The 55302-nt window shown below is 59.8% G+C and carries 57 protein-coding genes (2 of these 57 running past the window's edge); 28 read left to right on the forward strand and 29 right to left on the reverse strand.

Going from position 1 to position 55302, the window contains the following annotated elements; translation table 11 throughout:
- From FIV03_RS02915 to FIV03_RS02930, 4 genes are all read left to right on the forward strand, one after another.
- On the forward strand, positions 1 to 468 hold the end of the coding sequence (locus FIV03_RS02915; protein ID WP_022999625.1) for a DNA polymerase Y family protein. The gene continues 999 nt to the left of window position 1, outside the view; only the last 468 of its 1467 coding nucleotides appear in the window; its start codon lies beyond the left edge, outside the window; it ends in the stop codon at positions 466 to 468.
- Positions 469 to 844: 376 nt separating this feature from the next.
- Positions 845 to 4234 (forward strand): error-prone DNA polymerase, encoded by a 3390-nt coding sequence (locus tag FIV03_RS02920; RefSeq protein ID WP_152508613.1) that lies wholly within the window; start codon positions 845 to 847, stop codon positions 4232 to 4234.
- A 178-nt stretch (positions 4235 to 4412) separates the two neighbouring features.
- Positions 4413 to 4721, forward strand: a complete 309-nt coding sequence (locus tag FIV03_RS02925) for a metalloregulator ArsR/SmtB family transcription factor (RefSeq protein WP_152508614.1) — start codon at positions 4413 to 4415, stop codon at positions 4719 to 4721.
- On the forward strand, positions 4718 to 5107 hold the full coding sequence (locus FIV03_RS02930) for a VOC family protein (RefSeq protein WP_152508615.1): 390 nt from the start codon (positions 4718 to 4720) through the stop codon (positions 5105 to 5107). The genes FIV03_RS02925 and FIV03_RS02930 overlap by 4 nt, the downstream gene beginning before the upstream one ends.
- Positions 5108 to 5119: 12 nt before the next feature.
- Here the strand turns inward: FIV03_RS02930 and FIV03_RS02935 are convergent, their stop codons facing one another.
- Positions 5120 to 5665: a hypothetical protein gene (locus FIV03_RS02935; RefSeq protein ID WP_152508616.1), complete on the reverse strand. Its 546-nt coding sequence runs from the start codon at positions 5663 to 5665 to the stop codon at positions 5120 to 5122.
- A gap of 120 nt (positions 5666 to 5785) precedes the next feature.
- Between FIV03_RS02935 and FIV03_RS02940 the strand changes: the two genes are divergently transcribed.
- Positions 5786 to 6214 (forward strand): OB-fold nucleic acid binding domain-containing protein, encoded by a 429-nt coding sequence (locus tag FIV03_RS02940; RefSeq protein ID WP_209009843.1) that lies wholly within the window; start codon positions 5786 to 5788, stop codon positions 6212 to 6214.
- Between the two features lie 70 nt (positions 6215 to 6284).
- On the opposite strand, the gene FIV03_RS02945 is transcribed toward FIV03_RS02940, so the two are convergent.
- A complete protein-coding gene (locus FIV03_RS02945) occupies positions 6285 to 8393 on the reverse strand; it encodes a hypothetical protein (RefSeq protein ID WP_152508617.1) in 2109 nt (702 codons plus the stop codon).
- 373 nt (positions 8394 to 8766) lie between these two features.
- On the opposite strand from FIV03_RS02945, the gene FIV03_RS02950 reads away from it, so the two are divergent.
- Positions 8767 to 9765 (forward strand): aldo/keto reductase, encoded by a 999-nt coding sequence (locus FIV03_RS02950; RefSeq protein ID WP_152508618.1) that lies wholly within the window; start codon positions 8767 to 8769, stop codon positions 9763 to 9765.
- A 1-nt stretch (position 9766) separates the two neighbouring features.
- On the forward strand, positions 9767 to 10486 hold the full coding sequence (locus FIV03_RS02955) for a spermidine synthase (RefSeq protein WP_173013754.1): 720 nt from the start codon (positions 9767 to 9769) through the stop codon (positions 10484 to 10486).
- Between the two features lie 11 nt (positions 10487 to 10497).
- Here the strand turns inward: FIV03_RS02955 and FIV03_RS02960 are convergent, their stop codons facing one another.
- On the reverse strand, positions 10498 to 11205 hold the full coding sequence (locus FIV03_RS02960) for a YafY family protein (RefSeq protein ID WP_152508619.1): 708 nt from the start codon (positions 11203 to 11205) through the stop codon (positions 10498 to 10500).
- Positions 11206 to 11387: 182 nt separating this feature from the next.
- Here FIV03_RS02960 and FIV03_RS02965 point away from each other — a divergent pair, with 182 nt between their 5' ends.
- The gene (locus tag FIV03_RS02965; RefSeq protein ID WP_152508620.1) at positions 11388 to 11783 is read left to right on the forward strand and encodes a VOC family protein; all 396 of its coding nucleotides are present in this window, start codon (positions 11388 to 11390) and stop codon (positions 11781 to 11783) included.
- 5 nt (positions 11784 to 11788) lie between these two features.
- Here FIV03_RS02965 and FIV03_RS02970 read toward each other — a convergent pair whose 3' ends face one another.
- From FIV03_RS02970 to FIV03_RS02980, 3 genes are all read right to left on the reverse strand, one after another.
- Entirely contained in the window at positions 11789 to 12463 is a 675-nt protein-coding gene (locus tag FIV03_RS02970) for a DUF2161 family putative PD-(D/E)XK-type phosphodiesterase (protein ID WP_152508621.1), read from the reverse strand.
- A 197-nt stretch (positions 12464 to 12660) separates the two neighbouring features.
- A complete protein-coding gene (locus FIV03_RS02975; protein ID WP_152508622.1) occupies positions 12661 to 13209 on the reverse strand; it encodes a PRC-barrel domain-containing protein in 549 nt (182 codons plus the stop codon).
- 193 nt (positions 13210 to 13402) lie between these two features.
- Positions 13403 to 14062 (reverse strand): matrixin family metalloprotease, encoded by a 660-nt coding sequence (locus FIV03_RS02980; protein WP_152508623.1) that lies wholly within the window; start codon positions 14060 to 14062, stop codon positions 13403 to 13405.
- A gap of 548 nt (positions 14063 to 14610) precedes the next feature.
- Here FIV03_RS02980 and FIV03_RS02985 point away from each other — a divergent pair.
- The 3 genes from FIV03_RS02985 to FIV03_RS02995 all read left to right on the forward strand — a co-directional run bounded on the left by FIV03_RS02985 (position 14611) and on the right by FIV03_RS02995 (position 17528).
- On the forward strand, positions 14611 to 15099 hold the full coding sequence (locus FIV03_RS02985; RefSeq protein ID WP_152508624.1) for a twin-arginine translocation pathway signal: 489 nt from the start codon (positions 14611 to 14613) through the stop codon (positions 15097 to 15099).
- 19 nt (positions 15100 to 15118) lie between these two features.
- The gene (locus FIV03_RS02990; RefSeq protein ID WP_152508625.1) at positions 15119 to 15739 is read left to right on the forward strand and encodes a ferric reductase-like transmembrane domain-containing protein; all 621 of its coding nucleotides are present in this window, start codon (positions 15119 to 15121) and stop codon (positions 15737 to 15739) included.
- A 241-nt stretch (positions 15740 to 15980) separates the two neighbouring features.
- Positions 15981 to 17528 (forward strand): hypothetical protein, encoded by a 1548-nt coding sequence (locus FIV03_RS02995; protein WP_152508626.1) that lies wholly within the window; start codon positions 15981 to 15983, stop codon positions 17526 to 17528.
- A gap of 20 nt (positions 17529 to 17548) precedes the next feature.
- On the opposite strand, the gene FIV03_RS03000 is transcribed toward FIV03_RS02995, so the two are convergent.
- On the reverse strand, positions 17549 to 18454 hold the full coding sequence (locus tag FIV03_RS03000) for a LysR family transcriptional regulator (RefSeq protein ID WP_173013755.1): 906 nt from the start codon (positions 18452 to 18454) through the stop codon (positions 17549 to 17551).
- 100 nt (positions 18455 to 18554) lie between these two features.
- On the opposite strand from FIV03_RS03000, the gene FIV03_RS03005 reads away from it, so the two are divergent.
- The gene (locus tag FIV03_RS03005) at positions 18555 to 19742 is read left to right on the forward strand and encodes an MFS transporter (protein ID WP_152508627.1); all 1188 of its coding nucleotides are present in this window, start codon (positions 18555 to 18557) and stop codon (positions 19740 to 19742) included.
- A 16-nt stretch (positions 19743 to 19758) separates the two neighbouring features.
- The gene (locus tag FIV03_RS03010; protein ID WP_152508628.1) at positions 19759 to 20793 is read left to right on the forward strand and encodes an aldo/keto reductase; all 1035 of its coding nucleotides are present in this window, start codon (positions 19759 to 19761) and stop codon (positions 20791 to 20793) included.
- A gap of 64 nt (positions 20794 to 20857) precedes the next feature.
- Here the strand turns inward: FIV03_RS03010 and FIV03_RS03015 are convergent, their stop codons facing one another.
- Positions 20858 to 21691 carry a hypothetical protein gene (locus FIV03_RS03015; protein ID WP_077290953.1) on the reverse strand — a complete coding sequence of 278 codons (834 nt, stop codon included), beginning with the start codon at positions 21689 to 21691 and terminating at the stop codon, positions 20858 to 20860.
- Positions 21692 to 22065: 374 nt separating this feature from the next.
- Between FIV03_RS03015 and FIV03_RS03020 the strand changes: the two genes are divergently transcribed.
- On the forward strand, positions 22066 to 22743 hold the full coding sequence (locus FIV03_RS03020) for a FadR/GntR family transcriptional regulator (protein ID WP_022998913.1): 678 nt from the start codon (positions 22066 to 22068) through the stop codon (positions 22741 to 22743).
- Positions 22740 to 24020 carry an MFS transporter gene (locus FIV03_RS03025; protein WP_077290955.1) on the forward strand — a complete coding sequence of 427 codons (1281 nt, stop codon included), beginning with the start codon at positions 22740 to 22742 and terminating at the stop codon, positions 24018 to 24020. The genes FIV03_RS03020 and FIV03_RS03025 overlap by 4 nt, the downstream gene beginning before the upstream one ends.
- Here the strand turns inward: FIV03_RS03025 and FIV03_RS03030 are convergent.
- The 4 genes from FIV03_RS03030 to FIV03_RS03045 form a co-directional block, all read right to left on the reverse strand.
- The gene (locus tag FIV03_RS03030) at positions 24004 to 24519 is read right to left on the reverse strand and encodes a GNAT family N-acetyltransferase (protein ID WP_152508629.1); all 516 of its coding nucleotides are present in this window, start codon (positions 24517 to 24519) and stop codon (positions 24004 to 24006) included. The genes FIV03_RS03025 and FIV03_RS03030 overlap by 17 nt on opposite strands.
- A gap of 96 nt (positions 24520 to 24615) precedes the next feature.
- A complete protein-coding gene (locus FIV03_RS03035) occupies positions 24616 to 25008 on the reverse strand; it encodes a VOC family protein (protein WP_152508630.1) in 393 nt (130 codons plus the stop codon).
- 147 nt (positions 25009 to 25155) lie between these two features.
- Positions 25156 to 25845 carry a DUF6198 family protein gene (locus tag FIV03_RS03040; protein ID WP_152508631.1) on the reverse strand — a complete coding sequence of 230 codons (690 nt, stop codon included), beginning with the start codon at positions 25843 to 25845 and terminating at the stop codon, positions 25156 to 25158.
- 170 nt (positions 25846 to 26015) lie between these two features.
- On the reverse strand, positions 26016 to 27743 hold the full coding sequence (locus FIV03_RS03045) for an adenine deaminase C-terminal domain-containing protein (RefSeq protein ID WP_209009844.1): 1728 nt from the start codon (positions 27741 to 27743) through the stop codon (positions 26016 to 26018).
- A gap of 154 nt (positions 27744 to 27897) precedes the next feature.
- Here FIV03_RS03045 and FIV03_RS03050 point away from each other — a divergent pair, with 154 nt between their 5' ends.
- A complete protein-coding gene (locus FIV03_RS03050) occupies positions 27898 to 28806 on the forward strand; it encodes a LysR family transcriptional regulator (RefSeq protein ID WP_152508633.1) in 909 nt (302 codons plus the stop codon).
- A gap of 37 nt (positions 28807 to 28843) precedes the next feature.
- Here FIV03_RS03050 and FIV03_RS03055 read toward each other — a convergent pair whose 3' ends face one another.
- On the reverse strand, positions 28844 to 29374 hold the full coding sequence (locus FIV03_RS03055) for a winged helix DNA-binding protein (protein WP_152508634.1): 531 nt from the start codon (positions 29372 to 29374) through the stop codon (positions 28844 to 28846).
- A gap of 121 nt (positions 29375 to 29495) precedes the next feature.
- Here FIV03_RS03055 and FIV03_RS03060 point away from each other — a divergent pair, with 121 nt between their 5' ends.
- From FIV03_RS03060 to FIV03_RS03070, 3 genes are all read left to right on the forward strand, one after another.
- Positions 29496 to 30587 carry an LLM class flavin-dependent oxidoreductase gene (locus FIV03_RS03060; RefSeq protein WP_209009845.1) on the forward strand — a complete coding sequence of 364 codons (1092 nt, stop codon included), beginning with the start codon at positions 29496 to 29498 and terminating at the stop codon, positions 30585 to 30587.
- A complete protein-coding gene (locus FIV03_RS03065) occupies positions 30587 to 31072 on the forward strand; it encodes a flavin reductase family protein (protein WP_152511801.1) in 486 nt (161 codons plus the stop codon). Before FIV03_RS03060 ends, FIV03_RS03065 begins: the two co-directional genes overlap by 1 nt.
- Positions 31073 to 31315: 243 nt before the next feature.
- Entirely contained in the window at positions 31316 to 31498 is a 183-nt protein-coding gene (locus FIV03_RS03070; protein ID WP_062490723.1) for a hypothetical protein, read from the forward strand.
- A 163-nt stretch (positions 31499 to 31661) separates the two neighbouring features.
- On the opposite strand, the gene FIV03_RS03075 is transcribed toward FIV03_RS03070, so the two are convergent.
- The 3 genes from FIV03_RS03075 to FIV03_RS03085 are packed head-to-tail and all read right to left on the reverse strand — an operon-like array spanning position 31662 to position 33989.
- Entirely contained in the window at positions 31662 to 32828 is a 1167-nt protein-coding gene (locus FIV03_RS03075; protein ID WP_152508635.1) for a glutathionylspermidine synthase family protein, read from the reverse strand.
- Positions 32829 to 32843: 15 nt separating this feature from the next.
- On the reverse strand, positions 32844 to 33515 hold the full coding sequence (locus tag FIV03_RS03080; RefSeq protein WP_152508636.1) for a PspA/IM30 family protein: 672 nt from the start codon (positions 33513 to 33515) through the stop codon (positions 32844 to 32846).
- A 33-nt stretch (positions 33516 to 33548) separates the two neighbouring features.
- Complete coding sequence (locus tag FIV03_RS03085; RefSeq protein WP_055657282.1) at positions 33549 to 33989, reverse strand: DUF2170 family protein; 441 nt, start codon at positions 33987 to 33989, stop codon at positions 33549 to 33551.
- A 163-nt stretch (positions 33990 to 34152) separates the two neighbouring features.
- Here FIV03_RS03085 and FIV03_RS03090 point away from each other — a divergent pair, with 163 nt between their 5' ends.
- The 7 genes from FIV03_RS03090 to FIV03_RS03120 all read left to right on the forward strand — a co-directional run bounded on the left by FIV03_RS03090 (position 34153) and on the right by FIV03_RS03120 (position 39173).
- A complete protein-coding gene (locus tag FIV03_RS03090; protein WP_152508637.1) occupies positions 34153 to 35208 on the forward strand; it encodes an ion channel in 1056 nt (351 codons plus the stop codon).
- Positions 35189 to 35836: a DUF2491 family protein gene (locus tag FIV03_RS03095; protein WP_055657279.1), complete on the forward strand. Its 648-nt coding sequence runs from the start codon at positions 35189 to 35191 to the stop codon at positions 35834 to 35836. The genes FIV03_RS03090 and FIV03_RS03095 overlap by 20 nt, the downstream gene beginning before the upstream one ends.
- Before the next feature lie 20 nt (positions 35837 to 35856).
- Complete coding sequence (locus FIV03_RS03100; protein WP_022998926.1) at positions 35857 to 36267, forward strand: DUF350 domain-containing protein; 411 nt, start codon at positions 35857 to 35859, stop codon at positions 36265 to 36267.
- A gap of 90 nt (positions 36268 to 36357) precedes the next feature.
- A complete protein-coding gene (locus tag FIV03_RS03105; protein ID WP_152508638.1) occupies positions 36358 to 36924 on the forward strand; it encodes a DUF1190 domain-containing protein in 567 nt (188 codons plus the stop codon).
- Between the two features lie 102 nt (positions 36925 to 37026).
- Entirely contained in the window at positions 37027 to 37605 is a 579-nt protein-coding gene (locus tag FIV03_RS03110) for a glutathione peroxidase (protein WP_152508639.1), read from the forward strand.
- Between the two features lie 322 nt (positions 37606 to 37927).
- A complete protein-coding gene (locus FIV03_RS03115; RefSeq protein WP_152508640.1) occupies positions 37928 to 38614 on the forward strand; it encodes a metal-binding protein ZinT in 687 nt (228 codons plus the stop codon).
- 208 nt (positions 38615 to 38822) lie between these two features.
- Positions 38823 to 39173 (forward strand): carboxymuconolactone decarboxylase family protein, encoded by a 351-nt coding sequence (locus FIV03_RS03120; RefSeq protein ID WP_152508641.1) that lies wholly within the window; start codon positions 38823 to 38825, stop codon positions 39171 to 39173.
- Positions 39174 to 39206: 33 nt separating this feature from the next.
- Here FIV03_RS03120 and FIV03_RS03125 read toward each other — a convergent pair whose 3' ends face one another.
- Positions 39207 to 40058, reverse strand: a complete 852-nt coding sequence (locus tag FIV03_RS03125; protein ID WP_152508642.1) for a LysR substrate-binding domain-containing protein — start codon at positions 40056 to 40058, stop codon at positions 39207 to 39209.
- Positions 40059 to 40205: 147 nt separating this feature from the next.
- Here FIV03_RS03125 and FIV03_RS03130 point away from each other — a divergent pair, with 147 nt between their 5' ends.
- Positions 40206 to 41126 (forward strand): DMT family transporter, encoded by a 921-nt coding sequence (locus tag FIV03_RS03130; protein ID WP_152508643.1) that lies wholly within the window; start codon positions 40206 to 40208, stop codon positions 41124 to 41126.
- A 13-nt stretch (positions 41127 to 41139) separates the two neighbouring features.
- Here the strand turns inward: FIV03_RS03130 and FIV03_RS03135 are convergent, their stop codons facing one another.
- The 7 genes from FIV03_RS03135 to FIV03_RS03165 form a co-directional block, all read right to left on the reverse strand.
- The gene (locus tag FIV03_RS03135) at positions 41140 to 41970 is read right to left on the reverse strand and encodes a TolB family protein (RefSeq protein ID WP_152508644.1); all 831 of its coding nucleotides are present in this window, start codon (positions 41968 to 41970) and stop codon (positions 41140 to 41142) included.
- A gap of 145 nt (positions 41971 to 42115) precedes the next feature.
- Entirely contained in the window at positions 42116 to 43144 is a 1029-nt protein-coding gene (locus FIV03_RS03140; protein WP_152508645.1) for a LacI family DNA-binding transcriptional regulator, read from the reverse strand.
- An 11-nt stretch (positions 43145 to 43155) separates the two neighbouring features.
- Positions 43156 to 44637, reverse strand: a complete 1482-nt coding sequence (locus FIV03_RS03145; protein WP_152508646.1) for a glycerophosphodiester phosphodiesterase family protein — start codon at positions 44635 to 44637, stop codon at positions 43156 to 43158.
- Positions 44637 to 45695 carry an ABC transporter ATP-binding protein gene (locus FIV03_RS03150; RefSeq protein WP_077290967.1) on the reverse strand — a complete coding sequence of 353 codons (1059 nt, stop codon included), beginning with the start codon at positions 45693 to 45695 and terminating at the stop codon, positions 44637 to 44639. The genes FIV03_RS03145 and FIV03_RS03150 overlap by 1 nt, the downstream gene beginning before the upstream one ends.
- Entirely contained in the window at positions 45695 to 46522 is an 828-nt protein-coding gene (locus tag FIV03_RS03155; protein ID WP_022998937.1) for a carbohydrate ABC transporter permease, read from the reverse strand. Before FIV03_RS03155 ends, FIV03_RS03150 begins: the two co-directional genes overlap by 1 nt.
- A 13-nt stretch (positions 46523 to 46535) precedes the next feature.
- Positions 46536 to 47843 carry a sugar ABC transporter permease gene (locus tag FIV03_RS03160; RefSeq protein WP_152508647.1) on the reverse strand — a complete coding sequence of 436 codons (1308 nt, stop codon included), beginning with the start codon at positions 47841 to 47843 and terminating at the stop codon, positions 46536 to 46538.
- Positions 47844 to 47908: 65 nt separating this feature from the next.
- On the reverse strand, positions 47909 to 49279 hold the full coding sequence (locus FIV03_RS03165) for an extracellular solute-binding protein (RefSeq protein WP_152508648.1): 1371 nt from the start codon (positions 49277 to 49279) through the stop codon (positions 47909 to 47911).
- A 344-nt stretch (positions 49280 to 49623) separates the two neighbouring features.
- Here FIV03_RS03165 and FIV03_RS03170 point away from each other — a divergent pair, with 344 nt between their 5' ends.
- Positions 49624 to 49980, forward strand: coding sequence for a hypothetical protein (locus FIV03_RS03170; protein ID WP_286202260.1), 357 nt, complete (start codon positions 49624 to 49626; stop codon positions 49978 to 49980).
- Positions 49981 to 50050: 70 nt separating this feature from the next.
- On the opposite strand, the gene FIV03_RS03175 is transcribed toward FIV03_RS03170, so the two are convergent.
- The 5 genes in view from FIV03_RS03175 to FIV03_RS03195 are tightly spaced (at most 10 nt apart) and all read right to left on the reverse strand, a layout consistent with a single transcriptional unit that may run on beyond the window.
- Positions 50051 to 51718: a hypothetical protein gene (locus tag FIV03_RS03175; protein ID WP_152508649.1), complete on the reverse strand. Its 1668-nt coding sequence runs from the start codon at positions 51716 to 51718 to the stop codon at positions 50051 to 50053.
- Positions 51715 to 52473: a glycosyltransferase family 2 protein gene (locus tag FIV03_RS03180; protein ID WP_055657259.1), complete on the reverse strand. Its 759-nt coding sequence runs from the start codon at positions 52471 to 52473 to the stop codon at positions 51715 to 51717. The genes FIV03_RS03175 and FIV03_RS03180 overlap by 4 nt, the downstream gene beginning before the upstream one ends.
- Positions 52473 to 53945, reverse strand: a complete 1473-nt coding sequence (locus FIV03_RS03185) for a hypothetical protein (protein WP_152508650.1) — start codon at positions 53943 to 53945, stop codon at positions 52473 to 52475. Before FIV03_RS03185 ends, FIV03_RS03180 begins: the two co-directional genes overlap by 1 nt.
- Positions 53942 to 54880, reverse strand: a complete 939-nt coding sequence (locus tag FIV03_RS03190) for a lysylphosphatidylglycerol synthase domain-containing protein (RefSeq protein ID WP_173013756.1) — start codon at positions 54878 to 54880, stop codon at positions 53942 to 53944. The genes FIV03_RS03185 and FIV03_RS03190 overlap by 4 nt, the downstream gene beginning before the upstream one ends.
- Positions 54881 to 54890: 10 nt before the next feature.
- On the reverse strand, positions 54891 to 55302 hold the 3' portion of the coding sequence (locus FIV03_RS03195) for a glycosyltransferase family 2 protein (RefSeq protein ID WP_152508652.1). 377 nt of this gene lie beyond the right edge of the window; only the last 412 of its 789 coding nucleotides appear in the window; its start codon lies off the right edge, out of view — the gene reads right to left on this strand; its stop codon occupies positions 54891 to 54893.

Consider the following 55302-nt stretch of genomic DNA (forward strand, 5'->3'; position numbering starts at 1 on the left):
CCGCTCGGCATGCGCCAGCTGGACCGCACCGAGGGCCTGGAGAAGGACGGGCTCGACGATCTCATCACCCAGCTCGGCAACCGGGTGGGCCTCGACAACATCCTGCGGTTCCAGCCGGTCGACAGCCACATTCCCGAGCGCAGCTTCAAGCTGGTGCCAGCCGCCTATAGCCGCCCGGCGCAAGCCTGGCCCGCCAACCGTCCGCGGCCGATCCGCCTGTTCGCGCCCGAGCCGATTTCCGGCACCGGCTTCGAACCGCCCCGGCGCTTCCGCTGGCGCGGCCGGGCCCTGACCGTGTTCGAGGCCGAGGGGCCGGAACGGATCACCCCCGCCTGGTGGGACCTGGACGACAGCTGGGCCAAGGGCCTGCGCGACTACTGGCGCATCGCCACCCACCAGGGCCAGCGCCTGTGGCTGTTCCACACGCCCCAGCACCCGGCCTGGTTCGTGCAAGGGGAGTTCGGCTGATGGGCTTCCGCAGTTCACGCCTTGCCTCTATCGCCTTCCCGGTCCTGGGCTCGCAGATCCCGGGCTCGCAGATCCTGGGCTCCCCGGTCCCGGATCTCCGCTGCGCTGCGTCCGGGATGACGATGGAGAGGATGGTTGTTGTTCCGGCCCTCCCCGCCCCTTGCCCGGTGTCACCCCGGACGAGCATCGCGAGATCCGGGACCCACTCGTTTGCAGAGCGGTGCCGTCAGGGGCTTCCGGTGCCTGAAGGGCAAACGGACCGGCGGTTGGGACCGGGCTTTGCGCTTTTGCTTCGCCAGGGCGGCACGCGGGGACAAGGGGATCCCGCGCATCTGTCTTGCAAGGACAGCGCCGGAAAGAACAGGGAGGCCTGCCGGTGAGCGTGCTTCCGTCGCCTGACGAGTTTCAGCCCGAGCCTGTCCGCTATGCGGAGCTGGCCGTGACGTCGAATTTTTCGTTCCTGCGGGGGGCCTCCCATCCGGAGGAGCTGGTGACCCGTGCCGCCATGCTCAATCTCGATGCGGTTGCCATTACCGATCGCAATTCGCTGGCCGGGGTTGTCCGGGCCTATTCGGCGCTGAAGGAGATCAAGCGGGCAGCGGCCGAGGAAGGCGTTCAGATCCGCTCGCATTCGCAGATCGACACGTCCTCCCGCAAGGAGATGAACACGAGCCCGCCCCTGCCTGCCCCGCAGACGCTGAAGCTGCCGCGGCTGATCGTCGGCGCGCGGCTTTGCCTGCAGGACAGCCCGCTGCACTGGGTGGCGCTGCCGACCGACCGGGCCGCCTATGAGCGGCTGAGCCAGTTGCTTACCCTTGGCAAGCGGCGCGCGGAAAAGGGCGAGTGCCACCTGAATTTCTCTGACCTGATGAACGCCTGCAAGGGCATGATCCTGATTGCCCTGCCGCAGCCGGAGATGGCGCGCGAGACAATTTGTGAGTCGGCTAAGGATCACATTCGCCGCCTGCGCCAGGAAGCGCCAGGACATGTGTTTCTGGGCGCTGCGCCCCGCTATGACGGCACCGACCAGGCCTGGTTCCGCACCTGCGCCCGCGCGGCGCATTCGCTTGCCGCGCCGATGGTCGCCGTCGGCGACGTGATGATGCACCATGCCGGCCGGCGCCGGCTGGCCGACGTGCTGACGTGCCTGCGCGAAGGCTGCACCATCGACGATATTGGCACACGGGCCCTGCCCAATGGCGAACGCCGGCTGAAGGCGCCGGAGGATATGGCAAGGCTGTTCCGCCACCATCCGGCAGCCCTGCGCCGGACGCTTGAGATCGCCACCCGCTGCAGCTTCGATCTTTCCGAACTTTCCTACCAATATCCGGACGAGATCACGGGCAACGAACCGCCCCAGGAGCGACTGGAACGGCTGACCTACGAGGGGCTGGAGAGGCGGTATCCCGCGGGCGTGCCGGACCATGCGCTGGCGCTGGCGGAAAAGGAACTGAAGCTGATCCGCAAACTTGCCTTTGCCGCCTATTTCCTGACCGTGCATGACATCATCCGCTTTGCCCGCAGCAAGAACATCCTGTGCCAGGGGCGCGGCTCGGCGGCCAATTCCATCATCTGCTATGCGCTCGGCATCACCGATGTGGGGCCGGAAACCATCACCATGGTGTCGGAGCGTTTCATCTCCGAACACCGGGGCGAGCCACCGGACATCGACGTCGATTTCGAGCATGAACGCCGCGAGGAGGTGATCCAGTATGTCTATGAAAAATACGGCCGCCACCGCGCCGGGCTCTGCGCCACGGTGATCCACTTCCGCACCCGCGCGGCGATCCGCGAGGTCGGCAAGGTGATGGGCCTGAATGCGGATGTCACCGCCGCGCTGGCCGGGCAGATCTGGGGCAGTTCCAGCAAGGGGCCGGAAGAAACGCGGATGAAGGAGATCGGGCTCGATCTCGACAATCCGCGCGTTCGCCAAACCATCGAGCTGATCCGCGAAATCATCGGCTTTCCGCGTCATCTCAGCCAGCATGTCGGCGGTTTCGTGATCACGCAGGGGCGGCTCGACGCGCTCTGCCCGATCGAGAACGCGGCCATGGAAAACCGCACGGTGATCGAATGGGACAAGGACGATATCGACGCGCTCGGCATCCTGAAGGTGGATCTGCTCAGCCTCGGCATGCTGACCTGCATCCGCAAGTGCTTCGAGCTGATCGACACCCACCACGGCCAGGAACTGACACTCGGCACCGTGCCCCAGGCCGACAGGAAGACCTATGACATGCTGTGCGTGGCCGATGCCATCGGCGTCTTTCAGGTGGAAAGCCGGGCGCAGATGAACTTCCTGCCGCGCATGCGCCCGCGCCAGTTCTACGACCTTGTCATCGAGGTGGCGATCGTGCGCCCCGGCCCGATCCAGGGCGGCATGGTGCACCCTTACATCAACCGCCGCCAGGGCCGGGAGAAGGTCACCTTCCCCTCCAAGGCGCTGGAGGAGGTGCTGGGCAAGACGCTCGGCGTGCCGCTGTTCCAGGAACAGGCGATGCAGATTGCCGTGGTCGCCGCCGGGTTCACGCCGTCGGAAGCCGACAAGCTGCGCCGCTCCATGGCCACCTTCCGGCGCATGGGCACCATCGGGCAGCTGAAGGACAAGTTCATCTCCGGCATGCTGGAGCGCGGCTACGAGCTGGAATTCGCCCAGAACTGCTTCGGCCAGATCGAAGGGTTCGGCGAATACGGCTTTCCGGAAAGCCATGCGGCCGCCTTTGCCATGCTGGCCTATGTCTCGGCCTATCTGAAATGCCACTTCCCGGCCGAGTTCGCCTGCGCGCTGCTGAATGCCCAGCCGATGGGCTTTTATGCCCCGGCGCAGATCGTGCGCGATGCCCGCGAGCACCAGGTGGAGGTACGCCCCGTGTGCGTCAACACCAGCCTGTGGGACAACACCCTGGAGCGGCGCAGCGACGGCGCGCTGGCGCTGCGCCTGGGGTTTCGCCAGATCAAGGGCCTGCGCGAGGAGGACGCGGCCTGGATCGTCGCGGCCCGCGGCAACGGCTATCCGGACACGGAAACCCTGTGGCTGCGCACCGGCGTCATGCCGGCCACGCTGGAACGGCTGGCCGAAGCCGATGCCTTTGCCGGCATGGGGCTCAGCCGCCGGGCCGCGCTCTGGCAGGTGAAAACCATCCGCAGCCCCAAGCCGCTGCCGCTCTTCAACGACCCCATCGACGGCGAGGCGATCTTCGAGCCGGATGTCCTCCTGCCCACCATGCATCTGGGGCAGGAAGTGGTGGAGGATTACCTGTCCACCCGGCTGACCCTGCGCGCCCACCCGATGGAACTGCTGCGCCCGCATATCCCGCATCTGACCCCGCATGACCGGCTGGCGGCGCTGACCCCGCGCGAGGCGCGCCGCGTTTCCGTCTGCGGGCTGGTGATCACCCGCCAGCGGCCGGGCACGGCCTCGGGCGTGATCTTCCTGACGCTGGAGGACGAGACCGGCGTTTCCAACGTGGTCGTCTGGCCGAAGATGTACGAGAAGTTCCGGCCCGCCGTTCTCGGCGGACGACTTCTCAAGGTCACCGGGCGGCTGGAGCGCGAAGGCATGGTCGTTCACCTGATCGCCGACCACATCGAGGACCGCTCCCGCGACCTGTCGCTTCTCGGCCACCCCAACGACGACGTTCTGGGCCAGACGACCACCAAGACCGACGACGTGCCGGTGCATCTCAAATCAGACGCACAACGCACCCGCGCCATGCACCCGCGCGAACAGGCCAAGCGCCTGTTCCCGAGCCGGGATTTTCATTGAGGGGTGGTGTCTAGGATGGGCGGGGGAGCGGAAGATCGCTGCGCTTTGAACTGGCAGTAACAGAGCGGAGGAAACTGCCGCTCGCTCGTCCCTCCCCCAGGCTCGCTTTGGAAGTGAGTTTGATATGCAGTAATTTTACTGCACTTGACATGCAGTAAAATTACTGCATATAGGTACCATGAAAGATGATCAGCTCGACCTAATTTTCAAGGCGCTATCTGACAGCACACGCCGTCGCATCATTGATCGTCTGAGCAAGCAACCTGCTCAGTCGTTGTTCGAAGTATGTGCCGCGTCGGTTGCCGAAGACGGGGTTGCGTTGTCCCGACAGACAGTCTCCCAGCATCTCGCTGTTCTGGAGAAGGCGGGCCTAATCAAGACCGCCTGGAAGGGCCGCACGAAGACGCATTCACTCAGCATAAGCGACGACCACATCGCGGCTGCATCATGGCTCACAACCTACAAACCGAAAGGGACCAAGACATGAAAATCTACGTCACGAGTGTCTTTGTCGATGACCAGGACAAGGCCGAAAAATTCTATACCGAAATCCTCGGATTCAAGGTGAAACACAACATTCCGTTGGGCACCAACCGTTGGCTGACTGTTGTTTCAGAAGAAGATCCAGAGGGAACCGAGTTGCTGCTTGAACCAAGTGAGCATCCAGCCGTGGGTCCATACAAAGAAGCAATCATTGCCGATGGCATCGCCGCACACTCATTTCAAGTGCAAGACCTCGATGCAGAATGGAAGAAACTAAGCGAGCGCGGCGTGACTTTCATTACCGAACCGATGGATGCAGGGGCAGTTCACATGGCTGTTTTTGATGACACGTGTGGCAATCTGATCCAATTGGTCCAAATGAAAGCCTAAAACTGCCATTTCTCAAACCTGCCTCAAGCCATCTGACAATCTATAAATGCTGCAGTCGCCCATCACGGTTAGTTCGACAAATTGGCCACGAACCTTAAAGTCCCAGGGCGGCTCTACAAAAGTAGACCACAGCTTTTTTCCGAATTGATCCCAAACGCCAAACTCCAATTCGGCGGACATCAACACATAGGGGCCGGACTGGTACCAGGCGAAAAAACCGTAGTCGGTTTCGTCTTCCCAAAGCCTCCTCTGTTCTTCGATATTATAACATAGCAGGCGTTCACCAGCGCCGACAAACGCTAAGGAAGTATCTGGAATCAATAGAACTCCGGGGCTGAAAGTTCGCTGTGAATCCTGATACTTTTGGGCAACGATGACGGGTGGCCATCCGTTTGCGTTATTGCCTTTTGAGAAGCCCAAGAAGAGAAACCGGCCTTCAGAATTATTGAGGTCGATCTGATCCACAAATTCTGCATGATCGAGGTATGAACCAAAGATGGATGGTAGGCTTCCATCCTCGATCCACATTTCCCATTCCCCGAGCTTGATTGAATTCATCTTGCGTATTCCAAGCGTGTTTACACAGTTGAGCCAATAATCCTCATGGGGCTGGAAAGGTCAATTTGGCCTTGTTGCAGTCCTTCCCCGCATGCAGAACGAGTAGCAGCTTCGGGCTGAATGCACGAGACTGCCTTGAAAGGGCTGGCCACTCTTGGCCAGGGAATCAAAGCCGACCGAGCTGCCACTTCCAGCACGGCCTCGGGCGTGGTCTTCCTGACGCTGGAGGACGAGACCGGCGTTTCCAACGTGGTCGTCTGGCCGAAGATGTACGAGAAATTCCGGCCCGCCGTTCTCGGCGGACGGCTGCTGAAGGTCACCGGCCGGCTGGAGCGCGAAGGCATGGTCGTTCACCTGATCGCCGACCACATAGAAGACCGCTCCCGCGACCTGTCCCTTCTGGGCCACCCCAACGACGACGTTCTGGGACAGACGACCACCAAGACCGACGACGTGCCGGTGCATCTGAAATCAGACGTACAACGCACCCGTGCCATGCACCCGCGCGAACAGGCCAAGCGCCTGTTCCCGAGCCGGGATTTTCATTGAGGGGAGGTGTCTGGGATGGGTGGGGAGCGATCTTTGTAAAGTCTACCAAGCCAATCAGGTCGTCATGCCATCAATCATCAATATTAAGGCCTTGATTTGCGATACCGTCGAAATAAGCCGTTTCAGCCTGTTCCGTAAGCGCGTACGAATAAACTTGGCCAGCACTTTTGCGCGATACCAAGCGCCGTTCATACAGCTTGCGGCCACGCCTACCAACCAGCTGCCCCGAACAATCAAGCTCACTGGCAATCTCCGCGGCAACCATATTTCTTTTCTCAGTTTTTAGAGCTTGAAGAATTCCTAACTCAGTCTCAGGAAGTAGAAGGCTGTCATCAACCGACTTGATTACATCTTCGTACTTCCTTGAAAGGTTAACCACCTCGCAATGCCCCTGGCCGCACGACGGGCAGCGCATCTTCATCAGCTTCAGAGCTGGCAAAATCTCAACATCAAAGTCTTTTTTGCAGAAGTCACAGCAAATTTCCTGATTTGAGTTAATAAATTCTCTTATAATGCTATTGTAATCGAAGCGGCGGCTCATAAAGAACAAACGGTCGGAACGCTTTTCTGAAGGTCTCCCGAAACCGATCTGGTATTTTGTGCAAAGACCATAGTTGAGCGCAAAAACTGATACTCGATTTCCTTCACGGTCAGATTGCTCAAAATACTTCGTTACGAAAAAGGCAAGCTCAAGCGAAAGAAGAAGATCATCGTAATCACGCGCGATGTAGAAATGACTAGAATAAGTGCTGTCAGAAGAACCGTCGGAAGTGCGAGACCCTTCTTGGCGAAGAGAACGCGCTTTGCGTACGATTTTTTCGAGAAGTTCTTTCAAAGAAAAAATGGATGATCGCTCCCTAAATGCCAAGCGGAAAATCCCAGAACTAAAAAAAGGAAGGACTTTCTCATCAAAAAAACGTTCGGAAGCGTCTTGGATGGCCCTAATACCGATAGTCTTTCCATAGATTAGGTTCGACTCATATGAATAGAGTAAAACGTGACCTAGTATTCTCGGATTAGCCATCGTCGCAAAAAAAAGTGTGCGGTAAAACTCGTCCATCCGACTGGAGGGGAAAATGGTGGTTTGATCAATTTTGTTGAAGGACAAGCGCTTCTCGACAAGGCGACGCACAAAGTCAGTGGCTTTTTCTTCCATCTGGCTAACGCCAGCACCGCCATAAAGGTCATAAATGTCTAGGCTAACCTCCTCTATCTTTGTTTTATCCAAACTACCTAGATAAATACGTCCAGGATAAGCAGCTATTTTAAACTTTATGAAGTCGGACCATCGCGATAGTGGAGATATCAGACTATCCACAACCACCTGCATGGCATCTGAAGGTAACTCCGAAAAATCGTCCAAGAAAATATATAGATGCTTCATGTCGATACTGCGAAGAATCACCCTCAACTGATCGATTACGTCGGGCACCTGAACAATTCTCATTAATATTTGGCTATACTCTTCCTGTTCAGATTTTGCTTCTGAAACAGATCCAGAAACTTTAAGATTTGCAGAAGCATTGTATTTGACAGGATCCAAGCTCAAAGAAGCGCCTGCCTCTGCGGCCTGCTTTCCAGAGTGTTCGGATTGCAACTTCCGTAGCGAAACAATATAACCCGCGATATCTTCGTAATTTGGTTTCTCGAGTCGCTCGATGACTTCGTTTAGGCGCTCAAAGCACTCATCAGAGCTTCCGACTAAATTATCTTTAAGTCTGCTAAGGAAATTCTGGCGAATCTGAGACTGCATTTCATCTCGAACATCGACTAGCAAACTCTTAAAGAAACGCTTCAAGAGCAAAAAACGCTCTATCTGACTGGAAGACATAGCATCTTTAAGTTCTTCAACACGTTCAAGCGAGGATGGATCAACTTGCGAGGCTTCATATACATTGCGTATATCCATGTATGCGGATACCGCACCTCGATTGTTCTTCCTTATTTCGTGTTGAACTCTTTGGAAGACGGTCGATTTTCCAGTGCCTTTTCGTCCTACCAAGAAGGTGGTAGTCGGCGCTAATAGTGATTTGAAAACCTGTTCGTTTGGCAACGGATCGACATAGAGTTTTTCAATCAGAGTTCTGTTTTTCTCATCACTCAGTTCAGCGCGACTATACAGTTTCAACGAAACGGCTGCTTTATGAAAGCTGTCTAAGGTCTGTTGAGGAAACGCCATAATTTATGCCAATCTATGTCATTGTCGAACGCTTCCACAATTTCTAGCAACAGCAGAGATCAAGTACAATGTGTCGATGTAGCCGACAACGGTTTCGTCATAGGTCAATGGTGCTAAGATAGCTGGACGTATGAACTCATCGCCAGTGTTAGACTACTGCTTATCAAAGTTAGGTTCGAGTGCGGAGCTGTCACTCTGCCGGTGACGCACGAACGGCAGATTCGGCCCGAAAGCAGAAACCTGCCCTCTAAGTCCTCGTCGCGCGTGACCAGAAAACCAACACCCACCGAGCTGCCACTTCCGCCCTTTCAGCGCCCGGGACAATGGCTTAAGAAAAGAACTCTTCAGCTTTTCCAGCGCATAGAGGGGACACATGGAACAACGCAGATTGGGTGCCAACGGGCCGGAAGTGGGTGCCATCGGCTATGGGGCGATGTCCTTCTCCGACATGTACGGGCCGACGAACGAAACGGAAAGCCACGCCATTTTGAATGCCTGCCGCGATCTGGGTGTCACGCATCTGGACACGGCCAATGTCTACGGCATGGGCAAATCGGAAAGCGCCCTCGGCAGCTATCTGAAAGCCAATCCTGGTGCGCGGGACGAATTCGTGATCGCGACAAAGGCCACGATCACCACCGATGCGAACGGCAACCGCAGCTTCGACAATTCGGCGGAGCACCTTGAAGCCGAGCTGGACAAGTCTTTGCAGCGGCTTGGCGTGGAGTGCGTGGACCTGTTCTACGCCCATCGTCGCGATCCGCGCTTCACGCCGGAAGAAACGGCGGCCAATCTCGGCCGGCTGGTCGAAAAGGGCAAGACTCGCGCCATCGGCCTGTCGGAAATCGCGCCGTCGACCCTGCGGCGCGCCATGAAGGTGTTTCCTGTCGCGGCCGTTCAATCGGAATATTCGCTTTCCACGCGCGCGCCCGATCTCGGGCTGGTGCAGGCCTGCGCCGAGCTTGGTGTTGCCATGGTGGCCTTCTCGCCCGTCGGCCGCTCGCTGCTGACGGACCATCCGATCCCGCGCGAGCGGATCGCCGAGCTGCCGTTCCTCAGCACCAACCCGCGTTTCATGGAGCCGAACCTGACGGAGAACCTGCGCATCATGGAAGGCTTCCGCAAGCTTGCGGCGGAGATGGGCACGACGGCGGCGGGGCTGGCGAATGCCTGGTTGCTGACCCGCGGGCCGCATGTGATCCCGATCCCGGGAACGCGCTCCGTGGAGCACCTGCGGGAATGCGTCTCGGGCGCGGCGCTGAACCTGACGGCGACGGATCTGGAGCGTATCGAGGCTGTGCTGCCCGTTGGCTGGGCCCACGGCGACCGCTACTCGGACGTGCAAAGCATCGGGCCGGAGCGCTATTGCTGAGATGAGCAGGCTGTTTGAAGAACTGGACTACGCGCCGACGCCGATCGGCGCGATTTCCCTGCGCCGCCGGCATATCCTGGCGCTGAAGACCGACGTCTTCGAAATCCTCCTTGGCGAGGAACACCTGATGTCGAGCCTGTTCACCGCCTCGGAAATCGCGCTGGCGGACAAGGGACTTGCGGCCCTCGACGGTGACAAGCTGGACGTGCTGGTGGGCGGACTTGGGCTTGGCTATACCGCGCAGGCCGTCCTGGCGCACGAGAGCGTTGCCGACCTTACCGTGGTTGACCTCTTGGCACCCGTCATTCGCTGGCATGAGGAAGGTCTCGTGCCGATGAAAACCGAGCTTGCCGACAACCCGTGCTGCCGGCTGGTGCAGGGCGATTTCTTCGCCATGGCAGCCTCAGAAGACGGCTTTGATAGAGACAGGCCCGGCCGCCAGTATGACGCGCTGCTGATCGATATCGACCACACCCCGGAACGGCTGCTGCATGGCGGGTCAAAAGGCTTTTACACGCCCGAGGGCCTGCGCTCCGTCCAGCGGTTCGTGAAGCCCGGCGGGATCGTCGGGCTGTGGTCGGACGAAGCCCCGGATGAGGCCATCACGGCCTTGCTTGGCCAGGCGTTTGACGCGGCCTGGGCCGAGCCGGTGGTGTTCGCAAACCCCTTGCAGGACGGGCGCGAGGTGACCCAGGCGGTCTATCTGGGGCGCAAGGGGTGAGTTGCTTGCGCTCAGGCGCGCGGGAAATAGCTTTCCCGCTCGGCATCCATGGCCTTCCGCCAACGGTCCTTTAATGAGCCGCGGCTTTCCGGATAGCGTTGATCCAGCGCCTCGGCGAAGGTCATGCGGTCGGTGCGGAAATAGCGGAAGCCCTGGCGCAGCTCGCACCAGGCCGCAAGGATGCGGCCTTCGTCCCGGTAGCCCAGCAACACGGGCCAGACCACGCGCTTACTCTCCCTGCCATCGCCGTCACGGTACCCCAGCGACACCTTCCTGCCTTCCAGAATGGCCTGCCGCAGCATGGCCGCATCGACCTTGTCCTCTGATGCCGGGCTGACGGGCCGCACGCTCATCGCGGCTGCCGCGATGTGGCGGCGCAAGGGCCTGGGCGTGATGGCCTCGATCTTGGCGATCAGGTTTTCCGCTGCCCTGGCAAGTTCCGGCTCGGCGCGGGTGGAAACCCACAAGGCCCCCAGAACCGCCGCATCGATTTCCTCGGGTGTCAGCATCAGGGGCGGCATGTCGAAGCCCTCTTCCAGAACATAGCCGACACCGGCTTCGCCCCGGATCGGCACGCGCTGCGCCGTCAAGGTGGCGATGTCGCGATAGACCGAGCGCTTGGAAACCTCCAGCTCGTCCGCGATCGCCTGCGCCGACACCGGCCGGCGCACCCGTCGCAGGATCTGGATGATTTCAAACAGTCTGTCCGCGCGCCGCATGGCCCGTCTCCCCGGCACGATGCTGCCAACACGGTGTCAGCAGGGGGCCTTTATAGGACCCGGACACCAGAGTTGAAAAGCGTCCGGAGACCATGACCCGAAACCTGACAAGACACCTTTTGTGGATCCTCGCGATCCTTTTTCTGACCAGCGGAACAGCGCTTCATGCGCAGGAGACAGACATGACAAATTCACAAGCAGCAGCCTTTCAACGACTTGGCGTCTATGTGCTGTCCAGCGACCTGAGCCGTTCACGCGAGTTCTACCAGGACCTCTTCAGCGCCGCCCCCACGGTGGAAACTGATGTCTTCATCGGCTTCGATGTGGCCGGTGGGCTGTTTGCCGTCATTTCAAAACAGACCTTCGCGCCGGACGCCAAGCTTGGCGGCAACGCAGTCCCCTATCTGAAGGTCGACGACATTCAGGCGGCTCTGCAGCATGTCGAGACAGTCGCCCCCGATGCGCTGAAGGCCCCCGGCCTGATCAGCGAAGGGCCGATCAGTCTATTCAAGGTCACCGATCCGGATGGCAACATCCTCGAGTATTATGCGCTCAGCACGCCGATCAACGGGCTTTAGAACAGCTATCCGGCAGCTTCCTCCGGCGTGCCCAGAGACGCCAGTCCCTTGGGCGTCAGGGCGTAGATGCCTCTTTCCACCCGCTCGAACCAGCCGTAGTGATCGTCGGCCATCATGCGGGTTGCGGTGGCGACGCCTGTTGCCCTGGCGACATCCGCGCCGCGGCTGGGGCCGTTGGTGGAAAGATGTTCCGCGCAGCGGATCGCATCCTGGCGATAGGCCGTCACGAGCGTGGTGCGCGTCGAACCGCCGGTGTTCGGATCACCGACCCGGCGGGCGAACTCCCGCAGGAGCCGATCCTTGCGCGCCCTGGACTTGCGCGGGGTGAAAGGCGCCGGGTCCAGGTGCACCTCGACAACGCCATCCGGCAGCCTGACGGTGATCACGCCAAGGCCCAGCCTTCGGGCAAGCTGCAGGTTCTTCTTCAGGGACTGGAGAAACTGCCGCCCCTTGCCGCGGGCAACCGCGACATAGACTGCGTCAGTCACCGACTGGCGCACGACTGCCTGATGAAACAGGCTCAAGGTGAACCCGGTCTTGAGTTCGACAATCACCGGATCCGCGCCCTCGCGGCACGCGACGATATCGGCCGAACCGACCTCGGCCTTCACCTCATATCCCTGCTCAACAAGAAAAGCTTTGACCGGCGGATAGAGCTCGGTTTCCAGAATACGCCCCATGGCGGCATCCTACGTGCGAAGCCATGGGCGGGCAATCTTCCGGCCGGGGCAGCTGCGCGAAATCCAAGGAATAGATCCGCCGTAGCGCTTCAGGGTCGGAGCCGAAAGCTGGCACTTTCAAAAAAGACCGGACCACATTGCGTGACCCGGTCCGATCCGTCCTTGCGCGTTCCAGATGAGAACGCAGGCGGCCATGGTTACTGCGCCGTCTGAGGTTCACCCACTGCGGGGGCATTCAGCTGCTCGGCCTCCTGCCGTGCCTTTGCAGCTTCTTCCGCCTGGCGTATCTGCAGAGACGTCAGAAACGCAGGAGCTGCATCAACCTCGTCCAGAGAGGCCTTGATCACCAGCTTCTGGTCGCCCGGCTCCACCTTGCTGTGCTCGACCGCATCATAGGGAACGCCGATCAGCTTGGTGCCGAGGCCCAGAAACCCTCCTGCCTCGATCACGACACCAACGACCTTGCCTTCGCCATCGATTTCAAGCGCGGCCACCTCGCCAATCGTGTCGCCAGCCGGATTGGTGACTTCCTGCCCGATCAGGTTGCTGGAAAGCCAATGGCCGGATTCCTGCTGGGCAAGGAACGGGGTCACGCCTTCGAACGCGATCTCAGGCGCATCGCCCTCGGGCATTGTTTCCTGGATCATCGGGTCTGCTTCGCGGGGTTGAGAGGTCTCCTGCGCCAGCGCGGGACTGAGCGACAGCGCCAGGGCGGCGATTGTGGCCGGAACGATGTTGCGTTTCATGATTCACTCCCTTGTTGCCGCGCCGGCAGAGCAGACAACCCGTTCGCCCTCACCGATGCGTAGACAAACAGATAGGAAGCAAAATTGGCCTTTTCGGGCAAAGGCCTGATAAAATTAGCTTTTAAATATCAGCAGGTTACCCATTGACACGTGACGGGACATACCCGCAAAACGTGTCAATTTGATGATCGATTCAATCTATACGGGCACCGTACAGCCACCGCACTCCCTCGATATCGCTCGGCTGCAGACCCTCGAAGGTTTCCCGGTACTTGAAGTGCATGATCGAGCTCTTGCGAAGGTAGTGATCGAGGCCGATCGCATGACCGATTTCATGGGCAAAGGTGTACTGCAAATCGTAGGTCTTCAAATCGCCGTCGAAGCCGATCTTCCATTTGTGAACCGGATTGAGACAAACGGCAGACCGGGTGATGCGGGCAAGCTTGGCCGCCGCCGTGGCACCTGACCGTGCTTCCGGTTGCCGGCCGGGTTTTCCGAGACCCCGGTCCGAAACGTCGGTCACATTCGACTTCGGACGATCTGCAAAGTCGGACTGAAACCTGACGTTGGTGAACGCAAATCCCCTTGGAATGGACTGCACGCCCAGCAGAATATCTGCCGCGTTCACGTCCGCTATCTCTTCGAAGGTGAGCCCGCTGACATTTTGCCAAAGCTGGAAAGCAAGCGATGCCTGGCGCCGCACGTCCTCAAGGCCCAGGGAACTCAAGCGCGCAAGGCGCGCCAGACTGTCCATCGCTCCGCAATTTCGCGCTTTCTCCTGCACGATGGGCTGCTGCACGAAGGCATAGGTGACGTGAGCCGGCGTGCCGAGCTCCGTCTTTCCCCATTTCACGAGATGTCCTTCCAGCTTGAGCGGGGCAAAACCTGCAGCGTTGCCTGCCAGTGAAGGAACCAATGAACAAAAAGTCACAATTGCAGCGATGAGGAAAATGAAGCCGGTCTTCAATGTCTCACTCTTTGGTCGTTCAAGGGTCGGGTAAGACTGCTGACCGTAACGCCAAGGCCGCGTCCTGGATCAGTTTACAATGCGGCAGCTTTACCGCGCCTTGCGAAGGCCCTCAGGCCTGTATCCAAGAGCCAACACCAAGGCAACTCTAGGCTTCTTGCATCTGCGCCGAACGTTACGTCACATTGCTGGCGAAGAAAATCCGGAAAAATCCCATGCAGACGCGAAATCCCGAGAAAATTTCAAGCGATTGAAAAATTGCAACAGTCCGACCACCCGAAAGCGATGCCGTTTGCTCACGCAGGTGTGAGCACGATCCGCTGAATGAAACGTCCCGATGCCTCGGAAATGCCCGGAAACACCCTATACTTGAACATCGGACGCGCCCGGTGCCCACAAGGAGCCGGGCCCAAACGCCCGACAGGAGATTACTCATGACATCCGGTCTCATTACCCGCCGAAACCTGCTTGTCACCGGAACCGCCCTGCTGGTGTCGGGAGCATCCGGGTTGAGTGTTCCCGCACAGGCCAAAGGCGTGGCGCCGACACCCTCGATGCGGGGCGGGTCCAACAACTATCGGCCAGGTGCGCCCATTGTCGACAGGATTGGCGGTGGCGGTTTCTGGATGAGTGGAACCGTGCGGCGCGCAGGTGACGGTGTCCCGCTGGCAGGCCAGCGCATTCAGATCTGGGCACATACGACCGAGGGGAACGAACGCGACCAGCGCAGCCATGGCGCGACGCTCACCGATGCCAATGGCGTCTTTCGCCTGGAAATGCCGCAGATCGTTCCGGCCTTCGGCCAGCCCCACGGGCATCTGGCCTATGACAGCGGAGAGTTCGAAACCGTCTTTCTGCGGCCAGTGATGAGAAGCTCGGCCGACACCAGCCTGGAAGCACATTTCGTGCTGCAGCCTGCTTGACCCGGACTTGCCCGACGGCATGAACCGCCTTCGTGCTCTTCTGAAATGGGCCATCCTGGCAACGATCCTTGCTGTGCCGATGTTCGCGGCGGCGGCAAGCCCGCTGCTGCAATGGCGCCAGCCGGTCTATATCGCTGCAGGCTTTGCCGGTATCACAGCGATGGCACTGCTCTTGTTGCAGCCCTTGCTGGCTGGAGGTTATCTCCCTGGTGCTGAAGGCCTGAAGGGCAGGCGCCTGCACCGCTGGAGCGGTTCGTTGCTGGTGCTGGCAATCATCCTTCATGTCGGCGGGCTCTGGATCACCAGTCCGCCGGATGTCATCGACGCCCTTCTCTTCAGATCACCGACACCCTTTTCCGTCTGGGGCGTGCTTGCCATGTGGGCGGTATTCGCCGCAGCATTGCTCGCCGCGGTCAGACGGCGCCTGCCAATCTCTCCGCGTCTTTGGCGCCGCCTCCACACCCTGCTTGCAATGCTAATCGTCATCGGCAGTGCCGCCCATGCGCTGTTGATCGAAGGCACGATGGAGACACTGTCCAAGGCCGCGCTTTGTGCTTTGGCAGTTGCCGCGACGGTGAAAGTGATCGTCGACCTGAAAATCTGGGCGAGGCGTCCACGCCAGAAGAAGACTGGTTCTTGATCGCCCTGCAGGGCTTCAGGCAGTCGCGGCACAGAACTGCCTTAAAAGGACAGGTTTCATATCTTGCGATGTGAGCGCGGAAGAACCCATGCTATGGTTTTCCCGATTTCTGTTCACGCCAAATGGCAGCACACCTATTGCCTCCACCGCGGAATTTTCCAGTTTTTGACTGTTTGGGAAATGCGAACTTCTCTCCTGGTGGCAGGTGCAGCCTGGTGACATTTCGAAAGCCTGATTTGCAATGCCCTTCCGTTTTCCTGCCCGGCCCTTTTTCTTTCTTGCCACGCTGCTGCTGAGCACTCAGAACGCCTCATCCGCTGAGTTGACACTTGTCTCCTTCCGCTACAGTGACGCCGCGCCGGTGGTGCATCTGCGGTTGGAAGGGGAAATACGGGCGGAGGATGGCGAGCGCGTGGAGGAGGCCTTCGCGCAACTGGCGCGCTGTTCGGGGGCGGCCTGCAACAACGATTTTGGCGGGCCGCGCGCTATCGTCTCGCTGTCGAGCCCCGGCGGGTCCTATTCAGCCGGGGTAAAGCTGGCGGACTTCTTCAGAAACAACACCATCGCAACAGTGGTCGAAGCCGGAGACAGCTGCGTTTCGGCCTGTGCCATGGCGTTTCTGGGCGGCTCGTCCTTCTGGCCGACCGGCGGCATCGGTACCTTCATCGACCGCACCATCGAACCGGGCGCAAGGGTCGGTTTCCACTCGCCCTATTTTACCGAAGAGACTGCGGTTGCCGCCGTCCGCGGCGGTCAATTGGGTCAGTTGCTCGAGCTGACCCGGCTTGCGATTGCCGACATCGTCAAGAACCTGACACGCTACTCGGTCAGTCAGCATGTTCTGGACCGGATCATCAGCATGGGTCCGGAAGGTTTTTATGAAATCGATACCCCCGTGGCGCTCTTTGCGATCAGGGCGCAATTGCCCAGCTTCGACCCGGCCCTTCTGAACATCCCGTTCGAGAACCAGATCCTGAACGTGTGCAGCCGCCTGGCCGCGCTGCACTACGAGCAACCCCTGGGCCTTCTCGACGCGTCACTGCTGGAAGATACCAACGACGGCCGCACACCGGAGGGCGACAGGATCAGGCTCTACGACCTTGCCGACCGGCCGCTCAACGTTGCTGGCTGCGGCGTTCCGCGTGACAAGCAGTCCGGCACCATCGATACCATGTCACTCTACCGGCTGGTCAGCGACGGCGAAATCTTCGAGCCGCTATTGTCGTTTCACAATTCGAAAGACGGCGGCTGGTCGTCGCTTGGTTATCGGGGAGGACGGGCAACGGACGCTTTCATCAAGCTGGGGCCGCTCAACCATGTGCTGATGGCTCCTGATGAAAAGCTGAACGACCTGCCACGCGTGGTTTGGGAAGAAATAGAAGCCGCCAAAGGCCGGGTCGCCAACCCGCACCTGCCGAGCCACAGCCGCCCCTGGCCCGTGGAAACCATGGCCGCCACACAATGGTCGCGCAGTTACCTCGGCGAAGGGCTGACGATTGTCGAACAGACCGGCCCGACAAACCTTTTTGAAGAGTTGGCAGAGCAGGCGGAAGGAACCAGCATTCTCTATAGCCAGGACAAGCCGGACACCCTGGTACGGTCCGGCGAGGACACTGAAACCGGCACCTCCTACTACTGGCTCGCCCTTCGCTCCGGCAACCGGGCCGCCACCATTCGCGTTGAAGCGCCCGTTCCGGCAGCAGGCCTCACCAACGCCCAGAAATCCCTCATGAGCCTGGTGGCCTGCTCAAGCGATTTCGAAGGCGTTCATCTGGGGTGTTTCAAGTAAGGCAGTTCGAAAGCCGCGCGTCAGGTCACGGCACCATGTTCAGCGAGAAAATTCAGCAGCACGCGGACACGTGCCGGCAAAGGTCCGCCCTGGCCGGTGTAGACCGCGTGGAAGGCTTCGCTGTCGTCCGCATAACACTTTTCAAGAACCGGCTTCAGACGTCCCGCGGCGATGTCATCCCTTACTGTAAAGGCGGCCAGACGCGCCAGTCCAAGGCCGTTGATCGCCAGCCGGCGGATGGCTTCGCCGTCGCTCGCCTGAACGCGCCCGGGCGGGCAGACTGCTATCGGTTCGTCGTCTCGCAGAAAGCGCCAGGTATCGACTTCCCGCGGATAGTTGAACCCGATTTTTCTGTGCCCCTCCAGATCCGCGACGCAGGCAGGTTCCCCGACACGCTGAAGATAGTCAGGCGAGGCGACGATCAGCATCGGCGTTTCGCCGAGCTTGCGTGCTACCAGGCTGGAGTCCTTGAGCGGCCCTGCTCGCACCACAACATCCGTCCGCTCCGCGAGAAGGTCGATCAAGGCGTCGGTCAGAACGATTTCGAGAGAGATGTCGGGGTACTGCTCGAGGAACACGGGCAGGACCGGCTCAAGAATGTGGGTCGCATAGGAGGCGCTGGTGTTCAGCCGAATGCGGCCGACCGGCTGCTCGCCCAACCCTGCCTGCCGTTCCGCTTCATCGATGCTTGAGAGAATTTCTCGCGCACGCTCGTAAAAGACACATCCTTCGGCCGTCAGATCCAGGCGTCGGGTGGACCGGTTGAAAAGCCGTGCGCCAAGCCGTGTCTCGAGCCGGGAAATCAGCTTGCTGACTGCGGACTGGGTCATCCCCAGGTGCCTGGCAGCGTGGGAAAACCCGCCCAGTTCAACAACCTGGACAAAGACCTCCATCTCACCGCTGCGGTTTATACTGACGCGCGACATATGACTTCAATTCACTTATTATATTAATTTCGGACGTATAGTTCATGATATGAGCACTGCCTAGGTTCCGTCCATCGAAATTTCATGGACCGGATCCAAAATGCCCCTTGCTCTTTATGCACTGGCGGCCGGAGCCTTCGGCATCGGCGTCACAGAATTCGTCATCATGGGCCTTCTGCTAGAGGTCAGCCGCGATCTTGGTGTCTCGGTCGCTGCAGCAGGAATGCTCATCTCCGGCTACGCCCTCGGGGTCGTGGTCGGCGCGCCCATCCTGACCGTCTTCACCGCGACCTGGAACAGGAAGCGCGTGCTGATCGGCCTGATGGTGATCTTCATCATCGGGAACGCCGCTTGCGCGCTTGCGCCCAGCTACGACCTGCTGATGGCAGCCCGTATCCTCACGGCCCTCGCCCACGGAACCTATTTCGGTGTCGGCTCGGTCTTCGCCGCCTCCATGGTCGGCAAGGACAAGCAGGCATCCGCAATTGCCATCATGTTCACGGGGTTGACGCTTGCCAACATCCTCGGCGTGCCTGCCGGAACCTGGCTTGGCCAGCAATTCAGCTGGCGCATGACCTTCTGGGCCGTGACGCTGATCGGCCTGGCCGCACTGGCCGTGCTCATTCTGCTCGTTCCGACGGATCGTTCGCGCGCCGCACAATCCGGCTGGCGGGCCGATCTGAAGGCCGTGTCGCGCGCATCCGTCCTTCTCGGCTTCCTGACCACGGTCCTGGGGTTTGCAGGCGTCTTCACCCTGTTCACCTACATCGCTCCGTTGCTGACGCAGGTCAGTGGATTTGCCGACACGGCAGTATCCCCGATCCTGCTGATCTTCGGCGGGGGGCTGGTCGCCGGAAATCTCCTGGGCGGAAAACTTGCCGACATCAGACTGAAGACCGCGCTGATCGGCAGCATGGCAGCCCTGGCACTCGTGCTGGCGGTCATGTCCGCCGCCTTTGGAAACCAGACCGCGGCCGTGGTGCTGACGGGACTGCTCGGCGTGGCCGGTTTCGCAACGGTTCCTCCGCTTCAGTCCTGGGTTCTGTCAAAGGCCGTTGGCGCTGGAGAAAGCCTTGCGTCCAGCCTGAACATTGCCGCCTTCAATCTCGGCAACGCACTTGGGGCCTGGGCCGGCGGCCTGGCCATCTCCCGTGGGCCCGGACTTGAAAACCTGCCTCTGGTCGCCGCGGGCTTCCCCCTCCTCGCCATCGTGGTCGCACTTGCCTCCTTCGCGATTGAGCGGCGGCGCGCGCCCTCCCCGATCTCCACTCACCAGACTGCCAGCTAGAAAGGGCATCACCGACATGGACTATCGCTATCTTGGAAACTCCGGGCTCAAGGTTCCCGCCCTCAGCTTCGGTGCGGGCACATTCGGTGGCTCCGGCCCACTCTTCAGTCATTGGGGCACGACGGACGTCGCAGAAGCGCGCCGCCTTGTCGACATCTGCCTCGAGGCCGGCGTCAACCTGTTCGACACCGCGGACAACTACTCCGAAGGCGCTTCTGAAGAAGTGCTCGGTGAAGCAATCAAGGGCCGCCGCGACGCGGTGCTGCTCTCCACGAAAATGAGCCTTCCGCTGGGGGATGGCCCCAATGAGGCAGGGTCTTCACGCTTCAGGCTGATCAGGGGTGTCGAGGCTGCACTCAAGCGCCTTGGAACGGACTATATCGATCTTCTGCAACTGCACGCATTCGACGCCTTCACCCCGGTGGAAGAGGTGCTGTCCACGCTCGACCAGCTCGTCCGCGACGGGAAAGTCCGCTATATCGGCGTTTCTAACTTCTCCGGATGGCAGATCATGAAATCGCTGGCCGTTGCGGAGAAACACGGCTGGCCGCGCTATGTCGCAAACCAGGTCTATTATTCTCTCGTCGGACGGGACTACGAGTGGGACCTGATGCCTCTCGGCGCAGACCAGGGCCTGGGCGCCATGGTGTGGAGCCCGCTTGGCTGGGGTCGGCTGACCGGCAAGGTCCGCAGGAACAACCCGATCCCCGAGGGCAGCCGACTGCATGAGACCGCAAGTTTCGGACCTCCCGTGGAGGACGATCTGCTCTATTCGGTCGTCGACGTCCTGGATGCGATTGCCGAAGAAACCGGCAAGACAGTCCCGCAAGTGGCGATCAACTGGCTGCTTCAACGCCCCACTGTCGCGTCGGTCATCATCGGGGCTCGTAATGAGGCGCAACTTCGCGACAATCTGGGAGCAACGGGCTGGGCGCTGACGGACGAGCAGATTGCCCGTCTTGATGCCTCGAGCGCGCGGACTGCTCCCTATCCGCATTTTCCCTATCAGCGGCAGGAGGCTTTCGCACAGCTCAACCCATCCCTGATCTGACGGGCAATCCTGAACGGCGCGGCAGGTGACAGCATGAACCTGTCGCGCCAATGGACCTTGGTGCTCAATACCAGAACCCTTCCCGCCGCCAGATGGTGAAATGGCCACGCACAGGTGGGGCCGGGGTGCCGCCGTCGATCGTGAATTCGCAACCGCCCTTTAGACCCTTGCCACCGGTACGGCGCAGGATCACGTATTCGTTGCATTGCGGACCACCGCTGGAGCTCTGGCACATGTCGATACGCGCGCGTTTCTCGTCCAGAACTTCCCAGACCCAGTCGATCATCGCCACATGTCCGTTCCAGACCATGAAATCGAGTGGCTTGACCTCGTTGATGTCGTCGATGTTGGTCTTGGCGACATGATCGGGATACCGCCGGGGTGAAACACCGTAATACTTGTCCCACTCACCAGTGAATATCAGGAAATTGGCGATAAAGCCTATGCAGTCCATACCGAAAAAACGGTCTTGCACCATCTGCTGCAGTGCCGCCTGATCGGACATCTTGTCGAAGTAGAGTTTCTTGATCTTGCCGGTCTGCTCGACATCCTTGGAGCCGTCCTTGTTCGCGCGGCCGCAGACCTCAACCTTGTATTTGTCCAAAAGATCCTTGTTCTTCAGCATGAAGTTCCAGATCTTGACGAATGTCTTGTCGTTTCCCTGGCCTTTCAGCGCCAGGTCGATCTCGCGGCCGCCGACATGCTGGTTCAGCGTGATGCCGTGGGGATCCTTGATCCAACGGAAATTCTTGAAAAAACTGGTTGCGCTGTCGTTGCCGCCGTTACCACGGTCCTTGCAAAGATACTGCGTAAGCTTGACCCGGCCGGCGCTGGTCTGCAGGCCAGGATTTGTCAGAACGTCGACGTATTCGTAAGGCAGAAAAAAAGACTCGGCCACATTCACTCTCCCTTGGTTAGGCCCCCTCAATGGCCCCTGAAGCTGTATGCGTAATCGGCGTCTTTCGTAGGCTTGCCGGTGCAGCCAAATAGCCACGTTCCCGGCGAATGCGTCTGTCTTCCACGTCACATTATTTGTGATTGTTGCAATGCGCAGCATCACACCTTTTGAGGGAGCTCGGCCAGCAAGATGCAATCAAGGCGATGCGCCCTGTGCGAGGCGACTGATGCCCCCGACAACCCCGAGACTCCGCACATGAACTGTTCGACAGGGACAACACCTGAAAAGGCGTCTTTCCCTCACGCGATTTCGTCGATGGACAAGCCGCGTCATCACCCCTATGATCAAGTCATCTGATGATTTGGTGACTTCAAATGCAATCTCTGGCAAAAACGAGCCTGGTAGACAGCGCAGCCGAGGCGATCCGGGCGGAAATCGTGGGCAATCGCTGGTCCGTGGGGGAAAAGCTACCCAACGAGGCCCAGCTCTCGGCGCAGCTTTCCATCAGCCGTGGCACTGTGCGCGAAGCCGTGCGCGTGCTTGTTTCGCAAGGCTACCTGGAAACCCGGCAGGGCTCGGGCACCTATGTTCTGTCGGTCGTCGATGCCATCGGGCCATTGACCATGGCGCGTCGCGCAACCCTGCGCGACCAGTTCGAGGCCAGACTGGCGCTGGATGCGGAGGCCGCCAGGCTGGCCGCACACCGCCAGACACCAGAGGTGATTTCGGAGCTGCGCCGCTTGCTCACGGAGCGCGGAAACTACGATGGTCACGACAAGGCCGGTTTCGTGGAGCGCGACCTTGCCTTTCACCGGGCTGTTGTCGCGGCCTCGCAAAACTCCGTTCTGGTCAACATGTACGAATTCTTCTCCAGTCTGATCGGCGAAACCATCGAGGCTACGCTTGGAAAAGACCTGCAGGAACCCGACATGGCGGCCCACGCGGCCATCGTCGATGCCATCGAGACAGGCGACCCGGAACTGGCCGAGGCCGCTGTCCGCCGGTTCATGGCCCCGGTCCTGAGAGACCTGGAGCGACTGCTCGGCTCATGACACAGGCATCTGAAATCGATCCCGGCTCGATCGAACTGATCGATGCCGAAGACATTGACGTTTCCGCTGAGCAATCCCAGCCGGCGACGCAGAGCGGACTGGTGCGGTTTCTGCTGGGCGCAAGCCTGGTACTGATCGCCTTCAACCTTCGCCCGGTCTTTTCCAGCGCGTCGGCGCTGCTCCTGGAAATCCGCGAAAATTTTGGACTGTCGCCAACGGGCGCAAGCCTTCTGACGACACTGCCCGTTGTGTGTCTCGGCCTGTTCTCGCCGCTGGCTCCACGCCTTGCCCGCCGCATCGGCACGGAACGCACATTGCTTGCAGTGGTGGTTTTGCTGGCCATTGGAACCGCGGCACGAGGAACGTCCTCCGTGCCGTTGCTGTTTCTTGGCACGGCGTTGGCGGGTGCCTGTATCGCGGTTGGCAACGTACTGCTGCCCGGGCTCGTCAAGCGCGATTTCCCCGACAAGGCCGCACTGGTGACCGGGTGGTATACCATGGCACTTTGCGCGGGCGCTGCCGCCGGTGCAGGGTTGACCATTCCGTTTGAAGCGGCCCTGGGTGGTTCTATCGAGGGTGCACTTGCGATCTGGGCCGTGCCGGCTCTCGTGGTGGCCGTCCTGTGGTTTCCTCAGGTCATGGCGACGCGCAAGCGCCCCAAGGGTCCGACTTATGTGGTGAAGGGCATGTGGGGTGACAGGCTGGCCTGGCACGTGACCCTGTTCATGGGTCTGCAATCCGCACTTGCCTATTGCGTCTTCGGCTGGCTGGTACCGATCCTTCGCGCCCGCGGGCTGGACGGCGTCACCGCCGGGGCAATCGTGTCGGTGTCGGTGATGGTGCAGGCTGCCGCCTGCCTGATAGCGCCGCATCTTGCCGTTCGCGGCAAGGACCAACGGCTGATCAATGTCGCACTCTGCGCCATAGCGGTTATAGCCCTGCTCGGCCTGCAATTCGCGCCGCTGTCCACCGTCTGGATCTGGGCGGTGCTGCAGGGCATCGGCCAGGGCGGACTGATTGCGGTGGCGCTCACGGTCATCGTGTTGCGGACACAGGATTCCCATTCCGCTGCACAGCTTTCGGGCATGGCCCAATGCGTCGGCTATACGCTTGCCGCCATCGGACCGCTGATCGTCGGCCTCATCCGAAGCTGGACCGGCAGCTTTGCCTGGAGTGCGGTGCTGTTCGTGGCGCTTGGCCTTGGCGCCGCCATCAACGGCTGGTTCGCCGGAAAGGCAAGTCACGTCAATGTGGAGACGGTCAAGCTGTCCGGCTGACCGCACCAACGGGGCCTGATGTTTCCAGCCGGTATTTCAGGAAACGCGTGCCGTCATAATCGGTCTCGCCAATGAAACGAGCCCCCAACCGCCGCAGTGCACCGAGGTTCCGTCGGGACGGCGGCAGCAGGAAGGTGACGAATGGAATGCGTTGGTCTTCGTTAGCAAAGGCCAGCGCCTTTCTGGTGATCGGCATGCCGAGGCCAAAGGCTGCCGGGTGCAGCACCAGCCCGAAATCCCACTCCTCGCCTTCTTTCTGAAAACCACCCCAGCCGACATAGCGGCCGTCTGCCAGAAAGGCCCAGTGTCCAAGCCCGTCGCGCTGCCAGCAGGCTTCCTTTGCCGCGACGAACTTCGCAGCCATCTCGAGATCCCATGAGAAGGTCAGAAGCGGCATATGCGTTCCGACACGCGGCTCGGACATATGCGCGACCAGCTCTTCCAGCGGGATGTCCGGCAGGCGTACAAAGTCGATTTCCGGCTGAAGCGGGTTGGGCATGGGCTGACGTCTCCTGAATCGGGCCAGCGCCTCTTGCACCCAAAATGGCCGGCCCGATCAAGACAACTCCTTTGCCCGATCATCAACACTGCGTGTTCAGGCGGTGGTGCCGTTTTCCAGGCTGACGGAGACATTCAGCTTGTTACCGTCGAGATCACGCACATAAGCGCCGAAATAGTCCGGGTGATAGGAACGAGGGCCGGGTGCGCCTTCATCACGTCCGCCACACCGCAGTGCGGCAGCATGAAACGCCCTGACGGCCTCGGCATCCGGCGCATAGAACATGACCTGCGTACCATTGCCCCATGTGGCTGCCCGCCCGTCAAACGGCAACAGGACAAACAACGATATACGGCCATCGGCACCAGCATAGCCAAGCTCGCGGGGTTCGGAAAAAACCCGCTTCATGCCAATTGTCGCAAGCACTTCGTCGTAAAACCGACCGGCAGCCGAAAGATCGTTAGCGCCGATACAAACCCCTGACAACATTTTGAAAATTAACCCGCGCTGAAGGTGTGGCCCGTCTCGGCCAGGCCGTTTGGCCCGCTCATAACACAGTTCCTCCCGCTTACCAGAGCCGCAACGCAACAGGCGACCCGAAAGCCACCTGCACGAATGTCATCATCTGGGTACGGCTCAAGCTGCGGCGGAGGCCTCATCCTTCGGTTTCATCCTCTTGTACAGGAAAAAATAGAGCCGGATGTACTGTCCAACGAAGATCGCGTTGAGGATCGTTCCCTCGCGGATGAACTTGACTTCCCCCAGGAACGCCAACCCGACGAGCGCGGAGGTCAGCAGCAATGTCAGGTCGAAAGCGGTTTTGATGTTGCCCCACTTCCATCCAGTGCGCTGGAAGATCGTGTTGACGAACATATCGACCGGCATAAGCACCAGATTGGCGCGGATCATCAGAAACAGTCCGAAGGCAAGAGCGGCATCGCCGAACGCCAGCAGAGCGACCTTCAGGGCATAGTCATCAAGCTGAATGAAGCCGGTCAGCTTTAGATTGAGGTCCAGGCACACAGCCAACACGAAGGCAGGAATGAGCGAGGCGAAGTTCCTGAGCTTGAATTCCTTTGGCAACACCAGAAACGTCAGGAAAAGCATGACCAGTTCGAGAATGAAGTTGTAGGTGCCCTGGCTGAGTGGTGGAAACACCAAGGTCATCGTGCGTGTCAGGCTGCTCTGAGGTGAGATCCCGATGCCCGCCCGAATTGCCAGGCTCACCCCGAAGGTCAGAATGTAGATTCCGGCTATGTACATGATCCAGCGCCGGACAAGGCTACCGGTATCGATGATCTCCGCTTCGGCTGCGTTATGCGCCATGCTTTCCTCCAGAAGTGTCGCGCGGGGCCTGGCCTTACCCGGCCTTGCAGCCAACCGCGCTGTCGCATGTGTTCTGCATGGATGTAAAGCCGCTTCCCAACGTCTCTGGTCCATGCCCTCCCCTTGCCGGCAGACATTTTCGCCTGCCGGGTCGTCTTCGTCGTGAAGCTTCAGGCCATGAAGCGGAAGCGGTGCAGCGAGATGAACAGGCTCAGCAGCTTGTTCACCACCGGCTCACCTTCGTTGCGGTTGCCAAGATCCTCCAGCGCGGCATCGATTGCACCGGCTGCAGCCGTCAATTCAGCAACGCTCATGTTCGCCATAACGCCATAGATCTCGAGCGGCATTGCAGCCTTTTCCGCACCATTCTCCGTAACGATGCAGGCCCCTGCATGGGCATCGACCCGTTTGAGGCAGCCACACATTTCGTCGCTGTCCTGGCCGACAGCGACGAAATAGGGCTTCGGTGCCGGCCAGAAGGTCGCAACCGCGCCTCTTTCCAAGTGAACGCCAGTGAACAGGCCGTTGACGATGTGCCGCTCGCCGTTGGCGTAGCGCTGCACAACCGAAAGCCGGCTAAGTTTCTCGCCATCCAGCTCCGAAACAACCTTGCCGTCTTTCAACGGCACCCAGACCTCGCGGTAGAATTTCGCGTGACCCCGGCCGTAAACGTCGAACAGATAGACCTTGGCTTTGGTGCCATCTTCGGACACTTCCAGCGGTTCGATGTCGAGTTGATCCGCCGTCAGGTCGTCCAGGCCCGGAACGCCTTTCTTGCACATGAGCGAATAGTCATTGTCCGCGTTGGTCAGCAACTTGCCTCGCTCGGCCACCAGCACGCCGTCCTTGAAAACGTAAAGTGGTTCGATGGCTGACAGGCTCGGTGTCAGAACGATGTCGGCAAACCGCCCCGGAGCAAGAGAACCGATGCGATCTTCCATATGAAAGGAACGCGCGGTGTTGAGCGTCGCCATCTTGATTGCATGGATCGGGTTGATACCCATCTCCGCACACAGCGAGATGATCCAGTCCATGTGGCCCTGGTGCAGCAGACGCTCCACAGAGATGTTGTCGGTACACAGCATGAAATTGTCCGTCGGCCATTTCCGGTCGACGATGGCGCGCAGAAGCACCTTGATGACCTCGGCGCTGCCGACACCGAACTTGATATGGGTCGGAAAGCCGTAGCGGATGCTTTTTTGGATATCCTGTTCGTTCCAGACATCGTGGTTGTTCGACACTCCGATGGCCGGAAGATAGTTCAGGATCATGTCGGAAAGAGCGGTCACACCCCAGTGGCCGTTCATGAAACCACCACGAGCACGCACCCAGGCAGCCTTGCGGAAATCGTCCTCGTTGCCGGAGCTGTAGGTGAAATGTTCGAACTCACCGAGGCCGATGACGGGGTCCATTTTCAGAACCGCTTCGGTGACACGCGCATCCGTCTTCTTGCCTGGCGCGAAGGCGAACAGGCGGTAAGGCAACTTGTCGTGGTCTCGGAAAAGGTTCTCCGCCGCCTCGACACCTTCCGCACCGGCCGCGCTCAGCAGGTCGAGACATTCGGAAAAAATCGTCGTGGTGCCGCAAGGAACCATTGCCTCACCAAGGGCAACGGGATGTGCCAGCTGGGATTCGAAATGGATGTGGGCATCGATGAGGCCGGGAATTGCATAAAGACCCTGGCCGTCAAACACCTCCCGGACCTTCAGCACCTCCTCGTCCGGATTGAGTGCGACGATGCGCTTGTCATAGACGAGAATGGAGCCCTGGTAGACGGTCTCGCCATGCACATCGAGGATGTTGAGGTTCTTCAGAAGAAGATCGGCCTCGCGCCGGCCTTCCAGAATATCAAATATCGCACGCACCTTGTCATAATGCGCTGCTTCCGAAGCGTTCAAGTCGTTCCTCCTCATCATGATTGGCATTCCGATGGCGGTCCGCGATGGGGCCTGCGCCAGTGCCGAGGAAGATAAAAAAGGATTGAACCGCTTCCGAAAAGCAGTATTTTCTGCGCAGAGCGTGCACTTTTCGAGAACGCAAAAAGGAGTATTGATGCTGCATTCGCGGGTCTTGCGGTATATCGACGAGGTCGCCCGTCGTGGTTCGATCCGTGCCGCCGGCGACCGGCTGAACGTTGCCCCGTCCGCCATCAACAAGCACATCCTGCAACTCGAGGAAGACATCGGCGAACCTTTGTTCGAACGCCTGCCACGAGGCCTTCGGCTGACACCGGCCGGAGAGGTGCTGGTTGCGCATGTGCGAAAGACGATCCGCGAATACAGCCAGGTCGAGGCGGACATTCGCGGCATGAAGGCCTTGCAGAGCGGCGAGGTTATCATTGCGACCATGAGCGGCCTTGCCGGGGGTATCGTTCCCAAAACAGCCGCAAGCCTCGGCGCCCGTCACCCACGCCTCAAGATCACAGTCCGGGTGATGTTTGCCCATGACATCGCCAACGCCGTGCTGGACGGTCAGGCAGACATCGGACTTGCCTTCAACCTGCCGCAGATGGCGCAACTTGAAACGCTTTGGACGATGAACACGCGATTGGGAGCCGTGCTCTCGCCCGAGCACCCCCTGGCCCGTCAGGACAGCATTTCATTGACCGCGTGCCAGCCCTATCCGCTGATCTTCGCAGACCGCTCGATGCTCATTCACGGGATTGTTGCGGATGCCTTTGTCGCCGCAGGCCTGGAAGTGGAACCTGCCTACCTCGCCAATTCCATAGAGGCCATGAAATGTCTGGCCGGATCCGGTGACGGCATTGCGTTTCTGAGCCGGTTCGACATTGCCGAGGAGCAGCGCAATGGGTCACTGACATTCGTGCCCATTCGCGAGCAGACCTTCGGCAAGAACGTGCTGTCGCTGGTTCAGCGCGACAAACCCAGCCACAGCCTGGCAGCAACGATGTTCGCCGAAGACCTGGTGCGGGCGTTGCAGGCATGCAGTAAAAGCGGCTGACAAACGAACGCTACCTGTCGTCGCGCGAGGATTGCCGTTACCGGCGGTAGGTCGCGGCGATGCGGGAAATCTCTTCGTATATGCCCGCCAGGATATTGAGGCTTTGCCCTGCCTCTTTCAGGCGCTTGTCAAATTCAGGCAGACTTGAGATCTGCTCAATCAGCAGCCGTTTGCGCACAGCGCTGTAATCATCGGTGATCTTCTTGCCTTCCGGTGTCGCCTGATAGGTCACGCCCGTGCGGCCCGAGCCCTGCTTTTCAATCAACCCCGCCGCCACGAGTTTTCGCATCGAATACTGGATGTTCGGAATGTCGTCGCGGTTGGTAAGCCGGGCCAGTTCCTTGATGCTTTTGGCCCGGTCGTTCATGCGCACGATATGCAGCAGTGCGTTTTCCGGGCCGGTCGCCCCGACGTCGCTGACAGATGCCAGGCATTCTGTCTGCCATCGCCCGAACGCCTCGAAACAGCGCATCAACGCGAATTCCAGCTCGGTGCAGACGACCTCCGCATCGTTCTCCGAAAGGTGCCAATGATAGTTGAGCTTCTGATCGTCCGACTTGCCGGTCATCGGTCCCTCTTCGTTTTTTCAGATCGAATATAGCTGCGATTCAGTTTGACGTAAGGGTGTTTTTGCACATAGTTTTAAATAAAAAATACAATTGAAAATCTATCCTAAATGGAGGGGATCCATGCCTACCAACATGATGAAAGACAAGAACGGCTTCAAACTCGGGACGTTTTCGTCCAATTGCTCGTCCGGAATGACGGTCACCAAATCGCCGTCCAGATGGGTCAATAGCTGGGAAAACAACCTGAAACTCGGCCAGATGCTGGACGATGCCGGCATCGACTTCATGCTGCCGATTGCCCGCTGGATCGGTTACGGAGGCGAGACGGACTTTCACGGCAGCGTGCTGGAAACGGTCACCTGGGCAACCGCGCTGCTGGCCTCGACGAAAAACATCACTGTGTTCGCCACAGTGCATACAGCTGCAAACAATCCGGTGGTCGTCGCCAAGCAGATTGCCACGATGGATCAGGTGGGCAACGGCCGCGCGGGCCTGAACATTGTCGCGGGCTGGAACAAGCCGGAATACGAAGCCCTGGGCCTGACCCTGCCCGACGATCACGAAACCCGCTACGGCTACGCCCAGGAATGGTTCGATGTGGTCGAAAAGCTCTGGACCTCGAAGGAGTATTTCGACTGGGAGGGCAAGTACTTCAACCTGAAGCACGTTGCCGGCGACCCCAAGCCCGTCGGCGGTCGGCCACCGATCCTGAACGCGGCAGGTTCGGCAACCGGACGGACCTTTGCCACCGACAATGCCGACTACCTGTTCACGCCGGCCATCGATCTCAACCGGTCCGTCGACGAGATCAAGGAACTGAAGGCGCAGGCGGCGGAGAAGGGGCGCGATGTGGGTGTTCTGACCTTCAGCCACGTCATTTGCCGGGAAACTGAGGAAGAGGCGACCGCCCTCCGAGACCGGCTGATGGGCGATCTGGCAGACTGGGAAGCGGTGGACAATCTGGTCAATCTGCAGTTCGCGCATGCGCAGTCGTTTCCGCACGACCTGCTGGCCCAGATCAAGAACCTGTTCGCCATGGGCCACGGCGGCTTCCCGCTGGTTGGAACTCCGCGGCAGGTGGCCGACGGCATCCTGAAACTGCACGAAACTGGCTTTGCCGGAACGACGCTCTCCTTTGTCGACTATGTCGAGGAGTTCCCGTATTTCCGTGACAATGTTCTGCCGCTGCTTGCGGAAGCCGGTATCCGGTGATGGATCCCTTACCATCGAGGGACTTCACCAACGCCATGCGGGCGTTGGTGGGCAATTGTTCCGTCATCACGGTCGGTGAGGGAGAGGACATTTCAGGCCTCCTCGTCACATCGGCAATGTCTCTCAGCGCCGATCCACCGCTGGTGCTTGCCTGCGTCAACAAGGCTTCCTCCAGTTGGCCCTTGCTGAAGAAATATCCGAAATTCGGCTGGTCTTCGCTTGGGCCCGAGCACCGCAAGGTTGCCGAAAACTTTTCGGGGTTCGGCGGCGTCAAGGGAGCGGAACGTTATGCCGGAGCCACATGGCGCACGGCGGAAACCGGGGCTCTTCTCCTGGAAGATGCTCCGGCCGCTTTCGATTGCGAGGTCGAGGAGATGATCGACCGGGCGACCCATTCGATTGTCATCGGCAAGGTGCGTGCAATCCGGCAAAGCCAGTCATCTGGTGCTCTGGTTTACTGGAACGGAGCGTTCCACCCGTTGTAATCGGCCTTTTGCCAAGAGACGCAGCTTCTTGAGGAGCTGCGTCTTACCATCCCGCGACGTAAATTTTATGCAAAAAATTTGCCTGGAACACGAACCGTCCAGACAGCCCGCTTTTTCGCGATTTACAGAGTTTCTGTCCACTCCGAAATCCGCTCCGCCGTCCCCCTCACCGGGTCGGACAAGGAACCATCCTGTGTGCGCTCCGTTTATTTCATGGACCCATAACAAATACAGGAGGACCAGATGGACCTTTCCATGAACGACCTCAGCCCGAAGCTTCGCAAGGAAGCCGAACAGGAGGCAGAGAAGATCAAGCGGGTCGCTGACAAGTCCAACGCCGGCGGACAGCTTGGTGGAACGTTTTTCGGACAGGAACAGGATGACGGCATGGCACCGCCGAAATCGGTTGCAGCCGGTCGGGCCTGATACCGAGTTTCACTTCAAGGCGGGCTGACACAGCCTGCCTGTGAACCGACCGGCGGCCGTGAGGCGCACGAAAACAAGAACGACCCATAAAAAACGGTCGCGCCCGGCCGCCGGATCGGTTTCACATCCAACCATACCCCGTCAACCAGCGCGTTTTCGGCAATCAGCTTTCCAGAATGACATGCGGCACAAACCGCGACAGGTCTTGCGTCACAGGTGCCTTGTCCTCGCGCAGGCAGATGCCCGATGCCTGGCCGCCAATGATCCATGAACCGATCATGACGTAGTCGTCGCCGAATTTCGGCGGTTCCGCATAGGCCTGCAGGATGTGACCTTCCGCGCCATAACCGCCGGGTGTGCTGAGTTCTTCGGATCCGAGACCGCGCACCGTGATGTTGGCGCCCTCCCGGCTGAAGAAAGGTTTGCGCACATGCGGGCGCTTCAGGAATGCCTCATCCGCCTCTCCCTCGAAATAGGACGGTAGCAGGTTCGGATGGTCCGGAAACATTTGCCAGAGGAGCGGCAGGATCGCCTTGTTCGACAGAACAGCCTTCCAGGGCGGCTCAAGCAACTGTATCGGCGCGTCTGGCAGATAGGGGCCGTAATCCTCGCGCAGCATGTCTTCGTAGGGATACAGCTTGAACAGGGCGTCGATCACGAAACTGTCGGCGTCGGCAAACCGGCCCTCGCCATCGAGCCCGATCTCTTCCACAGCAACAAAATGCGGTATCAGCCCCGCCTGCCGCGCGCAGTCTTCCAGATAGCGAACGGTTGCACGGTCTTCGTCGTGATCCTTCGATGAGGCGAAGTGGATGTGATAGCCGGGCGCGAACATGGCAGCGAACCGCTCGATCAGGCGATCCTGAACGGAGTTGAACTGATCGCTGTCGGTCGGTAGAACGCCAGCCGCCATCTGCTGCTCCAGCCAGATCCACTGAAAGAAGCCGGTTTCGTAAAGCGCCGTTGGCGTGTCGGCATTGAATTCGAGGAGCTTCGCAGGCCCGCTGCCGTCGTAGAAGAAATCGAAGCGGCCATAAAGCGAGGGCTGCTGCTGTTCCCAGGAATTGCGGATCCAGGAGCGGTATTTTTCCGGGATCGCCATCTTGTCCATGAGACTGTCGTCACGGACAGCCCGATCAACCAGATCGAGGCACATGCCGTAGAGCTCCTGCGAGGGATCCTCCAGGTCGTCCTCGATCTCGCGCAGAGTAAACTGATAGGCGTGGCTCTCGTCCCAGTACGGTGCACCGTACATGGTGTGAAAACCGAAGCCGAGGCGCTCGGCTTCTTCCTTCCACCCCGGTCTTTCAGGAACTGCGATCCGCTTCATGGTGCAGGCGGGACGTCAGAGCTTCGTTAGAAGAGCCTGCACGTCGTTGCGGGCCGGATTCTCCAGGGCCTTGATCTTGGCTTCCAGATCGGCGCCGCTTTCCAGGCGAGCGTCTTCCTCAGCCGCTTCCAGCATGGCCTGCTGTTCCGCCTGGCGCTGTTCCAGGCGTGCGAGGCTGTCGACCGCGCTGGCCAGCCGGCCGTCGGAAGCCGTGGTGTTGGTGGAGGCCGCCTTCTGCGCCTTGATCAACGCTTCGTTGGCCTTTGCGCTTTCCATCTTGCGCTGCAGGGTCTCGATCTTGTTCATCGACTGACGAATGGTGCTGTCCATGCGTTCTTCGGTGGACTTGTACTGATCGAACAGAGCCTGGTCGGCTTCCGCCTTGTCGCGCAGTTTCAGCACGCTCTCGATGATCTCGATGGCCAGCGGCTCGTCGCCCTGTGCCTTGGCATTGCGGGCTGCTTCCGTGCGCCGCTCGATTTCGCTCATCAGTTCGGCGACGGATTTTTCCTTCAGCTTGCGATTGGCCGCCATGCGCGCCTTTTCGTCCTTGGCTGCACCGATCGCCTGTTTTGCTTCGCGGATTTCCTGTTCCAGGATCGTCATCAGGTTGGCATCCTGAACGGATTCCGCGGCATTGTGGGCGTGGCCCTTGAACGCCGTAATCAATTTGCCCCAAACACTCATTTTCAAATGTCCTTCTTCAAATTGGCGGCGGGATCAGGCAGCGGCCTTGGGACCGACGTCGGCGGCCAGCTCCAGAGCGCTGTTGGCGATTGTGCGCAATTCCGTCTCGACCGAATCGAGTGTCGAGCGCACGGACATGGCGCCGAAGAGCTCGTAATATTCGCGTCCGTCGATCATATCGATGGACAGGGCGCAGAGCGGCAGCAGCTTCTTGTGATTGCGCAGCATCATCGCCTCGAAGGAGGCCGGGTCTTCCTGGGCATCGCAAGGCCACAGAACCGTGGACGTCAGGATCTGGGTTTCGCCGACAACCATGAACAGGGTGATTTCACCGGCCGAGTGAAGCTGGACTTCCAGCACGCCGGGCTGATCGGAACTGACCGTGCAGCTGATTTCACCTGCCGCGAAGGAATCCGATTGCTCCAGAGCTTCCTTCAGCTCCGCAAGTGTCCAGGGAGATTGCCGCGTACTCATCCAAAGCCCTCCATTTCAAATCCGGTGCCGGGATCCGGCCTCGAACAAGTAGAAGCCCCGTCTAGCCGTTTCAAGCGATTATTCGGAAAGCTATGCCGAATTGACAATAGGGCAGGCTCTGGTCAGAGTAGCCGGCGACCGAAACAGGGGGCAAATTTCAGCGGTGCCAATCCTGCAACTCATCATTTCTCGGCTCTACCAGCACGTCCTCGAGCTCAAGCTCTGGCTGCTTGCGACGCTGATATGCGCCTATATGGTGATCTCGTGGATCCTGTTTTTCCTGGCTGGTGAAACAGGCCTGACGGGCAATCCGCTGACCTTCATCTATTTTGCCGCGACAACCGCCTCGACGGTCGGTTACGGCGACCTGTCACCGTCGACGGAAGCAGGCCGGATGGTGGCCGCCTTCTGGTTCTTTCCGGGCGCGCTGCTGATTTTCTCGGCCGTCCTGGGCAGGTTGACGGGTGTCCTTGTGGAAGGAGTGAGGCGTATGGCTGACGGCAACGGAAACTATGAGCGCGTGCAGAACGCCACGGTGATTGTCGGCTATCACCGGGACAAGACACCTTTGATGGTGGAGAACCTGGTTGCCGGCCAGGACGGAGACGACAAGATCATTCTGCTTGCGGACTCCAAGAACGTGGAAGTGCCGGAGGGCGTGCGGCTGATCCGGGCCGAACGCATGGACGCCCTGCAGTCGCTGCGCCGTGCGGCCATTCCAGGCGCGCAGAAAGTGCTGGTCTACGCCGGCTCCGATGCGGAAACCTTCAACACCTGCCTTGCCATTCGCGAACTGAACGAGACCGTTCACATTGCGGCCTATTTCGAGGACCGTGACACCGCCCGGCGCGCGGGCAACCTTGCGCAAATCGAACCGGTGGTGTCGAACGCCTGCGAAGCACTGGTACGCGCGGCGCAGGACCCCGGTGCGGGTCAGATCCTGATGGCGCTGTCCACGGCGGGCCTCGGCGCGACCATTTATTCAGCCATCGTCCAAAGCGGTGGCGGCACCGAAACCGACAAACTGGAACAGGCCCTTTCAGGCGCCGAAGGTACGCTGATTGCGGTTTCCCAGCCGGACGATCCGGGTTTCCTGTTCAGACCTTTCCCCAAGACATTGAAGACAGGCGGCTCGATCTATTATCTCGCCAACAAACGTCTCGCGGCGGGCGAGATCACGGCCGGTCTGGGGGGGGCTGATGTTCGGATCACTGTTTAACAAGAAGGACAAAGGCTGGCAGCCGCCGGAAGTTCTCGGTCTGACCATCGGCAGAGGCATTTCCTTCGATCCGATCGCGCTTCGCCTGCTGCCTGCCGACAGTCTGATCGAACATCCCGACACCACGCTGATGATCACCGCCCAGGGGCATTGCGACCTTGGCGAACAATCGCACATGCATCGTTTCTATCCGGACGACGACCGCTTCCTGATCCAGTTTCAGGGCGGCGACGGCAAGAACGACGAGCGGGTCGACGAGATCATGCTGTGGTACTTCTATGACGTGCAGTACCCGACCGGCGACACCGAGTGGAACCGGGTGAAATCCGCGATCCGCCAGACGAGCTTTTCACTGCCGGGCGAAGATCGCGACTACCGTTTCGAGCGGGCCTGGTTCGATACGTCGACTGCGCCGGAAGATCCGATGACCTACTGGGAGGAAGTCTGCGACGACCGCGAAGGCCGCGGAAGGCGCAAGATCTTCCAGACTGCCATGCTTTTTGCCCGCCCCTTGCAGGACGGCCGGGACGAAATGCTGCTCGTCAACATGGAAGAGCCGGAAAATGCGGAACGCAGCGTCGCGTTCATGCTAGGCTTCCCGCTTGAGCGGCACAATTTTTCTGTCTGAACTGAATAGTGGAGACCAATATGGCAGACCTTCAGGCGTCCCTTTCAGGCATCGTTCCTTTTATTGCCTATTTCATTACAGCCATCGTCATGCTGCTGATTTTCATGAAAATCTATACCGTCATGACCCCGCATGACGAAATGGCGTTGATCAAGGAAAACAACGTTGCCGCTTCGGTGGTCTTCAGCGCCGCCTTCCTCGGCTTTTCGTTGCCGCTGGCCAGCGCCGCGGCGAATTCCGTGAGCATCATCGACTTCATCATCTGGGGCATCATCGCCTGTGCCGCACAGCTTGTGGTCTACCAGGTCTTCCGCCGGTTCTTCCCGAAGGTCACGGACCGGATCAAGGGTGGTGAAATGGCAATCAGCACCAATCTCGCCGCTATTTCGCTGACGGTCGGCCTGCTGAACGCCGCCTGCATCACCTACTGACCGAGGCGGTACGGGCCGCCCTGCGCTGATGCCCCGAACCGTATCACGCAAAGCATTTCATCAGACCGTTTGAAGGTCGGGAGAAAATTCATGAAACGCTCCAAGTCGATCAAGCTGGTGGTCATGGCAACGACGACCGTGACCATTGCAGGCTGCTCGGACGAACCGACGCTGGATGGCCGGGTCTACACGACCGAGGCGGAATGTGTCGCCGACAGCTACGTCCCGGACGAGGTTTGTGTCGAGGCAATTACCGCCGGCAAGACAATCCACAAGGCCTCCGGACCACGCTATGACACCGTCAACCTGTGTAACGAGCAACACGGCAACAACGTTTGCGCCTACGACAGTGCCACCGACGGATCTTCCTATTACACGCCGTTTCCGGCAGGTTATTTCCTGGCAGGGGCACTGACCGGTGCCGTTACCAACCAACTGATCCAGAGCAACGTCCGGCCGGTCTATCCGGAACGCGGCAGCAAACGCTACTACACATCCGGCGGCTATTACGTCGGCAGTTATGGCGGCGGCAGCTGGCGTACCTATGACGATGCGGTGAAGACGCCGCCCAAGCCGGCGAAAGTCCAGACAAGGACTTCCGTCGCTTCTCGTGGCGGTTTCGGCAGCCGGTCGAGTTCCGGGTACCGCGGCGGGTAACGGCCTGACGGAAGGCAACCGGCATTCAGGTACTGCGGCACACACGCGGTGATCTGTTGCCAGCCCCGGCGCGTACCATTGCCAAAGCGTGAGGGTGTTGAAATGTACCGGCTTCTTTCTTTCGTCTGGTGTCTGGCGGCAACGTGCCTTTGTGCCGTTGCTCAAGCCAAGGACCTCGAGGCCCAAAGCGAAGCAGCTCAGTCGGCCCATGCCTTCACCTTCGAAATGCCCTATGGCGAACCGATTGCGCTCAAGGATTATGCCGGCAAGGCCATTCTGATCGTCAACACGGCAACGGAATGTGGCTTCAGCGGGCAACTGGCCGGCTTGCAGAAGCTGCATGAAATCTATTCGGACCGCGGCTTGCTTGTGCTCGGGGTTCCGTCCAACGATTTCGGCGGCCAGGAACCGCGCGCCGACGGCGACATCGCAAAGTTCTGCGAAGCCAAGTACGGTGCCGAATTTCCACTGACCGCCAAGACGGTCGTGAAGGGCGAAAAGGCCCATCCTTTTTATCGATGGGCCGCAAGCGAGCTTGGCCCCACGGCACGCCCCTACTGGAACTTCCACAAGTATCTCGTCGGGCCAGACGGCAGCATCCTTGCCTGGTTCCCGACGCCTGTGCCGCCGACCGCGTCGGACGTGACCGCCGCGATCGAGAAGGCCCTGCCCGGATCCTGATCCCCGGAAGCGGTCTACAGCAACTTTTCAAACGAAGCGGACAACGCGCAATCAGGCGTGTACGCCCTCTTGCGGACGGCTGTCCTTCAGAAGGTGCGTCTTCCCGAGAAGATCACCCCGCTCTTTCCCCCTTCTGATTATCTCCCACTCCGCGTCGTGGCTGCTTGTCTGTCTGGCTGGCAGGGCGGCTGGCTGGCTGGCTGGAAAATATAACTTTGACATTGCCTGGCCACGTGGATTGCGCTACGCAATTTTAGTAATGTAATAACATTACGAATCAATTTGATACTTTCCCTTCCCCAATCAGCAGAGGATCAGATCCATGCAATCACGGTTTGGCAGGCTGGCAGGCGCATGTGCGCTCATAGCGTCGCTTCTCGTGGCCGCTCCCATCCAGGCGCAGGAAGCCAAGGGCAACTCGGCTAAACACGACCATTCGCACAAGCATTCACACGATCACTCGAGTGATGCCGAGCGGCAGATCTACAAGGGTTACTTCGAAGACAGCCAGATCCAGCCGCGTCCGCTCACCGATTGGCAAGGCGAATGGCAATCCGTTTATCCATACCTTCAGGATGGAACGCTCGATCCTGTCATGGCCCACAAGGCTGAACACGGCAGCAAGTCGGCTGAAGAGTACAAATCCTACTACGAGACTGGCTATCGCACCGATGTCGACCGGATCGTGATCGGCGCGGACAGCGTGACTTTCCAGACTGAAGACGGCGCCTTCGAAGGTCAGTACATTGCCGACGGCTTCGAAATCCTGAACTACAAAAAAGGCAACCGCGGCGTCCGCTTCATCTTCAGGAAAACCGCAGGTGACGACAACGCCCCGGCCTTCATCCAGTTCAGCGATCACAGGATCGCACCGTCGAAGTCCGATCACTATCATCTTTACTGGGGTGAAGACCGGCAGGAAATCCTCAAGGAACTGACCAACTGGCCGACCTATTATCCGGCGGCGTTGAACGGAGACGAGATCGTCCACGAAATGACGGCTCACTGAGACTGCGCATGAGCTGAAATTGACGATGGGCGCTGTCTGGTCACCAGCATCGGCTCCGCGCCCATCGCTTCGTCCCGGTTCGGGCCGCGTTTGCTGTCCGGGCGCCAAAGTCATCCTCTGCCCGCCAAAGCTTGAGCCACATCAACGCCTGCATTGCGGTCCGCGCCTAGGCTGCCTGACGTGATTTCCGGCAACATGGAGATGATGCATGGCTGTTTCCGACTGGAACGAATTCGTTGCACAAACCGATGAACGCATGGCCGCCGTCCGCAAAGGCATTCCGGAGGTCGCAAAAGGCTTCGGATCCCTGGCGAAAGCCGCGACTGCTCCCGGTGCGCTTGACGCAAAAACCAAGGAACTGATCGCACTGGCCATCGGCATTACCGCACGCTGCGACGGCTGCCTTGCCTATCACGCTCGTGCCGCAGCACGCCTCGGCGCGAACAGGGACGAGATTCTCGAAGTGATCGGCGTCTCTGTCTATTTGGGTGGAGGTCCGTCCATGATCTACGGCGCTGAAGCACTGGCAGCTTTTGACGGACTGAAGGACGACGATTGAACAAAACCTGTCCTGTGCGTTCAGGACATCCGTTCATCTCGTTTTCACCTCCCCTTCCAGGAGGGCTGTTGCCAGGGCTTCACAAGCGCTGGTTTCAGCCCGTTTGCTGCGTACCAGGATGATGTCCAGCGGCTCCAGTGACGGCAGACCTCGATCCTGGTCGACACGTTCCACCGTTGAGGGAACCGCCATCTGCACGACGGCGGCAACGGCAAGGCCCGCCTCGACAAGCGTGACCAGAGCGGAATGGCTGAAGCTGGAATAGGCGGAGCGGTATCGCAGGCCGCTGCGGCCCAGCGCCGTCAGGGTCACTGACCGAGCCTGGCTGCCAGGCTCGTACAGAGCTACGGGGAGCGGGTCACGCTCCAGCGCCTGACCATCGCGGGAGCTGATCCAGACCATCGGCTCCCGGCGGATCAGACGCCCTTCCGTGCCGCCCGTACGCGTAACGATCGCCAGGTCGATCTTGCCCTCATCGACCTGCGGCAGCAGTGCCGTCGACTGGGCACAGACGACATTCAGCTCCACACGTGGAAACAGGCTTGCGAACCGTCGCAAAACATCCGGCAGCATGGCGGCAATGTAATCGTCCGGCGCGCCGATCGTGACCGAGCCTTCCATGTCGGGCCTGCGAAAGGCTTCCACCGCCTCATCATGCAGGCGCAGGATCCGTCTGGCATAACCTTCCAGTTCCTCGCCAGCGCGCGTGAGTGCGAGGTTGCGCGTGTCGCGCACAAACAACGGCTTGCCGATGCGGTCTTCCAGCCGCTGAATCTGCATGGACACGGTGGCAGGTGACTTGTGCACGCGCGCTGCCGCGCGAGAGAAGCTCATCGCATCGACACAGGCGAGAAAGGTTCGCAGAAGAGCGTGATCGAGCTGCATTATTCTTCAGAAATTCCAACAAGTATATTCAGATTATATCGTTTGACCAAACAATGAAAGAGGCCTCAATTAAGAGCCCAACGGCGGAAATGCGTCGATGTTGTATCAGTTTGCGGTGTGCAATCGCCGCCAGTCAGGACACGTCTCATGACCAGACAGATGGAAGGCATGATCGGCCTTATCGCGGCGCAGACCCTGCTCGGTACAATCGGACTGTGTGTTCTGGAAAGCGGTGCGGACCCCGTTACCGTCGCCTTCTATCGATGCGCGATCGGAGGCCTGGCCCTGGCTCTCTACTGCTGGTATCGGGGTGATCTTTCCCGGCTTGCCAGACTGCCGCCGCGCATCCTGGCCATGGCTGTTGTGAGCGGCGTTCTGATGGCAGGCAATTGGGTGTTGTTCTTCGAAGGTATTCAGAGAACCGGCATTGCCGTTGCCACCATCACGTTCCACATCCAGCCGTTTCTCGTGGTGGTTCTGGGCGCCTTCGTCTTTCGGGAAAGGCTACAGGCCGTCACCCTCCTGTGGATCGGTCTCGCGCTGGTCGGCCTTGCACTGGCCACCGGGCTGAGCGGAATGGAACTGACGGCAGACCGGTCCTATCTCCTTGGCCTCGCCGCGACACTGGCGGCCGCATTTCTTTATGCCGGCGTGACGATCATCGCCAAGGGACTGACCGGAATTTCCGCTCCACAACTTGCCACCGTTCAGTTTGCCACCGGCACCTTGATGCTGGCAGCCTTCAGCCCGGCCGGTCCACTGACCCTATCGGCAGACCAATGGGGATGGCTGGCGATCATCGGCCTCGTTCATACAGGCGGTGTTTATGTCGTACTCTACAAGGCCTTGCCGAAACTGACGACGCCGGTCATTGCCGTGCTGCTGTTCCTTTATCCGGCCAGTGCGGTTCTGGTGGATGCTCTTGCCTACGGCCATCTGATCAGCGCACTGCAACTTGCCGGCCTGGGGCTCATCATCCTGTCCAGCCTTGCGGTTACGCTGCGGTGGGGCGTCCGGAGACTGACCACAGCCGCCGATGCACAGCTTGTGCCGCCCGCCTCCCGCTAGCGCACCTGTCCCGTCATGGCTCGTATTTGACATAGGCAAAGCGCCTGCTGTCCGGTGCCCAGGAGGGAACATTGAGCGTTCCCTGGCCGCCGAAGAGTGACCGCAGCATATGTGGAGTACCACCGTCGGCGGACATCAGGCGAAGCTCGACCGGCCGATTGGCCGGGTGTCCCGTCGTGCCAGCCTCAAAGGCAAGATAGGCCACAAACCTGCCGTCGGGCGAAGGATGCGGAAACCAGTTGACCCGCTTATCGCTTGTCATCTGCTGCAAGTCGCTGCCGTCCGGCCTGATGCGCCAGAGCTGAACAGATCCCGATCTTTCACCGTTGAACCAGATCCACTTGCCGTCAGGCGTATAGTCCGGTCCGTCGCAATGGTCGAAGTCACGGGTGACCTGTTTTTCCGCGCCACCGTTCAGGCCAATCGTGAACACCTGGAAGGTGTCGCCGGTTTCCGGCCGTTTGCCGACGTAGGCAAGTGTCTCTCCGTCCGGTGACCAGCCGTGCCAGTAGGATGGTGTCTGCGAAGTTATCCGCCGTGGCGCACCGCCTATTACCGGTAGCGTGTAGATGCAGCTTTCCCCTGTCTCTGTCCCGTCGCTGACCGCCAGCATCGTTCCATCCGGTGACAGCCCGTGGTCATTGTTGAGGGCTTTGGCATAGCCTGTGTCAATCTCGATCAACGCCGGATTGTCGAGCGGGAAGCGGTAGAGCCGGCCACCACCGTTGACAATCAGTGTGGCCCCGTCAGGCGTCCAGTTGGGCGCTTCCAGATGGCGGTCCGTTTCGTACAAAACGGTTTCCGTCCCGGTTTCAATATCGACCGATGCAAGAATGCTTTTCATCATCTGCTCCAGATTTCTTCGGAGCTTGGCACGGGACAGCCCTTCGGAGAAAGGCCGGATATGGCGCCCAACAGCTGACCGGCGCTGCTAATCCAATATGCTGTTGGACAGCAGTTCGATTGGTGCCCCTGCACCAGCGCCTCGCTCAACCGCCGACCTGTCCCCGGGTGGTTGCCCTCTGCACCAGATGTACGTCGCATACCCTGACCTGCTGCGGGAGGTCCGGGTTTTCCAGACGTTGCATCAGCAGGTCGAGCGTCGCCTCACAAAGGTCATGACGGCTCTGGGAGAAGGTGGTCAGGTCGTAAGCCTTCCACGCGGCTTGGGGAATGTCATCGTAGCCGACCACCTGAATGTCCTGTGGCACGCGCAGCCCGTGGATGTGACGCAGGCCGTCAAGAACTCCCAGCGCCAGGTAGTCAGCTGTACAAAAGACACCGTCGACCTCGCTGCGTACCCGGTGGACGAATTCCGCGGCCGCCAGTCCGCCGTCATAGGTCTGTGCGCCCCAGGCGATCCGTATCACCGGCACACCACCGTCATTGGCCGCCTGTTCGAATGCGAGCGCGCGGCCGTTGATGGAGAAAGACGAGCGTTCCGGGGTGACGACCGCCAGCTTTCGGCACCCGCTTGCGATCAGATGTTCATACGCTTTCCGGCCACCGTCCTCGAAGGCGGTCACGACCCGGTCGACCGGTGCTCCCGGGTCACGCTTGTTAACCACCACCAGAGGCACACCGTTTTCAAGACATTCGATGCAGATCTCTTCCGGCGGGGTATCGGACGTGACGATGACCCCGGCGACACTGTATTGCAGCAGGGACCCGATCAGGTCGGCAACATCCGTCGACTTTTCTCCACGCAGCAGGATCGGCCTGAACCCGCATTCCAGCAGCCCCTTGGACAGAAGGTCTATCTGCTCGGAGCGGAACGGATTGTCGAGATCGGCCGCGACGACGCCCACCAGGTCGGACTTCTGCTTGTGCAGCGAGCGGGCCAGCACGTTGACCCGATAACCGAGTTCACGCGCGGCTGCGATCACCTTGTCCCGGGTTTCCTTGGAGACGCTGGCACCGTCGGTGAAGGTTCTGGAAACAGCCGAACGTGACACGCCCGCCAGGCGAGCGACGTCGAAGGAATTGACTGTTTTCTTGTGACCAGGAGCGTCAGGCATGTTTCTTCCGTTTATATGCTTTTACCGAGCATCCGGGCGACGAGAAAGGGCTCATTCACGTTGAAGAGATCCGGCTTCAAGGCCAACAGGCGTTCGATCTCGGCAGGGTCGTTGCCCATGTAGGCGATCATCGCCTTGCGCCCGGCCGCCCTCACCGCCTCAAAGGCCGCCGGACCGGCATTCGTCGCATTGAATTCGACAATCCCGGCACGGAAGGTGGAGAGGCACGTTTCCAGGGACTCGAAATCCTCCACCCGCACCATCAGTTTCGCCTGCGGAAAGGCATCGTGAATGGCCCGCAGTCGCCCGACATCATGGGCCCAGAAGAACACGTCCTCGGCCGCCATCATTCCCAGCACCTTGGACACAGTATGGTGCGGATCCGCCTGTTTCAGCTCGACATAGAGCTTGCCGCCCATTCGCAGTGCCGTTTCCAGAACCGCACAGAGGGGCGGGATGCTTTCTCCTTCGAAAAAGGGATCGAACTTGCGGCCGGCATCCAGCAATGCCAGCGCGGCGCCGGTCTTTTCCGTGATTGCACCACTGCCACTGGTGGTTCGGTCCAGCGTGGCGTCATGATGGACAACAAGCTGCCCGTCCGCCGTTTCCTGGACATCGATCTCGACGTAGTCGAAGCCTGCTGCCCAGGCTGCCTTTGCCGAAGCCAGCGTGTTTTCCGGAGCCACCTTGCAGGCTCCCCGATGGCAGACGATTTCCGGGCTTGTGACGGCAGAACGGGCGAACCTTGCGACCATTTCCGGCTGATCCGAACAGATACCGAGGATCGGCATCTTCACCAGAGCCTCGACCACATCGACACGCTCTTCATGCCAGGTCACGACCGGCAGTCCGCGCTCTCTTGCCCTGGCAAAGAAAGCTTCATCCAGCAAACGGTCCGGCCGTTGCCCCGCGCGCTCCCAGCAGGGATGGACGATTTCGGCGCCGCACTGATCGGCAATCGGGAAAGGATCCGTGCCCACCCCGACCAGGATGGACACGGGATAGGGACAGCCGCCAGCGATCAGTTCGGATGCATAGTCAGGCGTGTTTGCACCAACGATCACCCGCTCGATCCGGTGGGCCAGAAGCTCCGCGATGGCCAGCGAGGCCGCCTCGCCTTCCTTGGCATCCAGATAGATGCCCGCGCCAAGACGGGCTGCAAGCCCGGCAATCTGCGAGAACAGGGGGGCTTCACGGCCAGACTCGGCGGTCAGAGCCTGCAGCCGGGCGGCGGTCACATCGGCAACCTTGAGGTCAAGTCCGCAGACTGCCTTGAGGTCTTCATCGTGAAAGGCAACCGGAACCCTGTCCGCCGTCAGCCGGACATCGACCTCCCACATCTCCGCCCCAAGCTCATGGGCGATTTCATATGCCCGCATCGTGTTGTCGAAGGCATAGGCGCTGGCACCACGGTGGGCGATGGAAAGCGGAACGGGTCTCGGTTCGCCGAGCCAGGCGCGGCCCGGCTTGAATACTTGCAATGCCGTTTCCATCAGAGCCTGCCGCCGTCCGGACCAAAGGCAAGAATGCGGTCTTCCGCAATGCCCCAGGTGACCTCGTCACCCAGCTTGTAATTGCCGCCATGTGGCTGGATCGACCGCAGCACGGCACCGTTTTCCAGGGTAACGTCGTAAAGCTCTTCCCGGCCCTGGATCTCGACGAAGCTGACCTTGCCGGTCACCTTCAGCGGGTGGTCCGGCTGAAAGAACTCCGGACGAATGCCGAGACGCATCGGCGCGCCGTGACCGGGCGCCGCAATACCGGACGGGATCGGCAGTTTGACCTTCGAGTTTGCCAGGCGGAAACCACCCTCTTCCGTTGCCCCGTCGAGAAACGCGATCGGCGGATTGCCGAGGAAGCCTGCGACGAAGTCCGACGAAGGGTTGTCATACATTTCCGAAGGGCTGGACAGTTGGACGATCTCGCCCTTCTTCATGATCGCGATCCGGTCGCACATGGACATGGCTTCGACCTGATCGTGTGTGACAAGCACCGCGGTAATGCCGGTTTCCTGCTGAATGCGCCGGATCTCCGAGCGCATTTCCAGACGCAGTTTCGCATCGAGGTTTGCCAGAGGCTCGTCGAGCAACAGAATGTCGGGCTCACGGACCAGTGCCCGTGCCAGGGCCACGCGCTGCTGCTGTCCACCGGACAGCTGCACGGGGCGGCGCGCCATCAACTCTCCGATCTGGACGAGACTGGCGATCTCCTGGACCTTGCGGTCAATATCGGCCTTGTTCTCGCGGCGCACCTTCAGCGGAAACGCGATATTCTCGTGGACGGTCATGTGCGGGTAGAGCGCATAGTTCTGGAATACGACGCCGACGTTGCGTTGCTGCGAGGGAACGGTCGTGACGTCCCTTTCGCCAAACAGAAGACGGCCACCGTCCATACGGTGAATGCCGCACACGGCAAACAGCGTCGTGGATTTGCCGCAGCCGGAAGGCCCGAGCAGGGCCAGCATCTCGCCGCTGTCGATCGTCAGGGACATGTTGTCGATGACGGTGGTCTCACCAAATTTCTTGGTGAAGTTTTCAAGTGCGATACGCATCAGCCTTTCGTGCCTCCGCCGTAGATGTTCATGAGTTTGCGGTTGAAAACCACGTAGATGAAAATGACCGGAAGGGCGTAGAACAGCCCGATGGACTTGAAGAGGTTGAAGTCCGGCTTGCGGTCGTCCGCGATGATGTTCTGGAGATAGGTCGCCAGCACCTGCGACGCGCCACTGGGCGCCAGAACCTGCGGCAGGATGAATTCCTTCCAGGCTTCCAGGAAGGAGAACAGCGCCAGAGCAGCGATGCCGGGCTGCACCTGGGGCAGAACCAGTTTCCACCACACGGTGAAGCGGCTGGCGCCGTCGGTGATGCCCGCCATTTCGATTTCCCAGGGCACGGTGTCGTAAAAGCCCTTCATGATCCAGATGCCGAGCGGCAGCTCCAGAGCCGTCTTCACCAGGATCACGCCGATCAGCGTGTTGTAGAGGCCGCTCATCTGCAGCATCAGGAAGATGGCGATGATCAGGGTCACCGTCGGGAAGGCGTGCAGGGTCAGGACGCCGCCAAGGAAGAACTTGCGGAACGGCATGTTCAATCGGGACAGAGCGTAGCCTGCCGTCAGCGACACCATCACCACGATCAGGCTGGTGGAACCGGCAAACAGGAAGGTGTTGGCCGTGACCGGCCAGATGCTTGCCCGTCCGGTTTCAGGTGTTTCGAACAGGAATTTCCAGTGTTCGAGGGTGAAGCTGTCCGGCAGGAGTGAACCTGCCGTGGTGTCGGTGAATGTGTCCACCACCAGGTAGAAATACATTAGCACCAGTGGCAGCGACAGGATGCTGAGCAGCACCAGGACAGGCCAGACGCGGAAGTTGGGTCTCATGTCCGTCTCTCCCCTATTGCTCGATACGCGGCTTGGCCACGAGTTCGTTGAAATTGAAGAGGCGCAGATAGATCAGCGATGCGGCAATGCCGATGACGACCAGGACCATCGCCAGCGCAGCCCCGAGACCGTATTGCAGAACTCCGCCATAGTTGTTCAGCGCGGTGTGGAAGGTGTAGAGCGCCCACACTTCGGTTGCCTTGCCCGGTCCGCCGTCCGTCGACAGGTAGATGTAGTCGAAGGAGGTCAGCAACGAGAGCGTCTGATAGGCGGTGGTGAACAGGATCGGCCATCTGAGCTGCGGCAGAATGATGTAGCGGATCTGCTGGAGGCGATTGGCGCCATCCACTTCGCTTGCATGCAGCATGGTTTCGGGAATTGCCTTGATGGCGCTGGAAAACAGGATCATGCCGAGCGACGCCCCGACGAAACCGTTGATGAGGATGACAACCACCCAGGCATTGATGTCCGAATGCAGCATCCAGTTTCGCGGCGGCACGCCGAAATGGGCCAGAAAGCTGGACAGGAAACCGGTGTCCCAGGCCATCCACTTCCACATCATCACGTAGATGACAGGCGGCAGGATGCGCGGCAGGAACCATATCGTCCGGAATGTGGTTGCGGCCGCGGCCGGCAGATAGAAGGTCGTCACAGCCAGGAAGAGACCGAAGCCGATGTTGAAGGACAGCGTCAGCGATACGTAGATCAGCGTGTTGCCGGCAGCCCGGAGCGAAGACGGCAGCGAGGCGATCAGGCTGTAGTTTTCCGTCGTCCAGACCCAGCCGGTATAGGCGGTCCTGGCAAGCTGGTCGGTTTCGCTTTCCGGAAGGCCGAGCCCCAGCTCGCCAATGCCCGTCATGAAAGCTTCTTTTGTTTCGAACCGCGTGTTGAGGATCGAGCGCTTGAAGAGATCGGCGGCTTTCTTCAGATCGCGTGTCGAGCGCGGGCGTTCCTTCAGGCGCTTCAGTTCGCGCTCCAGGTCACGCCGGCCGGCAAAACTCTTGCCGGACAAACTGGCTTCGATCTCCTGCGCGAAAGCCTTGCCGTATTCGGCTTCGACGGCTGCGATACCGGCCGCGTCGATCTTGTAGGTGTCCTCGGCCAGACGATCTGCCGTGGCTTCTGGAAACCCCTGGTCCTTGAGCATCCGGATCGTGCGTTCCGTAACCTCATAGGCACCGCCGGAAGAAATGCCGGTACCGGAACTCATGCTGGTGAAGGAAAACATCATTGTCAGCGCCACCGGCGCCAGAAACAGAAACACAATGATGAAGAGCGCAGGGGCCATGAACCCCAGCCCGAGCAGGTGCGCGCGTCGCATCTTGTCCCCTTGAAATGTAAGCCGGGCGGCGGACCGCCCGGCAAGGCAGATGGAGGATGGATGGCTTAGCGGACGATCAGGTCGTCGCCGAGCACGGCCGTCATTTCCGCTTCCACTTCGGCAACTGCGTCAGCCGGAGACTTCGTGCCGGTCCAGGCTGTTTCCAGACCCTTGAACATGATCTCCGAGAACTTGCCGTAGTTCGGGTTGTTCGGCTGTGCATTGGCGTGCGGCAGCAGGCGACGGGTCGCTTCGGCCGCCCAACGGTCGTTGGCGTAAAGCTCGATGTTGGACTGCTCCCGGGCGATGCCCAGGTGTGCAGACTTGATCGCATGCAGCGTGTTGATGCGCGGTTCGGACGCGATCTTGATCAGCTGTGCGGCGATCTCGATATCGTCTTCATCGTCCTGCTTGGTGAGCAGATAGGCCAGCGGATGGGTGATGGTGTTGGCCTGGCCGTTTTCATTGCCTGCCGGAATGAGCGAGAACTGGATGTTGGCGAAGAAATCGTCAAGGCCTTCCTTGCCGGTGTAGCGCGCATAGTGCCAGGTGCCGCCGTGCCACAGGGCCGCCTTGCCGGATGCCACTTCCGCGTACCACTGGTCCCACTCGGTGCCGATGTGGTTCTTGCGGGTCACCTTCGCGTCGACAGCGTCCACGAAGAACTGGTAGAAATCGGTCATCGCCTGTTTGTCCAGGATCAGTTTACCGGTTTCGCTGTCCATCAGTTCGCCGCCGAAGGACTGGTAGAACTGGGCATAATCCGGACCGTTGGAAACGCGCGGATAAAAGCCGTAGCCTTCTTCGACGATTTCCATGTCGACGGCTTTCTTGGCGTCTTCCAGTACGTTCTGGAGCGTGTATTCGCCAGCTTCGACCCTGGCCGGAAGCGCGTCGATCTCTTCATCGGTGTAACCGATCTTCTTCATAGTTTCGCGCCAGAAGAAGAACGGACGACTTTCGGCATCCTGCGGCAGACCGTAGACGACGCCGTTGTAGGTCGTGATATCGAGCAGGTTTTCGTAGATGTTGTTGATCGGCCAGGTGTCCATGTCGACATAATCCTCGACAGGAACGATCAGGCCGGACTGGCTCCAGGGAGCGATATCCAGGTGGCTGGTCACAACAATATTCGGGGCGCTGCCGGCTTCAGCGGCCAGGGTCACGGCCTGCTTGAATTCCTCCCAACCGGCAAAGTCACGCTTCTTTTCGACAGTGATGTTCAGGTCTTCACCAGCAATCGCATATTCGCGGGACAGGATGTCAGCTGCCATCTCGATAGCATCGAGACGGTAGACGTCGCTGTCATTGGAACCGCCTGCCCAGACGGTGATGGTGAGGTCTTTTGCCAGGGCGTCTCCGGCAAAAGCCGCGGTGGTGAGAGCCAGGACGGCAGCCGCTGTGGACTGGCGCAGTTTGGAAACGAGAATGCTCATCGTATTTCGCCTGCTGTCTGTGTTGCGACACCTCCCTCCCGGAAGTGCCATGTGGAAAGAATAAACATGTTTTGCACACGTGTGCAAAGCGGGTTCTAGCGGGCGGGTATTACGGGCATGTGACAGCGTTGCGAATTTCAGGTGCCGCACAATGTGACGACCCTGGCTTCATCTTGATCATAAAAGCCGATCACGACGGCGAGACGACAGACGGAGGGGCGCTTTACTCGGCCTTGATGATTTTTGGATATAGCAAAACCCCGAACAACAATTTTCATGACCTTCCGGGTTCTGAGAAGCCGGACCAGCGGGGAGTTGAACCCATAAAGCGCCTTGTTATCGATTTGGACGGAACCCTGACCCTGGCAGACACTTCCGACTACAGGAACGTCTCACCGAACCTGCCCCTCATCGAGAAGCTGCGGGAGTACAAGGAACAGGGCTTCGAGATCGTGATCCAGACCGCACGCAACATGCGGACTCATGAAAACAATGTCGGCAAGATCACGGCGCACACGGTGCCGATCATCATCGAGTGGCTGCAAAAGCACGACATTCCCTATGACGAGATCTTCGTCGGCAAGCCATGGTGCGGACATGAAGGATTTTATGTAGACGACCGCGCCATCCGGCCGGACGAGTTCGTCCGCATGTCAAAATCGGAGATCGACACCCTGCTCGACAACGCACCGAAAAACTGACGTCAAAACAGGCTTCGCAGCCGGCTGACCGCGAAGCCTGTCTATCTTTGCGCCGGCCGATTTATCGGTGTTACAGGTTCTGACCGTCCTGACCTTTCTTTCGGTAGACGGTCCAGGAAGGGCTGCTGGCGGCTTCTTCGTAGTGCTCCTGCACATACGGCCGGTAGATTTCCCAAAGCGCTTCTCCGGACGGGTCGCCATGACCGAGGATCACGAACTCCGCATCGGAGAAGAACTCTTCTTCCGGCTGATGGATCTCATTGGAGAAGGTTCTGCCATTGTGGAACCAGATCGGCACCCTGGCGGGTGAAGGCTTGTTGAGAAGGGCCGGAAACGGATTGGCGAAGTTGAGAGCCAGTACAGGCCCGGCATCCGGATCTGCAGCCCCGACTTCCTGCAGCAGGCTGAAACCATCCAGCATCCTGTTGTAGTCGACGGTTACTTCCTCATCAGGCTGTTCCAGCCAGCGCGGATGCAGCACGAAGCCTGCCTGCCCGGTATTGGCCAGCCGTTCGTCTGCCGGATACTGCCGGCTTTGCAGGAATTGCGCGACCATGGCGCCGCCATCACGAGCCGGATAGATGAGGGCGATTGCAATGGTGAGGACCGACAGGATCTTCAGCGTCAGGGCCTTCGACTGTCTTTCGACGGAGACCGCCGCTGTATCCCCCTTGCGGAATAGACCTGCCCACTGTGCGGCGATGATCGGAAGCATTGCATAGACCGGGCTTTCCGACAGCCAATGGTTCTGCATGAGAATGACGCAGGCCATGGCAGCGGCGACCAGGATCAGGACGACAGGTGTGAAGCGTTTGGGTTCAGCACTGTTTTCGCACAGCAGGAGATAAAGCACAGCGCTGCCGATGGCCCAGACCGCAGCCTCCCCAAGCTGGGTAATCAGCTTGATGATGCGCCAGGTTTCCTTGGCAAATCCGGAGACGGTCTTGATGTCCGCGAGGTTCGCGGTGACCTGGCCCGTCACCAGCTCTGCGGCCGCAAGCGACGCCGCAAGGCCGATCAAGACCACAACTGCATGCTTGATCGAGACGTTCCGGAACACCGTTGCCGCGACCAGCAAGCCCACGAGGGCAGCGCCGAATGTGACCTTGATCAGAAAGACGACGGCAATCGAAAAGCCCAGCAGCAAAGCCTCCGGCACGCCCCTGCGCCCCGGAGGACAGCAAAAGGCCACGGTAACGACAGCTGCAAGGGCCGCCGCCCAACGGTTATAGGGGGCAAGCCAGCTCATGCTGGTCTGGGCAAAGATCATGTCCGGTTCGCGCGGTGTCACGACTGTCGCGACCGCCACCAGCAGAACGAGGCCAAGCGTGCCGAAACTCACCTGTCTCGTCAGAGTGAGAACCGCCAGAACGAAGGTTCCCAGTCCGAATATGGCACTTGCCAGGGGAACCGAAGTCGCATCCTGCGGGCGCAGCTCGACCGCTATCCGGAAAACCCAGTCATAGACCGGTCCGATCGGACTGAAATAATCGACGCTGGAGGCCTGACCATAGGCAGATTTGTTTGCCGTATCGAAGGCGGTCCAAAGATCGTGCAGGTAACGTTCGTGATCAAAGAACAGGTGCGGCAGCGTCGCGCTGACGGCAATCAGCACACCCGCGGCCAACAGGCCAAGCAAGCCGATAAAGCCGGAGGCATGGTCCTTTCGCAAATACCAGACTGCGACAAGTACCGGAAACAGCAGGATGGCAAAGGCATAAGTCGAAAGGGCAATCATTTGGCAATCGTCCACTTTGCTGCGGAAGGCGGCGGTGAGGCAATGAATGCCTCCAGTTGCTCCGGCGTACCGAGCATTCCGACATCCTCGAACGCCAGCTGACTGATGGAGACAGCCGCCCCGTCCGCGATGATCTGGTTGTACATCGGCGCGATGTAGCGCTCGCCCTTCTCCTCGCCGCTGTTGCGGAAGAAGCGGGCATAGACGTCCCGGTAGCGGGCGACGCTGTCGAACCAGTAAAGGCCGACGGTCGCATGATCGGAAATGCGCTCCTTTTCGCGAAGCTCCACCACACGTCCATCCGCATCGGTGCGTGCGAAGGACCAGCCGTTACCCGGTCCGGGAAAACACGGCACATGCCCGGCACAAACCGCCGGGTCTGCCGGCTTCATCGCACCCGGCGCCACGTAGGTGTCGATGTTGAAGATGGCGAGTGGCTGGTTTTCCGAAGCCGTGGCAACCAGTTCCAGAGCCGTTGTCGCCTGGCCGTCGGTGAGTTCGTCAAGCTCGACGATGCCGTCAACCTGAATGCCGAGCGCCTTGCAGCGGGCTGTCAGAAAATCGGGCGCGTTCAATCCGCTGCGCACGGCAAAGCAGAACGACCAGCCCGCCTCGCGGTAGGCCTCCATCGAGAGCATGGACCAGTCGAACAGGGGCCGGCCGAGCGCCTCGATTTCATACTTCGGACGGTCGTAGCCCGCCTTGGTGAAACGGCTGCCCATCCCGGCCATCGTAATCGCTACTACGCCGCTCATCAGCTGGCCTTTCTCTGCCGTTTCTGTCCGCTTTCAAGCTGATCGAGGATCGAGGCCGCGATCAGCGCAAAGCCGACGAGTTTGTCGGGGTGGTCGGTGTGAAGCGGCAGCATCGACAGGAACAGCGAAAGTTCGACCGCACGCACATGGGCGATGTCGAAGCCTTCCGCCTCCAGCCTGTCGCAGAAGTGCCGCTCGGCCCAATCCGCGGGAGGCGCGATCGCCCAGTCGAGTTCCAACCGCAGTTCCTTGTTCAGATACACGCGGAACAGCCCGTTGTTGACATAGTCATAGCAGCCCAGAATGGAGTGACTAATCTTGGCGACATCATAAAGCGGATGCATCATCGCATCGTCCGCGGACAACGCTCCACGCGGATCGATCAGCCGCATCAGCCCGATCCGCCTGTCGAACAGGACGTTGGAAAAGCACGGATCGCCGTGGGAAAACACCAGCTGATCCGTCGTGCCGACCGCCTTTCGAATGAAGGGCCGTGCCTGCTCCAGCATGTCGGGCAATCCACCGCGCGGACCGGCTTTTTCCAGAATCTGGTTGGTCTGTCTGCCGCGCTCCGTCTCCAGGAACCCCGCAAGCCGCTTGTCCAGTTTTTCCAGGATCTGGGTTTCGGCCCGTGCCCGGTCTTTCTTTCCCGGCGTTCTGGCGTTCAGGTAGTTGAAGATCTGATCGAGCAGGACCTTGAAATCACCTTCCGTGAACGAGTGATGCACCCATTGCAACGCCGCATCCGGGATCGCCAGATGCTCCATCTGGTAGCCGGCCTTCTTGCCGTCTTCCCAGAACCCGAACGTGGGCAGCAGGAAACGTTGCAGTTCAGGCGGTGCGGCATGGAAGAAGCCGTGCTCGGCACGCATTTTTGCAATGTCGGTGGACTGCTTGTGAAAGACGTTGTCTTCCGAACGGGCGGAATTGAAATGCCGGAGTTCTGTCGCACCGGACAGAAACAGCATCAGGTTGCGCGGCTCGCGGATATCGATGAAGCGGGCGTGGTCCGTGATGATCTCCGTACGATCGCGCAACGACAGCAGCAGGAGACGGCGGGCCTCAGGCGTTTCCGCGCATAGAAGCGACGCGGCTTCGGCATGGAACAGAACGGCGACGGCCTCATCATTGATGACCGGGCTGGCGAGCATGGTCTTCAAGGCGTATCCGGCCTTGCGCACCAGCACCGAAAAGCCTTCCGGATCGAGCGGCGGCAGACAGAGCGGCACGCGCAGATAGATTGCGGCGTCGCCCCGGTCGCGGATGCGGTCTGCAAGCTCGACACCGCTTTCAGGCGACATCAGGTGTTCCACCGTTTCCGCACCGGCCTCCAGGGACATGGCCGTCAGCTCCTTCGCCAGTGTCTGGCGGCGGCGCATGATGTCGGAGAACCGGACTTCGCCAAGCGCGGCCCGCACGCTTTCTGCCGGTGGATCCCGGTCGTCTAGGATTACGGAAAGTGCTTTCGTCATAAGGCACCGGTCCTGTTCTGGGCACGTAGCGGCTCGTTGCGCACTCGCGGAAGATAGATCCACATGGCAAGCGGCCAGACCAGCGCAAGGGACAGAAGACACAGGCTGCTCCAGGCTCCGATGGCGCCCTGGAAACTGGCAACTGGCCCCTCGAACACCCGCTCGGCCAGAAGCACGATCCCGCTGGTTTCGACAAAATTGGCGGAGGTGTATGCCAGCACAGTCGCCGCCAATGCTTCCAGGCCCCAGATGACCATGGACATGACCAGCAGCACCGGTCCCTGTACGCGGAAAAGATCGGCCCCTCGTGTCGTGATCTGACGCAATCCGTCCAGCTGACCCAGGTGCCGCAAGGAATTCGGGTTCCGGTGGTTCAGAACCACATAATGTTGCACGGCCCGCAGGATGCCGGGGCCAAGCACGAAGACGACAAGGCCCGCCAGCACTGCAAGGCTGGTGACGGCCAGAAGGACCATAGGCCCGGTGGCCAGCGGACCGTGGTAGGCATAAACGACGACGAGCAGGACGAGGATCATCAACCCGTCGAAAAACCGCTCCAGAAGGATGATGATCAGCGCGCCGGGAAAGCTTTTGCCCAGATACCAGAGCTGGTGCAGCCTCAGGATCTCACCAAGCTTGAAGGGAATGACGAGGGCGCCCTGGCTGGTCACCAGATGCAGCAGCGCGCTGGAGCGCCCGGAAATGCCGAGCAGCCGCGAAGCCATGATCGCAAGACGAACAGCGCGCACACAATGCGAGCCGAGATAGATGCCGCCTGCAACAAGGAGCGCCTGCCACGGCTTGCCCGCAAGCTCACCCAACCCCTGCTCGGCCAGCCACCAGATCGCGAGACCGAACGGCAGGAACAGGACCGCGTAATGCAGGGCGAGGCCGGCCGGCAACCTGGCCTGCCGCAAGCGTGGAGATGTCCGCACAAACCCCACCTCAGGCAATCCGCGTCGAGGGATAGGCGGCGCGCGGTGTCTGCCGGTGATCGGTCGCAAAGAAAGCGGTCGGCTTGAACAGACGGAAGCTGACAATGCGCAGAAGCTGGAAGCCCATCTTGCTCAGCTTCGCATTGGATATCTGGTCGTCTTCGCGCCAGGTGAGCGGAAAGAACCCCAGTCGGAACCGGTTCCGGACAACACCCAGGATCAGGTAATAGTTGAAGGTCAGGTCGTCGGCATATTTCAGGTGAAAGCCGGACTTGAAGGCCTCTACCTTGAACAGGTTCAGTCCGGAGCCGAGGTCGAAGAGACGCCGGCCGCTGATTGCCGAAAAGATCAGGTTGAAGGTGTGGTTGGCCGCCGTGCGCAGCAAGGAATAGCCCTCCAGCTTGGAGCCTTTCATGAAGCGT

Source organism: Labrenzia sp. THAF187b, from assembly GCF_009363375.1.
In the GTDB taxonomy this organism is placed as follows: Bacteria; Pseudomonadota; Alphaproteobacteria; order Rhizobiales; family Stappiaceae; genus Roseibium; species Roseibium algicola.

What these genes read in the sequence shown, in the direction of transcription:
- FIV03_RS02925 (WP_152508614.1), top strand. Translation starts at nt 4,413, where the DNA reads ATGAAAGATGATCAGCTCGACCTAATTTTCAAGGCGCTATCTGACAGC.
- FIV03_RS02930 (WP_152508615.1), top strand. Translation starts at nt 4,718, where the DNA reads ATGAAAATCTACGTCACGAGTGTCTTTGTCGATGACCAGGACAAGGCC.
- FIV03_RS02935 (WP_152508616.1), bottom strand. Translation starts at nt 5,665, where the DNA reads ATGAATTCAATCAAGCTCGGGGAATGGGAAATGTGGATCGAGGATGGA.
- FIV03_RS02940 (WP_209009843.1), top strand. Translation starts at nt 5,786, where the DNA reads ATGCACGAGACTGCCTTGAAAGGGCTGGCCACTCTTGGCCAGGGAATC.
- FIV03_RS02945 (WP_152508617.1), bottom strand. Translation starts at nt 8,393, where the DNA reads ATGGCGTTTCCTCAACAGACCTTAGACAGCTTTCATAAAGCAGCCGTT.
- FIV03_RS02950 (WP_152508618.1), top strand. Translation starts at nt 8,767, where the DNA reads ATGGAACAACGCAGATTGGGTGCCAACGGGCCGGAAGTGGGTGCCATC.
- FIV03_RS02955 (WP_173013754.1), top strand. Translation starts at nt 9,767, where the DNA reads ATGAGCAGGCTGTTTGAAGAACTGGACTACGCGCCGACGCCGATCGGC.
- FIV03_RS02960 (WP_152508619.1), bottom strand. Translation starts at nt 11,205, where the DNA reads ATGCGGCGCGCGGACAGACTGTTTGAAATCATCCAGATCCTGCGACGG.
- FIV03_RS02965 (WP_152508620.1), top strand. Translation starts at nt 11,388, where the DNA reads ATGACAAATTCACAAGCAGCAGCCTTTCAACGACTTGGCGTCTATGTG.
- FIV03_RS02970 (WP_152508621.1), bottom strand. Translation starts at nt 12,463, where the DNA reads ATGGGGCGTATTCTGGAAACCGAGCTCTATCCGCCGGTCAAAGCTTTT.
- FIV03_RS02975 (WP_152508622.1), bottom strand. Translation starts at nt 13,209, where the DNA reads ATGAAACGCAACATCGTTCCGGCCACAATCGCCGCCCTGGCGCTGTCG.
- FIV03_RS02985 (WP_152508624.1), top strand. Translation starts at nt 14,611, where the DNA reads ATGACATCCGGTCTCATTACCCGCCGAAACCTGCTTGTCACCGGAACC.
- FIV03_RS02990 (WP_152508625.1), top strand. Translation starts at nt 15,119, where the DNA reads ATGAACCGCCTTCGTGCTCTTCTGAAATGGGCCATCCTGGCAACGATC.
- FIV03_RS02995 (WP_152508626.1), top strand. Translation starts at nt 15,981, where the DNA reads ATGCCCTTCCGTTTTCCTGCCCGGCCCTTTTTCTTTCTTGCCACGCTG.
- FIV03_RS03000 (WP_173013755.1), bottom strand. Translation starts at nt 18,454, where the DNA reads ATGTCGCGCGTCAGTATAAACCGCAGCGGTGAGATGGAGGTCTTTGTC.
- FIV03_RS03005 (WP_152508627.1), top strand. Translation starts at nt 18,555, where the DNA reads ATGCCCCTTGCTCTTTATGCACTGGCGGCCGGAGCCTTCGGCATCGGC.
- FIV03_RS03010 (WP_152508628.1), top strand. Translation starts at nt 19,759, where the DNA reads ATGGACTATCGCTATCTTGGAAACTCCGGGCTCAAGGTTCCCGCCCTC.
- FIV03_RS03020 (WP_022998913.1), top strand. Translation starts at nt 22,066, where the DNA reads ATGCAATCTCTGGCAAAAACGAGCCTGGTAGACAGCGCAGCCGAGGCG.
- FIV03_RS03025 (WP_077290955.1), top strand. Translation starts at nt 22,740, where the DNA reads ATGACACAGGCATCTGAAATCGATCCCGGCTCGATCGAACTGATCGAT.
- FIV03_RS03030 (WP_152508629.1), bottom strand. Translation starts at nt 24,519, where the DNA reads ATGCCCAACCCGCTTCAGCCGGAAATCGACTTTGTACGCCTGCCGGAC.
- FIV03_RS03035 (WP_152508630.1), bottom strand. Translation starts at nt 25,008, where the DNA reads ATGTTGTCAGGGGTTTGTATCGGCGCTAACGATCTTTCGGCTGCCGGT.
- FIV03_RS03040 (WP_152508631.1), bottom strand. Translation starts at nt 25,845, where the DNA reads ATGGCGCATAACGCAGCCGAAGCGGAGATCATCGATACCGGTAGCCTT.
- FIV03_RS03050 (WP_152508633.1), top strand. Translation starts at nt 27,898, where the DNA reads ATGCTGCATTCGCGGGTCTTGCGGTATATCGACGAGGTCGCCCGTCGT.
- FIV03_RS03055 (WP_152508634.1), bottom strand. Translation starts at nt 29,374, where the DNA reads ATGACCGGCAAGTCGGACGATCAGAAGCTCAACTATCATTGGCACCTT.
- FIV03_RS03060 (WP_209009845.1), top strand. Translation starts at nt 29,496, where the DNA reads ATGCCTACCAACATGATGAAAGACAAGAACGGCTTCAAACTCGGGACG.
- FIV03_RS03065 (WP_152511801.1), top strand. Translation starts at nt 30,587, where the DNA reads ATGGATCCCTTACCATCGAGGGACTTCACCAACGCCATGCGGGCGTTG.
- FIV03_RS03070 (WP_062490723.1), top strand. Translation starts at nt 31,316, where the DNA reads ATGGACCTTTCCATGAACGACCTCAGCCCGAAGCTTCGCAAGGAAGCC.
- FIV03_RS03075 (WP_152508635.1), bottom strand. Translation starts at nt 32,828, where the DNA reads ATGAAGCGGATCGCAGTTCCTGAAAGACCGGGGTGGAAGGAAGAAGCC.
- FIV03_RS03080 (WP_152508636.1), bottom strand. Translation starts at nt 33,515, where the DNA reads ATGAGTGTTTGGGGCAAATTGATTACGGCGTTCAAGGGCCACGCCCAC.
- FIV03_RS03085 (WP_055657282.1), bottom strand. Translation starts at nt 33,989, where the DNA reads ATGAGTACGCGGCAATCTCCCTGGACACTTGCGGAGCTGAAGGAAGCT.
- FIV03_RS03095 (WP_055657279.1), top strand. Translation starts at nt 35,189, where the DNA reads ATGTTCGGATCACTGTTTAACAAGAAGGACAAAGGCTGGCAGCCGCCG.
- FIV03_RS03100 (WP_022998926.1), top strand. Translation starts at nt 35,857, where the DNA reads ATGGCAGACCTTCAGGCGTCCCTTTCAGGCATCGTTCCTTTTATTGCC.
- FIV03_RS03105 (WP_152508638.1), top strand. Translation starts at nt 36,358, where the DNA reads ATGAAACGCTCCAAGTCGATCAAGCTGGTGGTCATGGCAACGACGACC.
- FIV03_RS03110 (WP_152508639.1), top strand. Translation starts at nt 37,027, where the DNA reads ATGTACCGGCTTCTTTCTTTCGTCTGGTGTCTGGCGGCAACGTGCCTT.
- FIV03_RS03115 (WP_152508640.1), top strand. Translation starts at nt 37,928, where the DNA reads ATGCAATCACGGTTTGGCAGGCTGGCAGGCGCATGTGCGCTCATAGCG.
- FIV03_RS03120 (WP_152508641.1), top strand. Translation starts at nt 38,823, where the DNA reads ATGGCTGTTTCCGACTGGAACGAATTCGTTGCACAAACCGATGAACGC.
- FIV03_RS03125 (WP_152508642.1), bottom strand. Translation starts at nt 40,058, where the DNA reads ATGCAGCTCGATCACGCTCTTCTGCGAACCTTTCTCGCCTGTGTCGAT.
- FIV03_RS03130 (WP_152508643.1), top strand. Translation starts at nt 40,206, where the DNA reads ATGACCAGACAGATGGAAGGCATGATCGGCCTTATCGCGGCGCAGACC.
- FIV03_RS03135 (WP_152508644.1), bottom strand. Translation starts at nt 41,970, where the DNA reads ATGAAAAGCATTCTTGCATCGGTCGATATTGAAACCGGGACGGAAACC.
- FIV03_RS03140 (WP_152508645.1), bottom strand. Translation starts at nt 43,144, where the DNA reads ATGCCTGACGCTCCTGGTCACAAGAAAACAGTCAATTCCTTCGACGTC.
- FIV03_RS03145 (WP_152508646.1), bottom strand. Translation starts at nt 44,637, where the DNA reads ATGGAAACGGCATTGCAAGTATTCAAGCCGGGCCGCGCCTGGCTCGGC.
- FIV03_RS03150 (WP_077290967.1), bottom strand. Translation starts at nt 45,695, where the DNA reads ATGCGTATCGCACTTGAAAACTTCACCAAGAAATTTGGTGAGACCACC.
- FIV03_RS03155 (WP_022998937.1), bottom strand. Translation starts at nt 46,522, where the DNA reads ATGAGACCCAACTTCCGCGTCTGGCCTGTCCTGGTGCTGCTCAGCATC.
- FIV03_RS03160 (WP_152508647.1), bottom strand. Translation starts at nt 47,843, where the DNA reads ATGCGACGCGCGCACCTGCTCGGGCTGGGGTTCATGGCCCCTGCGCTC.
- FIV03_RS03165 (WP_152508648.1), bottom strand. Translation starts at nt 49,279, where the DNA reads ATGAGCATTCTCGTTTCCAAACTGCGCCAGTCCACAGCGGCTGCCGTC.
- FIV03_RS03175 (WP_152508649.1), bottom strand. Translation starts at nt 51,718, where the DNA reads ATGATTGCCCTTTCGACTTATGCCTTTGCCATCCTGCTGTTTCCGGTA.
- FIV03_RS03180 (WP_055657259.1), bottom strand. Translation starts at nt 52,473, where the DNA reads ATGAGCGGCGTAGTAGCGATTACGATGGCCGGGATGGGCAGCCGTTTC.
- FIV03_RS03185 (WP_152508650.1), bottom strand. Translation starts at nt 53,945, where the DNA reads ATGACGAAAGCACTTTCCGTAATCCTAGACGACCGGGATCCACCGGCA.